Origin of the sequence: Pseudomonas sp. NPDC090592, from assembly GCF_044769185.1 — a bacterium.
Lineage (GTDB): Bacteria > Pseudomonadota > Gammaproteobacteria > Pseudomonadales > Pseudomonadaceae > Aquipseudomonas.
This window is the reverse complement of sequence record NZ_JBIVXJ010000022.1, coordinates 57,116-106,543: the sequence shown is the minus strand read 5'-3', so window position 1 is coordinate 106,543 and position 49,428 is coordinate 57,116. Positions and strand designations below refer to the sequence as shown.

The 49,428-nt window shown below is 62.9% G+C and carries 54 protein-coding genes; 35 read left to right on the top strand and 19 right to left on the bottom strand.

Annotated elements, in window-relative coordinates:
- Positions 1-175 precede the first annotated feature (175 nt).
- Positions 176-1,405, bottom strand: a complete 1,230-nt coding sequence (locus ACIQUI_RS19700; protein ID WP_403201813.1) for an acyl-CoA dehydrogenase — start codon at positions 1,403-1,405, stop codon at positions 176-178.
- A 140-nt stretch (positions 1,406-1,545) separates the two neighbouring features.
- Here ACIQUI_RS19700 and ACIQUI_RS19695 point away from each other — a divergent pair, with 140 nt between their 5' ends.
- Both ACIQUI_RS19695 and ACIQUI_RS19690 read left to right on the top strand, forming a co-directional pair.
- Complete coding sequence (locus tag ACIQUI_RS19695; RefSeq protein WP_060497224.1) at positions 1,546-2,472, top strand: LysR family transcriptional regulator; 927 nt, start codon at positions 1,546-1,548, stop codon at positions 2,470-2,472.
- A gap of 192 nt (positions 2,473-2,664) precedes the next feature.
- Positions 2,665-3,819: a cysteine desulfurase family protein gene (locus ACIQUI_RS19690; protein ID WP_403201809.1), complete on the top strand. Its 1,155-nt coding sequence runs from the start codon at positions 2,665-2,667 to the stop codon at positions 3,817-3,819.
- Between the two features lie 19 nt (positions 3,820-3,838).
- On the opposite strand, the gene ACIQUI_RS19685 is transcribed toward ACIQUI_RS19690, so the two are convergent.
- Positions 3,839-4,420, bottom strand: coding sequence for a flavin reductase family protein (locus tag ACIQUI_RS19685; protein ID WP_403201806.1), 582 nt, complete (start codon positions 4,418-4,420; stop codon positions 3,839-3,841).
- Between the two features lie 196 nt (positions 4,421-4,616).
- Here ACIQUI_RS19685 and ACIQUI_RS19680 point away from each other — a divergent pair, with 196 nt between their 5' ends.
- Entirely contained in the window at positions 4,617-4,955 is a 339-nt protein-coding gene (locus tag ACIQUI_RS19680; RefSeq protein ID WP_403201804.1) for a hypothetical protein, read from the top strand.
- Positions 4,956-5,485: 530 nt separating this feature from the next.
- Positions 5,486-6,919, top strand: coding sequence for a PLP-dependent aminotransferase family protein (locus ACIQUI_RS19675; RefSeq protein WP_403201801.1), 1,434 nt, complete (start codon positions 5,486-5,488; stop codon positions 6,917-6,919).
- Here the strand turns inward: ACIQUI_RS19675 and ACIQUI_RS19670 are convergent.
- Positions 6,912-8,108, bottom strand: a complete 1,197-nt coding sequence (locus ACIQUI_RS19670; protein WP_403201798.1) for a CynX/NimT family MFS transporter — start codon at positions 8,106-8,108, stop codon at positions 6,912-6,914. The two genes, ACIQUI_RS19675 and ACIQUI_RS19670, sit on opposite strands and share 8 nt — an antisense overlap.
- A gap of 201 nt (positions 8,109-8,309) precedes the next feature.
- Here ACIQUI_RS19670 and ACIQUI_RS19665 point away from each other — a divergent pair, with 201 nt between their 5' ends.
- Positions 8,310-8,747, top strand: a complete 438-nt coding sequence (locus ACIQUI_RS19665; RefSeq protein WP_403201795.1) for a carboxymuconolactone decarboxylase family protein — start codon at positions 8,310-8,312, stop codon at positions 8,745-8,747.
- Between the two features lie 130 nt (positions 8,748-8,877).
- Here the strand turns inward: ACIQUI_RS19665 and ACIQUI_RS19660 are convergent, their stop codons facing one another.
- Entirely contained in the window at positions 8,878-9,888 is a 1,011-nt protein-coding gene (locus tag ACIQUI_RS19660) for an AraC family transcriptional regulator ligand-binding domain-containing protein (protein ID WP_403201792.1), read from the bottom strand.
- Positions 9,889-10,056: 168 nt separating this feature from the next.
- On the opposite strand from ACIQUI_RS19660, the gene ACIQUI_RS19655 reads away from it, so the two are divergent.
- The 3 genes from ACIQUI_RS19655 to ACIQUI_RS19645 are packed head-to-tail and all read left to right on the top strand — an operon-like array spanning position 10,057 to position 12,697.
- Positions 10,057-11,241, top strand: coding sequence for an acetyl-CoA C-acyltransferase family protein (locus ACIQUI_RS19655; RefSeq protein ID WP_403201790.1), 1,185 nt, complete (start codon positions 10,057-10,059; stop codon positions 11,239-11,241).
- A 13-nt stretch (positions 11,242-11,254) separates the two neighbouring features.
- Positions 11,255-12,103 (top strand): 3-hydroxybutyryl-CoA dehydrogenase, encoded by an 849-nt coding sequence (locus ACIQUI_RS19650; protein ID WP_403201787.1) that lies wholly within the window; start codon positions 11,255-11,257, stop codon positions 12,101-12,103.
- Between the two features lie 12 nt (positions 12,104-12,115).
- Positions 12,116-12,697 (top strand): TetR/AcrR family transcriptional regulator, encoded by a 582-nt coding sequence (locus ACIQUI_RS19645; protein ID WP_403201784.1) that lies wholly within the window; start codon positions 12,116-12,118, stop codon positions 12,695-12,697.
- 151 nt (positions 12,698-12,848) lie between these two features.
- On the opposite strand, the gene ACIQUI_RS19640 is transcribed toward ACIQUI_RS19645, so the two are convergent.
- From ACIQUI_RS19640 to ACIQUI_RS19620, 5 genes are read right to left on the bottom strand one after another with little or no spacing between them, the layout of a single operon-like run.
- Positions 12,849-13,226 carry a response regulator gene (locus tag ACIQUI_RS19640; protein WP_009686481.1) on the bottom strand — a complete coding sequence of 126 codons (378 nt, stop codon included), beginning with the start codon at positions 13,224-13,226 and terminating at the stop codon, positions 12,849-12,851.
- Between the two features lie 44 nt (positions 13,227-13,270).
- Positions 13,271-14,497, bottom strand: coding sequence for an ATP-binding protein (locus ACIQUI_RS19635; RefSeq protein WP_403201782.1), 1,227 nt, complete (start codon positions 14,495-14,497; stop codon positions 13,271-13,273).
- Positions 14,491-15,066, bottom strand: a complete 576-nt coding sequence (locus ACIQUI_RS19630) for a chemotaxis protein CheB (protein ID WP_403201779.1) — start codon at positions 15,064-15,066, stop codon at positions 14,491-14,493. Before ACIQUI_RS19630 ends, ACIQUI_RS19635 begins: the two co-directional genes overlap by 7 nt.
- Complete coding sequence (locus ACIQUI_RS19625; protein WP_403201776.1) at positions 15,063-15,884, bottom strand: CheR family methyltransferase; 822 nt, start codon at positions 15,882-15,884, stop codon at positions 15,063-15,065. The genes ACIQUI_RS19630 and ACIQUI_RS19625 overlap by 4 nt, the downstream gene beginning before the upstream one ends.
- On the bottom strand, positions 15,881-19,348 hold the full coding sequence (locus ACIQUI_RS19620) for a response regulator (protein WP_403201774.1): 3,468 nt from the start codon (positions 19,346-19,348) through the stop codon (positions 15,881-15,883). The genes ACIQUI_RS19625 and ACIQUI_RS19620 overlap by 4 nt, the downstream gene beginning before the upstream one ends.
- A gap of 247 nt (positions 19,349-19,595) precedes the next feature.
- Between ACIQUI_RS19620 and ACIQUI_RS19615 the strand changes: the two genes are divergently transcribed.
- A complete protein-coding gene (locus ACIQUI_RS19615) occupies positions 19,596-19,946 on the top strand; it encodes a response regulator (protein WP_403201771.1) in 351 nt (116 codons plus the stop codon).
- Between the two features lie 243 nt (positions 19,947-20,189).
- On the opposite strand, the gene cobF is transcribed toward ACIQUI_RS19615, so the two are convergent.
- Positions 20,190-20,939: a precorrin-6A synthase (deacetylating) gene (cobF, locus tag ACIQUI_RS19610; protein WP_403201769.1), complete on the bottom strand. Its 750-nt coding sequence runs from the start codon at positions 20,937-20,939 to the stop codon at positions 20,190-20,192.
- Between the two features lie 67 nt (positions 20,940-21,006).
- The gene (locus tag ACIQUI_RS19605) at positions 21,007-22,296 is read right to left on the bottom strand and encodes an OprD family porin (protein WP_403201767.1); all 1,290 of its coding nucleotides are present in this window, start codon (positions 22,294-22,296) and stop codon (positions 21,007-21,009) included.
- A gap of 360 nt (positions 22,297-22,656) precedes the next feature.
- On the opposite strand from ACIQUI_RS19605, the gene ACIQUI_RS19600 reads away from it, so the two are divergent.
- The 3 genes from ACIQUI_RS19600 (at position 22,657) to ACIQUI_RS19590 (ending at position 24,106) form a co-directional block, all read left to right on the top strand.
- Positions 22,657-23,016 carry a histone-like nucleoid-structuring protein, MvaT/MvaU family gene (locus ACIQUI_RS19600; RefSeq protein WP_403201764.1) on the top strand — a complete coding sequence of 120 codons (360 nt, stop codon included), beginning with the start codon at positions 22,657-22,659 and terminating at the stop codon, positions 23,014-23,016.
- 222 nt (positions 23,017-23,238) lie between these two features.
- Positions 23,239-23,766, top strand: a complete 528-nt coding sequence (gloA, locus tag ACIQUI_RS19595; protein WP_403201761.1) for a lactoylglutathione lyase — start codon at positions 23,239-23,241, stop codon at positions 23,764-23,766.
- A 97-nt stretch (positions 23,767-23,863) separates the two neighbouring features.
- Positions 23,864-24,106, top strand: coding sequence for a hypothetical protein (locus tag ACIQUI_RS19590; protein WP_019099472.1), 243 nt, complete (start codon positions 23,864-23,866; stop codon positions 24,104-24,106).
- Positions 24,107-24,232: 126 nt separating this feature from the next.
- Here the strand turns inward: ACIQUI_RS19590 and ACIQUI_RS19585 are convergent, their stop codons facing one another.
- Complete coding sequence (locus tag ACIQUI_RS19585; RefSeq protein ID WP_403201759.1) at positions 24,233-25,054, bottom strand: shikimate 5-dehydrogenase; 822 nt, start codon at positions 25,052-25,054, stop codon at positions 24,233-24,235.
- Between the two features lie 161 nt (positions 25,055-25,215).
- Between ACIQUI_RS19585 and ACIQUI_RS19580 the strand changes: the two genes are divergently transcribed.
- Entirely contained in the window at positions 25,216-25,560 is a 345-nt protein-coding gene (locus ACIQUI_RS19580; protein ID WP_403201758.1) for a hypothetical protein, read from the top strand.
- A gap of 94 nt (positions 25,561-25,654) precedes the next feature.
- Positions 25,655-25,837: a hypothetical protein gene (locus ACIQUI_RS19575; RefSeq protein ID WP_028613209.1), complete on the top strand. Its 183-nt coding sequence runs from the start codon at positions 25,655-25,657 to the stop codon at positions 25,835-25,837.
- Between the two features lie 80 nt (positions 25,838-25,917).
- Here ACIQUI_RS19575 and ACIQUI_RS19570 read toward each other — a convergent pair whose 3' ends face one another.
- Positions 25,918-26,232, bottom strand: coding sequence for a chemotaxis protein (locus ACIQUI_RS19570; protein ID WP_403201756.1), 315 nt, complete (start codon positions 26,230-26,232; stop codon positions 25,918-25,920).
- A 163-nt stretch (positions 26,233-26,395) separates the two neighbouring features.
- On the opposite strand from ACIQUI_RS19570, the gene ACIQUI_RS19565 reads away from it, so the two are divergent.
- Positions 26,396-27,220, top strand: coding sequence for a helix-turn-helix transcriptional regulator (locus tag ACIQUI_RS19565; protein WP_403201753.1), 825 nt, complete (start codon positions 26,396-26,398; stop codon positions 27,218-27,220).
- A gap of 38 nt (positions 27,221-27,258) precedes the next feature.
- On the opposite strand, the gene ACIQUI_RS19560 is transcribed toward ACIQUI_RS19565, so the two are convergent.
- Positions 27,259-27,582 (bottom strand): DUF1654 domain-containing protein, encoded by a 324-nt coding sequence (locus ACIQUI_RS19560; protein ID WP_403201750.1) that lies wholly within the window; start codon positions 27,580-27,582, stop codon positions 27,259-27,261.
- A gap of 236 nt (positions 27,583-27,818) precedes the next feature.
- On the opposite strand from ACIQUI_RS19560, the gene ACIQUI_RS19555 reads away from it, so the two are divergent.
- The 5 genes from ACIQUI_RS19555 to pbpG all read left to right on the top strand — a co-directional run bounded on the left by ACIQUI_RS19555 (position 27,819) and on the right by pbpG (position 31,055).
- Positions 27,819-28,493, top strand: coding sequence for a polysaccharide lyase family 7 protein (locus ACIQUI_RS19555; RefSeq protein ID WP_403201748.1), 675 nt, complete (start codon positions 27,819-27,821; stop codon positions 28,491-28,493).
- A 158-nt stretch (positions 28,494-28,651) separates the two neighbouring features.
- Positions 28,652-28,888: an Arm DNA-binding domain-containing protein gene (locus tag ACIQUI_RS19550; protein WP_403201745.1), complete on the top strand. Its 237-nt coding sequence runs from the start codon at positions 28,652-28,654 to the stop codon at positions 28,886-28,888.
- 357 nt (positions 28,889-29,245) lie between these two features.
- On the top strand, positions 29,246-29,518 hold the full coding sequence (locus tag ACIQUI_RS19545; protein WP_403201742.1) for a type II toxin-antitoxin system Phd/YefM family antitoxin: 273 nt from the start codon (positions 29,246-29,248) through the stop codon (positions 29,516-29,518).
- On the top strand, positions 29,496-29,801 hold the full coding sequence (locus ACIQUI_RS19540; protein WP_403201740.1) for a Txe/YoeB family addiction module toxin: 306 nt from the start codon (positions 29,496-29,498) through the stop codon (positions 29,799-29,801). Before ACIQUI_RS19545 ends, ACIQUI_RS19540 begins: the two co-directional genes overlap by 23 nt.
- Before the next feature lie 327 nt (positions 29,802-30,128).
- Positions 30,129-31,055 carry a D-alanyl-D-alanine endopeptidase gene (gene pbpG / locus ACIQUI_RS19535; RefSeq protein ID WP_403201739.1) on the top strand — a complete coding sequence of 309 codons (927 nt, stop codon included), beginning with the start codon at positions 30,129-30,131 and terminating at the stop codon, positions 31,053-31,055.
- Positions 31,056-31,211: 156 nt separating this feature from the next.
- Here the strand turns inward: pbpG and ACIQUI_RS19530 are convergent, their stop codons facing one another.
- Positions 31,212-31,658 (bottom strand): hypothetical protein, encoded by a 447-nt coding sequence (locus ACIQUI_RS19530; RefSeq protein WP_403201737.1) that lies wholly within the window; start codon positions 31,656-31,658, stop codon positions 31,212-31,214.
- Positions 31,659-31,832: 174 nt separating this feature from the next.
- Between ACIQUI_RS19530 and ACIQUI_RS19525 the strand changes: the two genes are divergently transcribed.
- The 9 genes from ACIQUI_RS19525 (at position 31,833) to ACIQUI_RS19485 (ending at position 39,378) form a co-directional block, all read left to right on the top strand.
- The gene (locus ACIQUI_RS19525) at positions 31,833-33,167 is read left to right on the top strand and encodes a lysine N(6)-hydroxylase/L-ornithine N(5)-oxygenase family protein (RefSeq protein ID WP_403201735.1); all 1,335 of its coding nucleotides are present in this window, start codon (positions 31,833-31,835) and stop codon (positions 33,165-33,167) included.
- Between the two features lie 177 nt (positions 33,168-33,344).
- On the top strand, positions 33,345-34,538 hold the full coding sequence (locus tag ACIQUI_RS19520) for a PepSY-associated TM helix domain-containing protein (protein ID WP_403201733.1): 1,194 nt from the start codon (positions 33,345-33,347) through the stop codon (positions 34,536-34,538).
- The gene (locus ACIQUI_RS19515) at positions 34,535-35,074 is read left to right on the top strand and encodes a thiamine pyrophosphate-binding protein (RefSeq protein ID WP_403201731.1); all 540 of its coding nucleotides are present in this window, start codon (positions 34,535-34,537) and stop codon (positions 35,072-35,074) included. Before ACIQUI_RS19520 ends, ACIQUI_RS19515 begins: the two co-directional genes overlap by 4 nt.
- The gene (locus ACIQUI_RS19510; RefSeq protein WP_391136409.1) at positions 35,071-35,391 is read left to right on the top strand and encodes a hypothetical protein; all 321 of its coding nucleotides are present in this window, start codon (positions 35,071-35,073) and stop codon (positions 35,389-35,391) included. Before ACIQUI_RS19515 ends, ACIQUI_RS19510 begins: the two co-directional genes overlap by 4 nt.
- Positions 35,388-35,957, top strand: a complete 570-nt coding sequence (locus ACIQUI_RS19505) for a DUF6162 family protein (protein WP_403201729.1) — start codon at positions 35,388-35,390, stop codon at positions 35,955-35,957. Before ACIQUI_RS19510 ends, ACIQUI_RS19505 begins: the two co-directional genes overlap by 4 nt.
- 16 nt (positions 35,958-35,973) lie before the next feature.
- Complete coding sequence (locus ACIQUI_RS19500; protein WP_403201726.1) at positions 35,974-36,876, top strand: metal ABC transporter substrate-binding protein; 903 nt, start codon at positions 35,974-35,976, stop codon at positions 36,874-36,876.
- The gene (locus ACIQUI_RS19495; protein WP_403201723.1) at positions 36,873-37,622 is read left to right on the top strand and encodes a metal ABC transporter ATP-binding protein; all 750 of its coding nucleotides are present in this window, start codon (positions 36,873-36,875) and stop codon (positions 37,620-37,622) included. Before ACIQUI_RS19500 ends, ACIQUI_RS19495 begins: the two co-directional genes overlap by 4 nt.
- A complete protein-coding gene (locus ACIQUI_RS19490) occupies positions 37,619-38,518 on the top strand; it encodes a metal ABC transporter permease (RefSeq protein ID WP_403201720.1) in 900 nt (299 codons plus the stop codon). The genes ACIQUI_RS19495 and ACIQUI_RS19490 overlap by 4 nt, the downstream gene beginning before the upstream one ends.
- Positions 38,515-39,378: a metal ABC transporter substrate-binding protein gene (locus tag ACIQUI_RS19485; RefSeq protein WP_403201717.1), complete on the top strand. Its 864-nt coding sequence runs from the start codon at positions 38,515-38,517 to the stop codon at positions 39,376-39,378. The genes ACIQUI_RS19490 and ACIQUI_RS19485 overlap by 4 nt, the downstream gene beginning before the upstream one ends.
- 124 nt (positions 39,379-39,502) lie before the next feature.
- Here the strand turns inward: ACIQUI_RS19485 and ACIQUI_RS19480 are convergent, their stop codons facing one another.
- The 4 genes from ACIQUI_RS19480 to ACIQUI_RS19465 all read right to left on the bottom strand — a co-directional run bounded on the left by ACIQUI_RS19480 (position 39,503) and on the right by ACIQUI_RS19465 (position 42,119).
- Complete coding sequence (locus ACIQUI_RS19480) at positions 39,503-40,555, bottom strand: DUF1615 domain-containing protein (RefSeq protein WP_403201714.1); 1,053 nt, start codon at positions 40,553-40,555, stop codon at positions 39,503-39,505.
- Positions 40,556-40,689: 134 nt separating this feature from the next.
- Positions 40,690-41,409, bottom strand: coding sequence for a thioesterase II family protein (locus ACIQUI_RS19475; protein ID WP_403201712.1), 720 nt, complete (start codon positions 41,407-41,409; stop codon positions 40,690-40,692).
- Positions 41,406-41,627, bottom strand: a complete 222-nt coding sequence (locus tag ACIQUI_RS19470; RefSeq protein ID WP_003256222.1) for an MbtH family protein — start codon at positions 41,625-41,627, stop codon at positions 41,406-41,408. Before ACIQUI_RS19470 ends, ACIQUI_RS19475 begins: the two co-directional genes overlap by 4 nt.
- A 90-nt stretch (positions 41,628-41,717) precedes the next feature.
- Entirely contained in the window at positions 41,718-42,119 is a 402-nt protein-coding gene (locus ACIQUI_RS19465; protein WP_403201709.1) for a hypothetical protein, read from the bottom strand.
- A 294-nt stretch (positions 42,120-42,413) separates the two neighbouring features.
- On the opposite strand from ACIQUI_RS19465, the gene purU reads away from it, so the two are divergent.
- From purU to ACIQUI_RS19435, 6 genes are read left to right on the top strand one after another with little or no spacing between them, the layout of a single operon-like run.
- A complete protein-coding gene (gene purU / locus ACIQUI_RS19460; protein WP_403201707.1) occupies positions 42,414-43,280 on the top strand; it encodes a formyltetrahydrofolate deformylase in 867 nt (288 codons plus the stop codon).
- Positions 43,277-44,188 carry a bifunctional methylenetetrahydrofolate dehydrogenase/methenyltetrahydrofolate cyclohydrolase FolD gene (folD, locus tag ACIQUI_RS19455; RefSeq protein ID WP_403201704.1) on the top strand — a complete coding sequence of 304 codons (912 nt, stop codon included), beginning with the start codon at positions 43,277-43,279 and terminating at the stop codon, positions 44,186-44,188. Before purU ends, folD begins: the two co-directional genes overlap by 4 nt.
- Positions 44,170-45,411, top strand: coding sequence for an FAD-dependent oxidoreductase (locus ACIQUI_RS19450; RefSeq protein WP_403201701.1), 1,242 nt, complete (start codon positions 44,170-44,172; stop codon positions 45,409-45,411). The genes folD and ACIQUI_RS19450 overlap by 19 nt, the downstream gene beginning before the upstream one ends.
- Before the next feature lie 11 nt (positions 45,412-45,422).
- Positions 45,423-45,728, top strand: coding sequence for a sarcosine oxidase subunit delta (locus ACIQUI_RS19445; protein ID WP_391136446.1), 306 nt, complete (start codon positions 45,423-45,425; stop codon positions 45,726-45,728).
- Positions 45,725-48,628 (top strand): FAD-dependent oxidoreductase, encoded by a 2,904-nt coding sequence (locus tag ACIQUI_RS19440; RefSeq protein ID WP_403201698.1) that lies wholly within the window; start codon positions 45,725-45,727, stop codon positions 48,626-48,628. Before ACIQUI_RS19445 ends, ACIQUI_RS19440 begins: the two co-directional genes overlap by 4 nt.
- A gap of 3 nt (positions 48,629-48,631) precedes the next feature.
- Complete coding sequence (locus ACIQUI_RS19435) at positions 48,632-49,240, top strand: sarcosine oxidase subunit gamma (RefSeq protein WP_403201696.1); 609 nt, start codon at positions 48,632-48,634, stop codon at positions 49,238-49,240.
- The last annotated feature ends 188 nt before the right edge of the window (positions 49,241-49,428 follow it).

The window sequence follows — 49,428 nt, the reverse complement described above, 5'->3', positions numbered from 1 at the left end:
GCGGGCGGCGCTCGATCTCACAGGCGCTGACGATGCCGTGGCGAGCACCTGGCAACCCTTATGCCATTGCAATAAACCATAGAATCTCCCACAGGGATCGAGTACGCCCAGCAGTACCTATGGGCAGCTTCAACCGCGAAGAGGCCAGCACGGGCTGGCGAAGAGTCAACTTTTGTCACCGCCCGCTGCGCAACATCTCCACCGGCACATACTTGCCAATCTCATACTTGCCAATCGCCGCCCGGTGCACTTCATCCGGCCCGTCAGCCAGGCGCAGGGTACGCTGCATGGCGTACATGTAGGCCAGCGGGAAATCGCCGCTCACCCCTGCCCCACCATGCATCTGGATCGCCCGGTCAATGACCTTCAAGGCCACGTTGGGTGCCACCACCTTGATCTGCGCGATCTCGCTGCGGGCCACCTTGTTGCCGACGGTGTCCATCATGTACGCCGCTTTCAGTGTCAGCAGCCGGGCCATGTCGATCTCCATGCGCGAGTCGGCAATCTTGTCGACGTTGCCGCCCAGCCGGGCCAGTGGCCGGCCAAAGGCCGTGCGTTCCACCGAGCGCTTGCACATCAACTCCAGCGCTCGCTCGGCCATGCCGATCGAGCGCATGCAGTGGTGGATACGCCCAGGCCCAAGGCGCCCTTGGGCAATCTCGAAACCGCGGCCGGCGCCAAGGATCACGTTTTCATACGGCACGCGCACGTTCTCGAACAGCACCTCGGCGTGGCCATGCGGCGCATCGTCATAACCAAACACCGGCAACGGGCGGACGATCTTCACACCGGGCGTATCGGTGGGTACCAGCACCATCGAGTGCTGCTGGTGGCGTGGCCCTTCAGGGTCGGACAGGCCCATGAAGATCATCACCTTGCAGCGTGGGTCGCAGGCGCCGGAGGTCCACCACTTGCGGCCGTTGATCACCCATTGGTCACCGTCACGCACGGCGGTGGCGGCCATGTTGGTGGCGTCCGAAGAGGCCACGTCCGGCTCGGTCATGGCAAATGCCGAGCGGATCTCGCCGCGCAACAGCGGCTCCAGCCACTGGCGTTTCTGCGCTTCGCTGCCGTACCGCACCAGCACTTCCATGTTGCCGGTATCCGGCGCCGAACAGTTGAACGGCTCAGGCCCGAGCAGCGAGCGGCCCATGATTTCCGCCAGCGGCGCATAGTCCAGGTTGCTCAGCCCAGCGCCGTATTCCGACTCGGGCAGGAACAGGTTCCACAACCCTTCGGCGCGGGCCTTGGCCTTGAGTTCTTCCATGATCGCGGTGGGCTGCCAGCGGTCGCCTTCGGCAACCTGGCGCTCGAACACGGCTTCGGCGGGGTAGACATAAGCGTTCATGAACGCAGTGACGCGCTCACGCAGTGCCTGGACCTTGGGCGAATAGGCGAAATCCATCGGGGCTACCTTCACGGTTCGGAATACATGGGCCTGAGCCTAGAGCAGCAAGCGCCCATCCACCTAGTCTATTTTCCGCGTGTATAAACATTCATAACCGATATATGATCGGCCAATAACTCCAACAAAGAGCGGCGCCCATGAACCTCAGCAAGGTCGACCTCAACCTGTTCATCGTGTTTGACGCGATCTACACCGAAGCCAACCTGACCCGCGCCGGGCAAATTGTCGGCATCACCCAGCCGGCGGTGTCCAACGCCCTTTCGCGGTTGCGCGAAACCTTCAACGACCCGCTGTTCGTGCGCACCGCGCAAGGCATGGTGCCGACGCCCATGGCGCAGAACATCATCGGCCCGGTGCGCAACGCCTTGGCACTGTTACGTACGTCGGTGCAGGAAAGCCGCATCTTCAACCCGCAACAGGCCAACAAAACCTTCCGCATCAGCATGACCGACCTGACCGAAGCGGTCATCCTGCCGCCTCTGTTCCAGCGTTTGCGCCGCCTGGCGCCGGCGGTGCTGATTGAAAGCTTTCTGTGCAAGCGCCGCGAGACCACCAAGGAACTCGCTGCCGGCCGCCTGGACTTCGCCATCGACGCGCCCCTTAACACCGACCCGCAGGTGCGCCACGTCAAGCTGATGCAGGACCGCTACGTCTGCGCCCTGCGCCAGGGCCACCCGCTGGCCGACAGCAAGCTGACCCTCGACAGCTATCTGGGCATGACCCACATCCATATTTCCAGCCGCCGCAACGGCCTGGGCTATGTCGACCTGGCCCTGGGCAAGATGGGCGTGCAACGCAAGGTTGCCTTGCGCTCGCAGCATTACCTGATGGCTTCGCAGGTGTTGCAGCAAACCGACATGGCGATGACGGTGCCCGAACGCTTCGCCCGCCGTCATCAGTTGCGCTACCACCCGCTCCCGGTAGAGGTACCCGCGCTGGAAACGCACCTGTACTGGCATGAAAGCACCGACCAGGACCCGGCCAACCGCTGGATGCGCGAGCAAATCACCGAATTGTGCGAACGCGTGGTGGCAGAGGAAGAAAGAGCCTTGGAGCCCGCCTGAAGGTACGAACGAGGGGCGGTCAACGCCCCTCGACAGAAGAATAAAAAAATCCTTCAAAACCTGAACTCCATAGAAAAATTTCTCCCTGGTACTCAGAAACACACTGCGCTAAGCGAAAAAAATCTCGCAGGTGACGGGTACGCTTACTCCATCAATCGCCGACTTCACGGCGACAGACATGGACCTGCCCTGATGCCTAGCGCCCCGCTCTACTTCGATTACGCCGCCACCACCCCCGTCGATGACCGGGTCATCGAAACCATGCTCGCTTGCCTTGGCAACCAGGCCAACTTCGGCAACCCGGCGTCCAGTGGCCATGCCTACGGCCAGGCTGCCCGAGATGTCGTGGAACAAGCCCGCCAGCAAGTGGCCGAACGCGTTGGCGCGCAGGCCCAGAGCCTGGTCTGGACCTCGGGCGCGACCGAATCCAACAACCTGGCACTCAAAGGCATTGCCCAAGGCATCGGCCAGCCCGGTCACCTGATCACCAGCCAGCTGGAGCACAAGGCCGTGCTGGACACGGTGGCCGAACTGGAGCGCCAGGGCTGGGCCGTTACCCGCCTGGCACCGGATGCCGCTGGCCTGATCCAGCCAGCCAGCGTCCAGGCAGCGTTGCGTGCCGATACCCGCCTGGTATCGCTGATGGCGGTCAACAACGAGCTGGGCACGGTCACCGATTTTGCCGCCATTGGCGAGCGGGTGCGTACACACGGTGCCTTGCTGCACGTGGACGCAGCGCAGGCCGTGGGCAAGCTGGCCATCGACCTGAACACGATGGCCGTAGACCTGATGTCGTTTTCGGCACACAAGGTTTACGGGCCAAAGGGCATCGGCGCGCTGTATGTCGGGCCACGCGCCCGTACGCTGATGCGCGCGCAGATGCACGGCGGCGGCCATGAGCAAGGCCTGCGCTCCGGCACCTTGGCCACCCACCAGATCGTGGGCATGGGCAGCGCCTTTGCCTTGGCCGGCCACCCCGGCGACAGTGAGCACCAGCACCTGGCCCAGATGGCAACGCGCCTGCGCGAAGGCTTGCTGGCCTTGCCAGGCGTAAGCCTGAACGGCTGCCCCAGCCAACGCATACCGCACACCCTGAACCTATGCATCGACAGCAAAGGCTTCAACAGTGCAGCGCTGGCCAGCGAACTGGCATTGTCGACCACCTCGTCCTGCAACTCCGCCAGCAATGCTGCCTCGCATGTGCTGCTGGCACTGGGGCTGGACGAGCGCCAGGCCCGCAACAGTGTGCGCTTGAGCATCGGGCGCTTTAGCAGCGAGGCCGACGTGGACGAGGCGCTCGAGGTGTTTGGCCGGGTATTGGCGACGGCCTCGATCGCGTTGTGGTGAGCGTCGGCACGCCGTGCAATCAACCCTGTGAGTCGACCACCAGCGCCTCGCCAATCGCATAAAAATGCCCACCCGCCACATAGTGCAAACTGCGCCACTGCGGGTCGGCATGTTCATACGCCCAGTGCCCATCGCGGAACACCCGGTCATCGGCCCAGGCCGCCACCACTTCGCCAATGAACAGGTCGTAGGTGCTCTGGTTGTGCGGCTCGTTGATTACCCGGCACATCAACCACGCCGAACAGCCCTGCACCAGCGGTGCCGCATGCTCCTCGACCCGGGCCAGTTGCACCCCGATGCTTGCCAGCTTGTCGGGCTGGTCGAACAAGCTGCGGGTACCGACCTGGTGGGTCAGCTGCGCCTGTGCTGCGGTAGGCACCTGGATCACGAACCAGCCACTCCCCTCCACCAGCTGCCGGGTGCGGGCGATCTTGTCGAGCACCACCGTCACCTTGGGCGGGTCGAAGTCCAGCGCACACGCCCAGGCAGCTGCCATCACGTTGTCCACCCCTTCATGGCTGGCCGAGACCAGCACCGTAGGGCCGTGGTTCAGCAAGCGATAGGCCTTTTTCAGGTCGACGGGCTGGAAATGGCTGTTCATGGCAATCCTCGGCAAGACGGGTATCAGACGGCGAATTGTGCCGCAGGCCTCCACGACCTGCCAGACAGGGCTGTTATTTCGGCGGCTTCAGAAATTTCCCACAGCGTTCTCGGACGCGTCCTACTTGCCGCCCCGGCGCACAGAAAACAAGATCGGCACTGGACAACGCAAGGTCGCGATCCAGAGGAGGCTCCGTATGCACCTGTACGCCCGCTCCATTGCCCAACTGCGCAGCAGCCTGCGCGAAATGCTCACCCATGACATCAGCAACCCCGATGAAGACCCCCACCTGTCCGGGGTGATGTTCTTCTGCGCTACCGACGAACACTCCCGGCAATTGATCGAACGTATCGAGTTGCTGGCCAGCGAGGTGTTCTTCGACCCGAACGGGCGGGCTATCTCAGAGCATATGAAAGCTGCAACGGTGGACGGCGTGCGCATCAAGCGCAACCGCAAGGCACCAGCGGACGAGACCGTGATAAGCATCGCGGTGGCGGACAAGGGCTATATCACGGTAAGCACCGCCCGGTTCTGACTTTTCGGGGCTGCCTTGCGACCCATCGCCGGCAAGCCAGCTCCCACAGGTGCCGCGCAGATCTCAAGCTTTGCGCAGTCCCTGTGGGAGATTCTATGGTTTCTTGCAATGGCATCAGGGTTGCCAGGTGCTCGCCACGGCATCTTCAGCGCCTGTCAGATCGAGCGCCGCCCGCGCGGCGCATCGCGAGCAAGCTCGCTCCTACATTTGTTTCGGGCCAGTAACGCCTGTGCCATGCGCGCGCGACCGCCTTGTTCGTTCGACGCGATATCGAGCCATGCGCCAAAGCGTTCGCGCGCAAATCCCATAGGAATGATTGGCCCGAAACAGATGTAGGAGCGAGCTTGCTCGCGATGCGCCGCGCGGGCGGCGCTCGGTCTCACAGGCGCTGCATATCTTGCGGCCAACACCTGTCAGCCCTGATGCGATCCCTGTGGGAGCTGGCTTGCCGGTGATGGGCCGCGAGGCGGCCCCATGCCCTTCCCCGACCAATCCGCTATCCTGAGCACTCCCCCGCTCCGGACCGCCCCATGGAACTGCACATTCGCCTGGAGGGCCGCAAAGGCCTGGCCGACCAGCTCTACCAGCAACTGCGCGCCGGTATCGACAGTGGCCACCTGGCCGCCGGTACCCAGCTGCCGCCCACCCGCCTGCTGGCCGAGCAACTGGGCGTGTCGCGCAAGACCGTGGCCGAGGCCTATTCGCGGCTGACCTACGACAACCTGCTCAGCGGCGTGGTCGGCCGCGGCACGTTCATCAGCCCGCGCCAACCCCTGCGCAACCCTGCATCCACCACCATCCCCCTGGCCGGCGCCGCGTCGCTCGAACGCTGGCAGCAGCGTGCCACCGTGCTCGGCCAGCGCCAGCTGCAAGCACCGTCGCGGTATGACTTTGTCGGCGGCGCATCGAGCAAGGCACAGTTCCCGTTCGACCAGTGGCGCAGTTGCCTGAACTACGCCCTGCGCCGCAGCCAGCGCCACCCCGAGCGGCAGTTCCCGGCCCAAGGCTTGCCGGAACTGCGCGAGGCCATTGCCCACCACATCGCCTACGCCCGCGGCGTGCATTGCAGCGCGGCCGACCTGCTGGTGTGCAACGGCGCCCAGCAGGCGCTGGACCTGATCGCCCGGGTGCTGGTAGAGCCGGGTTGCCAGGTGGCCATGGAAGACCCAGGCTACCCGCCGGCACGGCAACTGTTCCTGGCCTTGGGCGCACGCCTGCAATCCGTGCCGGTGGATGACGAAGGGCTATGCGTGGAGCAGATCGCCGAGGGTACCCGGCTGATCTACGTAACGCCTTCGCACCAGTTCCCACTGGGCATGCCGATGAGTGAGCCACGCCGGCATGCCCTGCTGGCACGGGCCGCCGAGCTGGGTGCGCTGATTATCGAAGACGACTACGACTGCGAGTTCCGCTACCACGGGCCGGCCCCGGATGCCTTGCAGCGCCTTGACCAGCATGGCCTGGTGGCCTATGTGGGCACCTTCTCCAAAACCCTGCTGCCCGAGCTGCGCCTGGGCTATGCCGTGTTGCCACCTGCAGTCTTGCAGGCCGCCTGTGTGGCCAAGCATCTCAGTGACTGGCACAGCCCGACCTTGCTGCAGTGGGCGCTGGCGCGCTTTTTGAGCGAAGGCCACTTGAACAAGCACATCCGCCGCTGCCACGACGTCTACGGCGCCCGCCGCGAACGCATCCTGACGCGCCTGTGCGGCGACCTGTCACCGTGGTTCAGCGCCATCCCCGCCAGCGCCGGCTTCCACCTCAGCGCACTGGCCAAACCCGGGGTAGATGTCGAGTTGTTGGCCAACCTGGCGCGCAAGGTGGAAGTCGGCCTGTATTCGCTGGCACCGTTCTTCAGCGAGGCACCGGTGCGCCCGGGGCTGTTGCTGGGCTTCGGTGCCATCGAGCTGCTGGACATCGACCCGGCACTGGACCGGGTGCGCGACACCCTGCAGGGCCTCAGCTGACCGACGCGACCTTGCCCGTCGCGGGCCTACGTGCAACGGCTGCGGCATAACCCCGGGGGTTGAAGCAGGTGGTGACCAGCAACATGGCCACCACGGTCACGGTCAGCAGCGCCCACGATGCCTGGAAGTTGCCACTCATGTCACGCAGCCAACCGGTGATATAGGGCACGATACCGGTGATGATAAAGCCAACGCCCTGTACGAATGCTGCCAGGCTGCCGGCCTCGGCAGGCGTTTTCAGGTGTTCCAGGGTCAGCGTCAGGCACTGGCTGAAGCAGGCGCCCAGGCCGAAACCGATCATCGCTACCCACAGCCCCGACGCCAGCGTCGGCGCCAGCAGCAGGCCGAGGAAACCCACCAGCTGGATGGCCAGCGCCAGCCACAAGCCCGGACGGCGGTCTGCCAGGCGCCGCAGCAGCAACGGCAAACCCAGTGCACCCGCCACCTGGAAAATCGTCATCAAGCCGACCAGGTCTGCGCCGCCCTGGGCGCTGCCGCCGTGCTCGATGTGGTACGCCGGCAACCAGGCCACCATGCTGGTGTAGCCGCCGTTGATCAGGCCAAAGTACAGGGCCAGCAACCAGGCCCGGCGCGTGCCGAACCAGTGCCCGCCTGTTGCACCCGCCAGCTTGGGTGCCTCCTGACGTGGCCGCAGCACAGCCCAGGCCAGAACCGCCAGCAGCGCCGGTATCGCCCACAGGCCAAGGCCAGCTTGCCAATGACCGAAGTAGCCACTGATATGTGGGCCGAGTACGGCGGCCAGGCCGCCGCCCGTCATCAGCGCCGCCGAATACATGCCCATAGCCCCGGCCAGGCGCCCGGGGAACCAGCGGTTGACCAACCCCGGCATCATGCCCTGCACCACCGCCACCCCCAGGCCGGCGAACACCGCACTGGCAATCAGCGCCCACGCGCTGTCCAGTTGCAAGCGCCACAGGCAGGCCAGGGCAATGGCAGCCAGGCCACCGAGCATGCCGCCATGCTCGCTGATCCAGCGCCGCAACCACGGTTGCAGCAACGGCACCAGGCCCATGCACAGCACCGGCAACGCCGTCAGCAGGGCGGCCTGCTGGTAGCCCAGGCCGGTGCTGGTGCGCATGGGTTCGAGCAAGGGGCCGATACTGGTCAGGATCGGCCGCAGGTTCAGCGCCAGCAGGATCACCAGCAGCAGGTTCAAGGCAGCTCTCATTGCGAATCGGTTCTCTGGTAACAAGATCGGGCCATTATCCCGGCTCGATTGGCCAGGTGAAAATGAAGAGATTGGATGCTTGTCAGTGGCCACCTGAATGGTCGATTGGCCTCCTGCTTATGCGCGGGATTGGCTATCGGGGAGGCCAATGGGCGGCGTTACAGTAGCGCCATCCCCACTTCTCACCTTTTGGAGACAGCCATGCACAACCGTATCGAATGGGCCAAACAAGCACCCGAAGCCTACAAGGCCATGGTCGGCCTGGAGCAGGCCTTGGCCAAGAGCGGCCTGGAGAGTTCCCTGCTCGAGCTGGTGCGCCTGCGGGCTTCGCAGATCAACGGCTGCGCCTATTGCGTCAACCTGCATGCCAATGATGCGCGCCAGGCAGGTGAGACCGAAGCACGCTTGCAGACCTTGTGCGTGTGGCAGGAAACCACCTACTTCACCCCTCGCGAACGTGCCGCGCTGGCCTGGGTCGAGAGCCTGACCCGCTTGCCTGAACAGGGCGCGCCGCAAGGGCAATATGAAGCCCTGCAGGAACACTTCGCACCGGCCGAAGTGGTCAACCTGACCCTGGCGATTGCCACGATCAATGCCTGGAACCGGTTTGGTGTCGGGTTTGCCATGGTGCCGGCCTGATCGTTGATCGTTAGCCTGTGCGGGCCTCTTCGCGGGCACGCCCGCTCCCACAGGGACCTCGCCGAGCCTGAATCCGCTGCAGTACCTGTGGGAGCGGGCAAGCCCGCGAAAAGGCCAGTGCAGGTAACCGCTAACGCCCGGCCAGCCGCGCCCGGTAGCTCCCTGGGCTTTGCCCGGTCCATTTCTTGAACGCCCGGTGAAACGCACTGGGCTCCTGAAACCCCGCCTGTTCGGCGATTTCGGCAATACTCAACACCCCTTCACGCAAGCGCTCGAACGCCATCGCCCGGCGCACCTCGTCCTTGATCTGCTGGTACGACCGCCCCTCGCGCTCCAGCTGCCGCCGGAACGTACTGGCACTGACCCCCTGCTGCTGCGCCAGCGCCGTCAGCGTCGGCCACTGCCCATAGCACCGTGTGCGCAAGTGCCGATACACCTCGGCCACCAGCCCGTTCTGGTTACGAAAGCGAATCACCAGCCCTTGTGGCGCACTGCGCAGGAAGGTTTTCAAGGCGACCACATCCTGCACCACCGGCAAACGCAGGTAGGCGCTGTCGAACTCCACCTCGGTACGCCCGCTGCCCAGGCGCAGGTCCGGCCCCCACAGCAGCAGGTCGTCCTCCTGGGCCGGGCGCGCCACCGCCAACTCGGTGCGGTCGATGGCGATTCGCCGCCCGGCCAGCCAGCACAGCATGCCGATCATCAGTACCAGGTAGGTTTCTTCGGCATACACCCGGGTCAACGGGTCAGCAATGCTGGACTGCACACTGATCAGCGCCCGCCCGCCCCGTACCGTCAGGCTGCCGCGCAGGTCACGCAGAAACAGACCGAAGCCGGCCATGCACTGGCGCAAGGCCTTTTCCAGGTTGGGTTCAAGTATCAGGCCCCGGCAGATCAGGGCAAAACTGCCCAGCGGCATGCCATGGCTGTCGAGGCGGAAAAACTCGTCGTTCAGGCGCTGGATCATCGCCAGCCAAAGCTCGGCGAACGCCTTGGCCGGCACACGCGCCTGCGGCTGTTCAAGCAGCCGCGGGTCGATGCCCACCGCACGCAGTTGTGCGTCACGCTCGGCTGGGCTGTCGCGCAGGGCATGGAGCATGGCATTGAGAAAGTACACGGCGACCGAATCGCTATCGCGCATGGCGGTTTTCGCTGTCTATGCTGAGTGGCAAAAAGTGCCAGGTTGTATGAACAGTTCCGGCATAGGCTGAAACAGAGCCTTTGCCTAGACTCGATCCCACTCCGGGACCGCCGGCCATTCTCGCAGAGCCAGGCCCGGTCCCGCCATGCCTTCGCAATCGGAGCCCCTATGAGCAACGCAGAAATCTACGTCGTCAGTGCCGTCCGTTCAGCCATTGGTGGCTTTGGCGGCTCCCTCAAGGACCTGCCGCTGGCTGACCTTGCCAGCACCATTACCCGCGCCGCCATCGAGCGCTCCGGCCTGGCAGCCGAGCACGTCGGCCACCTGGTGATGGGTACGGTGATTCCGACCGAGCCACGTGACGCCTACCTGGCCCGCGTAGCGGCGATGAACGCCGGCATCCCCAAGGAAACCCCGGCGTTCAACGTCAACCGCCTGTGCGGCTCGGGCCTGCAGGCCATCGTTTCCGCAGCCCAAGGCCTGTTGCTGGGGGACACCGATGTGGCTGTAGCAGCCGGCGCCGAATCCATGAGCCGTGGCCCCTACCTGCTGGCACAGGCGCGCTGGGGCGCCCGCATGGGTGACATGCAAGGCATCGACTACACCGTCGGCGTGCTGCAGGACCCGTTCCAGCACTTCCATATGGGCATCACCGCCGAAAACGTCTCGGCCAAACACGGCATCACCCGCGAAATGCAGGACGAGTTGGCCCTTGCCAGCCAGCGCCGCGCCGCCCGTGCCATTGCCGAAGGCCGCTTCGACAGCCAGATCGTGCCGCTGGAACTGAAAACCCGTAAAGGCAGTGTGCAGTTCAGCGTCGACGAACATGTGCGTAGCGAAGTGACCGCCGAGCAGCTGGCCGGCATGAAACCGGTGTTCAAGAAAGACGGCACCGTCACCGCCGGCAACGCCAGCGGCATCAACGATGGCGCGGCCGGCCTGGTGCTGGCCACGGGTGATGCAGTGCGCCGCCTGGGCCTGAAACCACTGGCACGCCTGGTGGGTTACGCCCATGCCGGGGTCGAGCCCGAGCTGATGGGCCTGGGCCCGATCCCGGCCACCCGCAAGGTGCTGGAAAAGACTGGCCTGAACGTGCAGGACCTGGACGTGATCGAGTCCAACGAAGCGTTCGCCGCCCAGGCCTGCGCCGTGGCCCGTGAGCTGGGCTTCGACCCGGAAAAGGTAAACCCCAACGGTTCCGGCATCTCCCTGGGCCACCCGGTGGGCGCCACTGGCGCGATCATTGCCACCAAGGCCATCCATGAGCTGCAGCGCATCCAGGGCCGCTACGCGCTGGCGACCATGTGCATCGGTGGCGGCCAAGGCATTGCCGTGGTCTTCGAGCGCGTCTGAGGGAGACTGACACATGAGCATTGAACAGATCGCCGTGATCGGCGCCGGCACCATGGGCAACGGCATTGCCCAGGTGTGCGCGGTGGCCGGCTATCAGGTGCTGCTGGTGGACGTTTCCGACGCGGCGCTGGAGCGCGGCGTGGCCACCTTGAGCAAGAACCTCGAACGCCAGGTCAGCAAAGGCACCCTGGATGCGGACAAGGCAGCCGCCGCCAGGACCCGCATTCGCACCAGCACGGACTATACCCAGCTCAGCGCGGCGCAGCTGGTGATCGAAGCCGCCACTGAAAACCTGCAACTCAAGCAGCGCATTCTGCAGCAAGTGGCGGCCAACGTCGCCGCTGACTGCCTGATCGCCACCAACACTTCGTCGCTGTCGGTCACCCAACTGGCCGCCAGCATCGAGCACCCCGAGCGCTTCATAGGCGTGCACTTCTTCAACCCGGTGCCGATGATGGCGCTGGTGGAAATCATCCGTGGCCTGCAGACCAGCGACAGCACCTACGCCCAGGCGCTGGTGGTGACCGAAAAGGTCGGCAAGACACCGATCACCGCCGGTAACCGCCCGGGTTTCGTGGTCAACCGCATCCTGGTGCCAATGATCAACGAAGCCATCTTCGTACGCCAGGAAGGCCTGGCCAGCGCCGAAGACATCGACACCGGCATGCGCCTGGGTTGCAACCAGCCCATCGGCCCGCTGGCGCTGGCCGACCTGATTGGCCTGGACACGCTGCTGGCGATCATGGAGGCCTTCCATGAGGGCTTCAACGACAGCAAGTACCGCCCTGCCCCGCTGCTCAAGGAAATGGTCGCGGCCGGTTGGCTGGGGCGCAAGAGCGGCCGCGGTTTCTTCACCTACTGAGGACCATGCGCCATGCCCCCGGTCAATGCCGCAATGCGCTGTGCCAGCTTTGAAGAGCGACGTGACCAGGCCATGGCGCTGTTTGCCGAGAAGGGCTTTGGCCAGGTCAGCATGCGCGAACTGGCAGCCCATATCGGGCTGACGGCGGGCTCGCTCTACCATCATTTCCCCAGCAAGCAGGACCTGCTGTACGACTTGATCGAGGAGTTGTACGAGGAGCTACAGGCCACCCTGGACCAAGGCCGTCGGGCCATGGCCCGCGGGGCGTCGGCGCTGAGCTGCCTGATTGCGGCGCACTGGCAGTTGCATGCCGAGCGGCCCCTGCAGTTTCGGCTGGCCGAGCGGGATCTGTGCTGCCTGAGCGATGACCAGCGGGGGCGTTTAGCGTTGTTGCGTACGCGTTATGAGGCAGGGCTGCTGAGGCTGATCGCGCCACAGGCCAAGCTGCAGGGGGAAGCGTTGGTGGCGACGGCGCATGTGGTGGCGACGCTGCTGAACCAGTTGCCGGGAATGCTGAAGGCTCTGCCTGAAGAACAGGGGCTGGGGTTGATGGAGAGTATGTTGGTAGGCGGGTTGGAGCGAACACTTCGTTAGACACGGTCATTGTGGGAGCGGCCTTGTGTCGCGAAAGGGCTGCGTAGCAGCCCCAGCACTATCGGCTGCGGGCTGAAATCCTGGGGCCGCTTCGCGCCCCTTTCGCGACACAAGGCCGCTCCCACAGAAATAGCGCTTTACCTGCAAGCTTTCAGCGCAGCAGTGCCTGGATCTGCTCATGCAAGGTATCCAGGTCAAACGGCTTGGCCAGGATCGGTGCCTTGCGGGTGATCGGGCTGCCGGATTCGAGAATCTCCGCCGGGTAGCCGCTGATGAAGATCACCTTCAGGTCCGGCCGCAGCTTGACCGCAGGCTCGGCAATTTCCACCCCGGAGATCCCCCCGGGCAAGCGGAAGTCCGTCACCATCAGGTCCAGATGGGGTTTGCTGGCCAGAATCGCGAACGCCTGCTCGCCGTCTTCGGCCACCAGCACGTGATACCCCTCACCCGCCAGGTAATCACGCAAGATCATGCGAATCGCTGGTTCATCCTCGACGACCAGCACCACATCTTGTGCATCTTCACTCATGTTAACGCCTTGAAATACTTACAGTTGGCCATCAGACCCCAAGCTCATGCAGAGGTTGCCCGCGCCTGGTCGTTTTGTTGTTCATATGTTGCCAGCGGCAATTGCAAGGTGAAGGTGGCACCATGGCCCTCTTCACTTTCAACCTTTATGCAGCCGCCATGGGCGTGCACGATCTGTTCCGATATGTACAGCCCCAAACCCAACCCGCCACTGGCCTGTTGAGCGGCCACCCGCTCGAACTGCTGGAAAATACGCTGCTGGTTGGCCGCACCAATGCCGATACCCTGGTCCTGCACTTGCACGCATGCCACGCCGTCCTGCCTGAAAACACGGACCTGCACCGGCTTGCGTTCACCGTAACGCAAGGCATTGGACAACAGGTTGGCCACCACTTGTTCAATGCGAAATTCGTCCCACTCACCTTGCAGTGGCTCACAGCGTTGCAACTCGATATGCGTGTCCAACGCAGTGGCCTGGGCCGCAAAATTTTCCACCAGGCCACGTACCAGCTGGCTCAGGTCGAAGGCTTTGGGCCGCAGCGACAGCTTGCCGGTACGGATACGCGACACATCGAGCATGTCTTCGATCAGGCGGATCAGGCTGTTGATCTGCCGTTCGTCGCGCTCGACCATCGCCTGCAGCTTGTCGCCACTGAACGCCGCAAGGTTGCCACGGGCCAGGTGCAGCTTGCGCAGCTGGGTTTCCAGGATCAAGCCATTGAGCGGTGTGCGCACCTCGTGGGAAACGATCGACATGAAGTCATCACGCATCCGCACAGCGTGCTCCAGTTCACCGCGTGCGGCCTGTAGCTGGGCCAGCAGCAGCTCCTGCTCCTGGCGGCTGCGCTCCAGCGCCTGCAACTGGCGGTCGAGCACCTTGCGCTGGCGGTACAGGTCGACAAACACCGACACCTTGCTTTTCACTGCCATGGTGTCGAGCGGCTTGTGCAAGAAGTCCACCGCGCCACTTTCGTAGCCCTTGAAGGCGTAGTTCATCTCGCGCCCGGCAGCAGTGACGAACACGATGGGAATATTGCGTGTCTTTTCCGTGCCGCGCATCAGCTCGGCCAGCTCGAAACCGTTCATGCCCGGCATCTGCACATCGAGGATGGCCAGGGCGAACTCGTGTTCGAGCAACAGCGACAGCGCGGCTTCTGCAGACTGGGCCTGGTGCACCTCACGGTCTTCACCCTGGATCAGGGCGTCAAGGGCCAGCAGGTTCTCCGGAAGGTCATCGACGATCAGCAGTTTGGCGATGGTGTGGCTTAGCATGCGCTGGGTTCCAGGGCGGCGAGCAACTGCTCGATGCCACTCAAAGGAAGAATATGGTCAGGCTGGTGCAGGGCCAGGGCGGCCTCGGGCATCAGCGCAACCTGTGCGTCGCGAGGGTCCTGGACGATAGTCCGGCCGCCGCTGTTCTTGATGTAGGCAAGGCCTTCGGCACCGTCTTCATTGGCACCGGTCAGCAGCACGCCAAGCAGGCTGTCACCGTAGGCATCGGCCGCCGACATGAACAGGAAATCGATCGATGGCCGGGAAAAATGCACCGGTGGCTCCTGGCTCAACGACAAGGTGAAGTCGCGTTCTACCGACAAGTGGTAGCCAGGCGCGGCCACATAGACCTGGCCGGGCTCGACCGGTTGCTTGTCGCGTGCCTCGCACACCGGGCGCTGCAAACGCCGTTGCAGCACCTCGGCCAACTGGCTGTGGCGGTTATCCGGCAGATGCAGCACGCAGATGACCGGGATGCCGAAACCGATAGGCAACCCACCGAGCACGGTGAACAGTGCCGTCACCCCGCCCGCCGAAGCCCCGATCACTAACGCGCGCACGCCGTTCATGATTTGCGGTAGATCCGTTCAGGCTTCACCAGCGGCTCGAAATGGCCGCCGTAAGCCGAAAAGTCCACCGATTCCTTGCTGCCCAGCACCAGGAAGCCGCGGTGGCACAGCGACTCATGGAACAGGCCCAGGGCACGGTCCTGCAATGCTTTGTTGAAGTAGATGAGTACGTTGCGGCACGACACCAGCTGGGTCTCGGAAAACACACTGTCGGTGGCCAGGCTGTGGTCGGCGAAGGTCACGTTGTCGCGCAGGGTGCTGTCCATGATGGCGTTGCCATAGGCCGACGTGTAGTACTCGGAAAAGTCCCGGCGGCCACCGGCGATGCGGTAGTTTTCGGCATATTCACGCATGCTCTGCATCGAATAGATGCCCTGCTTGGCCTTGTCCAGCGAATGCGGGTTGATGTCGGTGGCATAGATGATGGTGCGCTCCAGCAGGCCTTCCTCGCGCAGCAGGATGGCCATGGAATACACCTCCTCGCCCGTGCTGCAGCCGGCAATCCACACCTTGATCGACGGCCAGGTGCGCAACAGCGGCACCACTTCGTTGCGCAGCGCCAGGAAATGCCCCGGGTCACGGAACATCTCGCTGACAGGAATCGTCAGGTACTGCAGCAACTGCATGAACATGCCCGGGTCGTGCAGCACGCGCTCCTGCAGCGCCGACACCGTAAGGCAGTCGAACTGGCGCAGCGCATGCAGGATCCGGCGCTTGATCGAAGCGCCGGAGTAATTGCGAAAATCGTAGCTGTACTTGAGGTAGATGGCCTCGATCAGCAAGCGGATTTCGATGTCGGTGTTACGTTCGCTAGTCAAATTCGCTCCAGTTGCGGCAGCCATACACGGATCAGCGAGAACAGGCGGTCCAGGTCGATCGGTTTGGCCAGGTAGTCATTGGCGCCCGCCTGCAGGCAACGCTGCTGGTCATCCTTCATGGCCTTGGCGGTCACGGCAATGATCGGCAGCTTGCGCCAGCGCGGTTGCTGGCGGATCAGGCGGGTGGCTTCGAAGCCGTCCATTTCCGGCATCATCACATCCATCAGCACCAGATCGATGTCATCATGCTGCTCCAGGCGCTCAATGGCCTCACGCCCATTACGGCCGATCTCGACGATCGCGCCCTTGTGCTCCAAGGCACTGGTGAGGGCAAAGATATTACGCACATCGTCGTCCACCAGCAGCACCTTGCGGCCTTCGAACACTTTGTCGCGGCTACGCGCTGTCTTGAGCATGCGCTGGCGTTCGTTGGACAACTGCGACTCGACTTTGTGCAGGAACAGCGTTACTTCGTCCAGCAGGCGCTCCGGCGAGCGTGCGCCCTTGATGATGATCGAACGCGAATACTTGAGCAGGTCGGCTTCTTCTTCGCGGGTCAGGTTGCGACCGGTATACACGATCACCGGCGGGAAAGACCGGATATCCTCGGCGGTCATGCGCTTGAGCAGCTCGTTGCCGAGCATGTCGGGCAGCTTGAGGTCGATGATCATGCAGTCGTAGATGTTCTCGCGCAGCAGTTCCAGGGCATCCTGGGCCATCGCCACGGCAGTAATTTCCACATCGTCGTCGCCAATCAGCAGGGCAATGCTCTCGCGCTGCAAGTCGTCGTCTTCCACCAGCAGGATGTGCTTGAGCTTTTGCGTCAGCTTGGCCTCCAGGCGGGCGAACACTTCTTTCAGTTCTTCGCGGCTGGTGGGTTTGACGGCATAGCCGATGGCGCCCATGTGCATGGCGGCCTCGACCCGGTCCTCGACAGAAATGATATGCACGGGAATATGCCGGGTGCCGGCCTGCTCTTTCAGGCGTTGCAGCACGGTCAGGCCGGAATGGTCGGGCAGGCGCATGTCCAGCAGGATTGCATCGGGAATGTACTGGGCAGCCAGCTCGAAGCCTTCGTCTGCGCCCTGTGCCACCAGGCAGCTGTAACCCAGTTCGTGGGCCAGGTCGAACAGAATGCGGGCAAAGTTTGGCTCGTCCTCGATCACCAGGATGCAGCGGTTGCCGAACGGCGCACGCTCGCGGTCGTCGTCAAACGCCAGCAGCGGGCGTTTCGGGGCTGCCAGCACCGGCACCTGCGGTGCCGGAGGTAGGGTGTCGACTGCCGGGCGCAGGCTGAGCGGTTCGATGTCCTGCCCGGCACGCTCGAAGCGTTCGGGCAGGATCAGGCTGAACACGCTGCCTTGGCCGGGGCTGCTGTCGACGCTGATCTGCCCGCCGAGCAGATGCGCCAGGTCGCGGGAGATCGACAAGCCCAGGCCGGTGCCGCCATAGCGGCGGTTGCTGGTGCCATCCACCTGGTGGAAAGCGCCGAAAATCGCCTGCTGCTGGTCGGCGGCGATGCCGATGCCGGTATCGCGCACGGCAAAGACAATGCCTGTGCCGGGCTGGTAGCCGATGTTCAGGCTGACCCGGCCCCGTTCGGTAAACTTGATGGCGTTGGACAACAGGTTCTTGAGGATCTGCTCCAGGCGCTGGCGGTCGGTGAACAAGGTGGCCGGCACGTTCGGTTCGGCAGTTACCTCAAAAGCCAGGCCCTTGTGACCCGCCAACGGCTCGAACATACCGCGCAGGCCCTCGACCAGTCGCTCCACCTGAGTGCTTTCCGGGCGCACTTCAAGCTTGCCGGCCTCGACCTTGGCGATGTCGAGAATGTCGTTGATCAGGTTGAGCAGGTCATTGCCCGCCGAATAGATCGAGTCAGCGAACTTGACCTGCTCGTCGCTAAGGTTGCCCTCGGCGTTCTCAGATAGCAGCTTGGCCAGGATCAGCGAGCTGTTCAGCGGCGTTCGCAGTTCGTGGGACATGTTGGCCAGGAACTCGGACTTGTACTTGCTGGAGCGTTGCAGCTCGTCGGCACGCGCCTGCAGTTCATCCTGGGCCTGCATCAGCTCGTCGTTCTTGCGGTCCAGTGCCTCGGTGCGCTCGGACAACTGCTCATTGGTCTGCTCAAGTTCCGCCTGCTGGGTTTCAAGGTAGGCTTGCGACTCCTTGAGCACACGGGACTGTTCTTCCAGCTCTTCGTTGGCGGTTTTCAGCTCTTCCTGCTGCACTTGCAGCTCTTCGTTCAGTTGCTGGGTCTCGGCCAGCACTTCCTGCAGACGCTGGCGGTAGCGGGCGCTTTCGATGGAAATGCCGAGGTTGCCGCCCAGGCGCTCCATCATTTCGTGATCACGCGCCCCCAGGGGGCGCAGGAAGCCCAGTTCAACCACACCGTTGATATGGCCGTCGTCCGTTGCCGGCATCAGCAGGGCATTGCGTGGCAGGCCGCTGCCCAGGCCGGAACTCATGCGGTAATAGTCTTCAGGCAGGTCCTCAAGGCATAGCAGACGACCTTCGCGTACAGCCTGAGCCAACAAGCCGTCATGATCGCCTTTCACTTGCGCCCGTGCCTGTTCTTCAGCATCCAGACCATAAGTGGCCACCCGCACCAGCCGCCCGTGCTCGTCACGCACATAGACCGCCCCCACCACGCTGCCCAGGTACCTGGCAAAGAAGCGCAGTATGTTGTCACCCAGCATGGGCAGCGTCAGTTGGCCCAACACCTGCTCGGCCAGTTGGGTCTGGCCATTGCGCAACCAGGCCTGATGCTCCAGGCGCTCGGCCGCGCGCTGCTGTGCCTTGAAGTTTTCTTCGTAATTATTCGACAACGCCAGCAGGTCGCGTCGGCCCAGGTAAGCCAGCAAGGCGCTGAGGCCAACAATCAACAGCACGAATACCGATATAGCGGTAACAGTGACGCTACTGACCTTTTCGTTACGGGCCATGCGCAGTTGCTGTTCAGTGCCGATAAGGGCGTCGAACTCCTTGCGCACTTCATCAGTCAGGCGCTTGCCCCGGCCATTGCCGACCGACGCCTGGTAGTCGCCCTGGCTGCGGCGCAGGGCAATCATCTCGCTGCCGAAATTGTTCCAGGCTTGCTGCAAGGCAATCAGACGGTCGATGCGGTCAACCTGCTGCGGGTTGTCCGCGACCATGCCTCGCAAGCTTTGCAGGCTGCCCAGAATACGCGGCTTGGCTACCTCGTAGGGGTCGAGAAAACCCTCATCGCCAGTGATCAGGAAGCCGCGCATGCCGGTTTCCATGTCGATCGACAGCTTGACCGTCTCGTTGGCATTGCCGATGACCCGGTCGGTGTGTTCGACCCACTGCATGGCTGACAGCAGGTAGTTGATCACCGCGACAAATGCCACGGCCCCCAACAGGCCTACGCCCAGAGGCAGGCCGACGTTTCGGCTCAACAGCTTGCGAAAGCTACGTTGGTCCATCGAGGCTGTTTGAATCATGTGAGAAGGCCCAAGCAAGAAAAGTCCATTGAAAAGCGTGGCGGATCAATTGTTGTCGTTATCTGCCACTGCGCCGTCCTGATAAGCGAGTCTAACCAGCTTTGCCGGGTCTGGCAGGGCATTTAGCCAGTATTTGAAGGTAGTGTGCGCCAATCGTTCCATCTGATTGCACGTATCGGTATCCTCGGGAACTTCTGCTGCCATGCGGTGCACAGATTAAAGACATTCATTGCACAGGACCCGAACCATGCACCTTCTGGTAGTCGAAGACGACGACATCGTTCGTATGCTGATGGTCGAAGTGCTCGACGAGCTGGGCTACACGGTCATCGAGGCAGAAAATGCGACAGCCGCCCTGCGGGTGCTCGAAGACCCAAGCCAGACACTGGCACTGATGATGACCGATGTGGGCTTGCCGGACATGCGCGGCGAAGAGCTGGCGAGCAAGGCGCGTGAATTGCGCCCGCTGCTGCCAGTGCTGTTCGCCAGTGGTTATGCCGACAGCCTCAATGTGCCCGAGGGCATGCACATGATCGGCAAGCCGTTCAGTATCGACCAGTTGCGGGACAAAGTGGTGGCCATTCTGGGCCAGGCTTGAAACTTGTATTGGCTGTGCCGGCCTCTTCGCGGGTAAACCCCACAGAACTGCACATCACTTACTGATTTAGCAGGGACCCTGTGGGAGCGGGCATGCCCGCGAACACCGGCGCAGCCGGTGCCATGCAACGCGTTGGATTCTTCGCGGCGGTTCGACGCCTCGACGCGCCCGCTCCCACAGGGATCGCACAGATTGAAGGTTTGTGCACTTGCTGTGTGGGTTTACCCGCGAAGGCAATACACTTCACAGCTCCCGGCGCAAAAGGTAGGTATCCATGATCCACCCCTTGCGCCGCCGCTCCCGCTCACGCACTTGCAGAATCTGCGCCTTGACCGCCTGTAACGGCCCGGCAATCAGCACTTCATCTTCGGTCCCCAGGTAAGCGCCCCAGTAAATCATCAACGCCGGGTCATCAAGCTGGGCAAACGCACACTGCCCGTCGAGCATCACCACCACATTGTCGACCTGCCCCTGCCCGGCCAGGCGCCGCCCTGGCAGTACGCTCAGTGGCTCACCAACGCGGTTGAGCGGCACCTGATGACGCGCCGCCAGCGCCTGCACGCTGCTGATACCCGGGACAACCCGCAGACGCAGCGCCACGCCGCGTTCGCGGACCAGGTCGAGAATGCGCAGGGTGCTGTCGTACAGGGTGGGCTCGCCCCACAGCAGAAAGGCGCCGGTTTCCCCGTCGCCGATTTCCTCCTCGATCAATTGGGCATACAGCCCGGCGCGCTGCCTGTGCCAGTCCTGCACCGCACCCAGGTAGTCATCCGCCCGGCCATCGCGCAAGGGGTCGGCCACCTGCACCAGGCGATATCCACCCTCGGGGCGGTAGCGTTGCAGAATAGCTTTGCGCAGGCGTACCAGCTCATCCTTGTCGCTGCCCTTGTCGAGCACGAAGAACACGCAGGCGCTACGCAGCGCGTCGACTGCCTCATAGGTGATCTGGCGCGGGTCACCCGGGCCGATACCGATCAACAACAGGTCTTTCATTGCCGTGCCCTTTCCGGGAACCAGCAACCATTGTCAGGCGGCTGCCGGTATTTGGCAAAGCGACGGCTTAGAAGATCGAGAAGTTGTAGCTGACAATAACCCGCGTTTCATCCATGTCGCGAGCCCACTTTTCGTAGTTACTGCGGTAAGTGGAATTACGCAGCCGCACACTGACATCCTTGAACGTGCCACTTTGCACCTGGTACTTGAACTCGGTGTCGCGCTCCCACTCTTTGCCTTGGGCCGTGCTGCCCGGCACCTTGATGTTGTCACCGTTGATATAACGGGTGAAGAAGGTCAGCCCAGGCACACCCAGTGCCTTGAAGTCATAGTCATAACGCACCTGCCAGGAACGCTCCTGTGCAGCGGCAAAATCGTTGACCTGGGCATAGTTCACCAGGTAGGGGTTACTGCCATCCAGATAGGGCATGGCGCTGTCGCCATACATGCGCTGCCAGCCGGCACTGACCTTGTGGCCGCCCAGGCTATAGCCGAGCATTGCGCTGAAGGCACGATGGTCGATTTCGCCGGCGCGGGCATTGCCGATGTCATCACTCTTGATCAGGCGCAGGTCGGCAGACACGCTACCCACCGCCAATGGCTGGCTGGCCACCAGGCCAAGGAAGTGCTGGCGATAGATATTCTCGAGCTTCGCCACCTGGTACTGGGCAGTGAGCCGCTCGTTGAAACGGTAATCGACACCGGCCAGGTCAAAGTGATCAGCCTCGATATCGCAGGCATAGCGCTTGTTCTTGCAATGCACGCGGATGTCCTGGCGGTCGGTGGAGTCGCGTGCGGTGTACTTGTCCAGGCGGGCCAGGGTGAACCTGAAGTCGCGCAACTCCTCGGAGGTAAGCATGGCGCCATGGAACATGGTGGGCAGCAGGCGACCGTCGTTGTACTTGAGCAACGGTACATCCGGCATCATCGAGCCGTACTTGAGCACGGTACTGGACACCTTGACCTTGGCCGCCAGCCCCATCTTCGCGTACTGGTCGGCCGAATGCCGCGGATCGTGGCCTGAAGACGGCAGCAAGCCGCTGTTACTGTCCGCCGGGCTGGAGTCGAGCTTGAAGCCGAACATGCCCAGGGCGTCAACACCAAAACCCACCGGCCCCTGGGTATAACCCGACTGTACATTCAGGATAAAACCTTGCGCCCACTCTTCCCGCTTGGACGCGCCCTGAGTGGAACTGGTGTGGCCGTCACGAAAGTCCCGGTTGAAATAGACATTGCGTGCTTCAACCTTGGCACTGCTGTCTTCAAGAAAACCGGCGGCCTGGGCATTGGCGCCGGCACACAACAGGAACAAGCCGGCAACACGACGCCCGCAGGCGTGAGGAGATGGGGGAAACATGGCGGGAAACATCCAGAATCAAAGGCGAATTAACACACTGTGGCACGCACTGGCCACGGTACTGCGACACGGCCGAACAATCGCCGGCCATTATCTGAAATGATCGCGCAAAGGCTCTGCAACGGGCCATTGGACCATGGTCTAAACGTAGCGAAAGGCAACCGCCAAAAAATCGGAAACTACCGCGCGCAAAACTAGGAAAGTTCCCGCCTTACTTACAAAAGTTTGCAGTTTACCCAGTAGCAATGAATGACTACACTCGATATCAGCGAACAGCGGAACCCACCCGCGTGGCTGGCGTTTTATGTGTATTCAATGTTCGTCACGCCCTGCCACGACCGACGTACAGGAGTGATTACAGTGTCCAGACTTGCAGAGTTTCGTGCTGCCGAAAAAGCGCTCCAGGAGCAGATGGCGCAACTGGAAGCCTTGAAAAAGGATGCCGGCCTCAAACGCGAAATCGAATTCGAGCAGAAACTAGTCGGCCTGATGAAAAGCTATGACAAGAGCCTGCGCGATATCATCGCCATCCTCGACCCCAAAGCCGTAACCAAGGTTGCCAACACCCCGCCCAAGCAAACGCGCCGCCCGCGCGTGGTAAAGGTGTATCAGAACCCGCACACAGGCGAGCGAATCGAGACCAAAGGCGGCAACCACCGTGGCCTCAAGGCCTGGAAGGAGCAGTACGGGGCCGCCACGGTTGAAAGCTGGGTGCGCTGATGAAACGTCAACGCCCGCTTCACACTTTTTTCACAAGGGCTGGCTCAGTATCGAGGCAGCTAAAGGACTAGCGACCCCACGCGCCCGCACATGCGGGCCTCTAATTCCAGCGCCCTGCCTCGTGCAGGGCGCTTTCATTTGCGCTATCGGCGCACTGCCGTATCATGGCCAGCCTGTCTGTTTTGCCGGCGCCCTGCGCCCGGCCCCGTCTCAGGAGTTCCCATGAGCCTGCACGATCTGCAAACCCTGCCTGGCGTCACTGCCCAGCCGGACACCGCCACCGCCCAGTTCGTTTTCAACCACACCATGCTGCGGGTCAAGGACATCGAGAAGTCGCTGGACTTCTACACCCGCGTGCTGGGCTTCCGCCTGGTGGACAAGCGCGACTTCCCCGAAGCCGCCTTCAGCCTGTACTTCCTGGCGCTGGTCGACCCGGCGCAAATCCCGGCCGGTGACGCCGAACGCCACCAGTGGATGAAGTCGATCCCTGGCGTGCTGGAGCTGACCCACAACCACGGCACCGAAAACGATGCCGAATTTGCCTACCACAACGGCAACACCGACCCGCGTGGCTTTGGTCACATCTGCATTTCGGTGCCGGACGTACGCGCCGCCTGTGCCCGCTTCGAAGCACTGGACGTACCGTTCCAGAAACGCCTGCAGGACGGGCGCATGAACCACCTGGCCTTCGTCAAGGACCCGGACGGTTACTGGGTGGAAGTGATCCAGCCAACCGAGCTGAAAGGCTAAGCGTTCGTCGTCGTTCGCTCGTCGGGCCGGGAACTCCCGGCCCCTTGCTGTGGTATATGAAGGTAACTGCTTCACATGCCACAGCGAGGTAAGGACGATGCAATCTCTTCACTGTGAATACCGCAAGCACACCATCACTGCCAGCGTGATGCCCCACCCCGACTCCCCCCTGCCCTATGCCGCCGGCTGCCTGATCACCGCCCCTGACGGGCATACCAGCAGGCGCATGTCGATGCCGATGAAGTTCTTCTCAGACCTTGAAAATGCGCAGCACGTGTCGCTGGCCCATGGCCGGGCTTTGGTGGATCAGCAGCTGGACGAAGGGCACAAGGTGTTCTGACCCCTCGGCAGCCTGTAGTGGCCTCTTCGCGGGCAAGCCCGCTCCCACAGGTACTGCACAGATTTCAGGTTGTGTGAGTTTCCTGTGGGAGCGGGCTTGCCCGCGAAGAGGCCGGTACAGAAAACATCAGATATCCCGGGCGTACGCCACCGCCGCATCCACTTGCTCCCGCGTCGGCCGCACCCCGGTATACAGCACAAACTGCTCCAGCGCCTGCAAGGCAATCACCTCCAACCCGGTAATGACCGGCTTGCCCAATGCCTGCGCCCGGCGGATCAGCGGCGTCTGCGCCGGCATCGCCACCACATCGAACACCCGCTCCGCCGCCGCAATGGCATGTTCGGAAAACGCCAGTTCCTCAGCCTGCGGCCCCCCCGCCATCCCGATGGGCGTCACGTTCACCAGCATTGGCGGGCAGATATCTCCCAGCTCAGGCAGCCAGCGGTAGCCACACACGTCCGCCAGCTGCCGCCCGGCCTGCTCGTTGCGCGCAACGATGATGCCTTCGGTAAACCCTGCGTCGCGCAAGGCACTGGCCACGGCCTTGGCCATGCCGCCACTTCCCCGCAGCGCAAAGGCGGTGCCAGGGTCAACCTGATGCTGCGCCAGCAACTGACGCACGGCCAGGTAATCGGTGTTGTAGGCCTTCAGGTGGCCATCAGCATTGACCAGGGTATTGACCGACTCGATGGCCGCCGCCGACGGGTCGATTTCGTCGACCAAGGCCATGCAGGCCTCCTTGTACGGCATCGACACGCCGCACCCGCGGATCCCCAATGCACGGATACCTGCCACTGCTGCTGGCAAGTCATCGGTGCGCATCGCCTTGTAGTAGAAGTCCAGGCCCAGCTGTTGGTACAGGTGGTTGTGAAAACGCACGCCGAAGGTGCCAGGGCGGCCAGCCAGGGAGATGCACAGGACAGTGTCCCTGCTTGGAGTTGTCGACATAACCTGCTCCTTTGTCATAACTGAAACGTTTGTGCAGCGTAACAGAGGCAACCACTGGTCGTCCCTTACACAACCTTTACCGTTCCCCTGTGCTCAGCTGACGAAGACCGGAGTCATAGTAGTAAGGCCCCGAACGTGGGGTTTTCCTGCGAGGTTGTTTTATGAACCGTCTCATTCCCGGAATCGCCCTGCTGGTCGGTGCCCTGGCTATCAGCGGGCCTGCTGCCGCCCACGGCGGCCATGGTGGCGGTGGTTGGTATGGCCCGGGCCCGCTGCTAGGCGCGGCGGTGGTCGGCGCTGTAGTCGGGGCGACAGTGTATGGCGGGCGTGACCGTACCGTTTATGTCGAACGCCAGCCGGTCTATTACGGGCCCCCACCGGTGTACGTGCAACCGCCACCACAGCCGGTGTACTACCAGCCGTACTACGCGCCTGCGCCACCGCCCCCGGGTTACCGCACCTACTACGGCCCGCCGCCGGTGTACTACGGCCCACCGCGTTGGTAACGGTTGATAGAACTAATGACCACTATCGAGGAAGTTGATTTCAAACCGCCCAGGCTGCTGCGTATGGTAGAGCCATGTTTCACAGGAGGTCCCCATGGCCACTATCCAGATCATGTCCGTTGTCGGCAGCGCCGTCCCCACTTCACTGCGTGAGCAGGGCCTGCTGGCGTGCTGGTACCTGGTACGTAACGGCGAAGCTGTAAGCGGCCCGATGCCAACCCTCGCCTCGGCGCAAGCCCTGGTTGAACAGCTGCAACCAGGCACCCTCGTCGCCTGACCCGAATTTGTTGTGCGTTGCTCCCTACGCCCTTATGGCCCACCGACATGGTGGGCTTTTTTTTGCCTGTAGCCGCAGCTTCAGCGTTGGGCGCCTGGGCCCAGTCGGCTACTCAGCGCCATGACCCTGCCTTGCAGCCGCCCTACCGTCAGCACCAGCCTGTTACGTTCTTTCGCCAACTCGTCGGCTTTGGCCTCTGCTTCCCGGCGGGCATCCCGTTCCATGTCCAAAAGCTCGGTCAGGCGGCGAATGACGGCAACATCTGCATTGTCCATCGCGCGCTCAGTCGCATCCCTGGACAACCACTTGCGCAGCCACAGAAACGCACCTAGCAACACAGTGCCCGTACCGCTCAGCCAAGTGACTGTGCCCGGGCCGAGGTCGGTCGGATCCATGTGAACCTCATTACGGATGATGATGTGATGACCCGGGAGAAAAATGTCTCGCCGGCTTTTCTTGTTTGCAGATTTAATTTAGCCTAGCGCTAATTTAATCTCAAGAATCAATTTAGCCATGAGCATATTTAGCAGCAAGCTAAACACTGGCATGCTTTGCCCCATGGACATCTACGACATTCGCAAGCACAACCTGGTCAAGTTGATCGGCAGCCAGAGAAAGGGGTCCTGCGCAGAGCGCTGGGGGATGGCGCCTGCCCACCTGAGCCAGATCCTTTCGGACAAGACCGCAAAAAACCTGGGCGATGACGTGGCCCGCCGAATCGAAGGTATCGAAGGCCTGCCACGTGGGTGGTTCGATGCACTGTCGGCAATTGACCCGGTGCAGATGCCGGTCGAAGCCGGCGACGGCAAACTCTCTGCGGCCGATCTGGTCAAGCAGATGCTGGCCAGAAGCGGCAAAGGCATCCCGGAAGAAACCCGGCAACGGTTGCTGGCCGCTGCTGAAGAACCGCAGGGTGTCACGCTGATGGAGGCCGAGCATGGCCGCCCTGGCCTGGTGGGTGACGAAGTGTGGATTGCCCACTATGACGTGCGGGCCGCCATGGGCGGTGGCCAGATCCCCCACGATTACCCGGAAATGTTCAAGGACGTTCGGGTCAGCCCCAGCCATCTTCGCGAACTGGGCGTGGAATTCACTGAACACCACCACCTGAAGATGGTGACCGGCTGGGGCCAGTCGATGGAGCCGACCATCAGGCACCGCGACCCGCTGATCGTGGACGTGAGCATCCGCGATTTCGTGGGCGACGGGATCTACTTCTTTTCCTGGGGTGATCACATCTACATCAAGCGGCTGCAAATCGCGGATGAGGACCACTTCGAAATGATCTCCGACAACTCACGGCACAAGGACCGCATGATTCGCCGCGAAGAAACCTACATTCAGGCCAGGGTGCTGCTGGTCTGGAACGCACACCTGGTTTAACGCCGCAGCCCGCCATCCCGGCGGGCTTTTCATGGTGCTCAGAAAGGCGCCGCTTCTTCGATCTCCTCCTTGCCGTCCTGCTCGACGATGAAGTCGTCGCGCGCCTCCACACTGCTGCGCGCCCAACGCACGGTAACGCTCTCGTCATCATTGAACGTAAGGTCCAACCCGGACGTTTCGGACAAAAGGCCCATCACCTCTTCCCACTCCGCATCACCGTCGGTATCCAGGCGATGCACCACAACCCAGCGCTGGGTTTGCGCCAGCGGGTGGTTGATCATCGACGACACCCGCAGGCTAAGTCGTTCTATCCCGGTCATTGCCAGGTGCTGCTGAGGGGCTGACTGCATGTGCATAGACATATTCTCATCCTGATAGCTGTATATTCGTACAGTACTCGCAGAAAGCTTATCTCACCGCCAAATCCAGCGTAAAGCCCCGCCGCTGAAAATTTTCGCCAGCAGGTAATTTCGCACAAAGCGAAATTTATTTAGCTGAAGGCTATTGACCAATATTTAGCTTGTCGCTAATTTTTATCTGGCAGGCGCCAACACGGCTGCCAGAGCACCCCAACCCCTGCATTGTGTGAGGAGTTCTCATGACCGTAGACATCAGCAACCTCATTATCGCCACGCCCGTAGCCGTATCCTCGACCAACCCGGTAGCGCTCGAACTGAACGGTACCCAGGCCATTGCCCGGTATCCGAGCATCGTGAAGGTGCTCAGCGACGGTTCTGTCCAGTTTTCCGCCCCCACCAAAGGCGCTTCAAGCAAAAGCACCCGCAGGACCCGCTGTGAATGGACGGAAACTGAAGACTGGAACCTGGACAGCGCTCAGGACCACTGGAATTACCAAACCATGACGCTGACCAAGGTCAATTCGGCGCAAAAGGTGGTTATTGCCCAGATGCACGTACGCGGGGACGATAGCCCGCCGGTAAAAGTGTTCTGGAACAAGGGCAACATCACCCTGGGGTTTCGGCGCAGCTACAACCAGGCCGACCCGGTGAACTCGACAGTGCTCAAAGGGGTGCCGCTGGGGGGCAGGTTCATCGTCAGCATCCACACCACGTCTGATGGCGTGGTCAATGTTGCGGCCAAATACAATGGTGTATCCGGCGTTTCAGGTGACTTGCAGCTCGACAGCACCTGGGCATCACGCCTGTTTGAATTCCACGGCGGCATCTACAACCAGGTGGACTACACCGATGCAACACCGGCCGACGAAGGCTCGACCTGCATCATCAGCGAACTGTCGCTGATCCACCGCTGAGCTACGCAAGCCCGAAAGGCACCCCGGTGCCCTACCCATCACGGGTTGCACCGGGATCGCCGTGACACGCCACGCCAGTGATTCGTCTCGATGAGTCATATTGTTGCCTTCCCGCTCCCAGACTAATAATTAACTGTCTGCCTGGGGAGGCGCGAAACATGCAACCAAGATTCGTTATCGTTCCTGCCGTGCCAGTGGAAGGCGAGTCCTTCCGCATCGGCAATCGGTTCTATGCCGCTACCACTTCGGGCGGCTTCGATATCTACGACAACCAGGAGAAGCAACGGCTCAAGCGCGGCTTTATCAACAAGTCCGAGGCAGCGGCGGCGTGCACGTCGATGAACGATGAATCACGCAACCCAAAAGCGCTGTTTCCCATTTTGCGTACAGATTGATTCTGGGCAGATCAATTCACCATCCTCAGGAACATGGCCACGTCAGGTGGCCATGGCGAACCCGTATCGAAAGCACTGAGCACCCGGATTGTATGCGGAGCTGTGTCGAGCCTTGACGGCGTTGTACAACGTTTTGTACCATCTGCCGCATTGCTGAGTACAGCAATAACTGTCGGCCTTTCAAGACCTTTTCGGTGTATTGGCCGATGTGTATGTAGCAGGAGCACATCACAGGTCACCCAGGCAGTCCAAGACGTGGGTAAAAGACCATTAGAGACACCTTCCTCGTAAACCTTGCCATTGCAGGTTCGATCGAGGGTTATTGGCTGGCAAGTAAGCAGCCGAGAGGATTGAAAAATGCACGTACTGACTTTTAGTCAGGCTCGCGCCGAACTGAAGCAGACAATGGATGATGTTTGCCGGGATCACGAGCCCGCCATAATCACGCGCCAGCGTGGCGAACCCGTCGTAATGCTCTCTCTGGAAGATTACAACGGACTGACCGAGACCCTGTACCTCACAGCCTCGACAAAGAACGCCTCACGCCTCCGTTCATCCATTGCTCAGCTCCGGGACGGTAAAGCCGTTGCCAAGGAATTGACAATAAATGAGCAAGAAGAAGCAGAGTAACAAAGACAACACCCGCACCATCGCAGGGGTCAAGTTTACGGATGAAGCATGGGAAGACTACTGCCACTGGCAGCAGGCCGATGCCAAAATCCTGAACAACATCAACTCGCTGATCACCCAGTGCCGCCGTACTCCCTTCACCGGAACTGGCAAGCCTGAAGCCCTCAAGGGCGATCTGACTGGCCTCTGGTCTCGCCGCATCAACCAAGAGCACCGCCTGGTCTACTTCTTCGAGGCCAACGTTCTCACTATCTTGCAATGCCGCTATCACTACGACAGCTGAAACACTGTGCTGTGCCCAGCTGGGGCACACGCACCATTGCACATCTGAGTGCTACCCGTGCGCGAAAGCCTCAGCTGGGTCACTCAGCCCAGGTACTGCTCACGACCTATGCCAAGTAGTTGATTTCAGCCAACGACTGGGCCGAACTGGCGAAGCTGGAAACGAACGTAATTGGTATAGAACAGGTACAGGATTAAATTTCCTTCACCTTGCGCCCTTTAGTCATAAGGCATTCGACAGCGTTTGGGCCATACTCCACAATGCAGCGGTTTTAGGGGGAAAACCCTTGCACAGCCAACGACATACCAACTTTTAGTGAGCCTCAACGTGAAAACATCCCTGTCCATCCTCAGCCTGCTGCTGTTGCTCACAGGAACTGCGACCCTACCGTCGACCGCTGCTGCACAACCCCCGGCCCAGGTTCAACGCGACCCGTCCAAGCTGCATCTGGCTTCAGGCAGCGCCCTGCTGATCGACCTGAACACCAACCAGGAGTTGTACTCCAGCCATGCCGACCGAGTGGTGCCCATTGCCTCGGTGACCAAGCTGATGACCGCAATGGTGGTGCTGGATGCCAAGCTGCCCATGGATGAGATGCTCACCATGACCATTGCCAACAACCCGGAAATGAAAGGCGTGTATTCGCGCGTACGTCTGGGCAGCCAGCTCGACCGCCGTGAAACCTTGCTGATTACCCTGATGTCGTCGGAAAACCGCGCTGCCAACTCCCTGGCCAACGCCTACCCCGGCGGCTACCCGGCGTTCATCAAGGCAATGAATGCCAAGGCCCGTAGCCTGGGCATGGCACACACCCGCTACGTCGAGCCGACCGGCCTTTCGACACAGAACGTATCCACCGCCCGCGACCTGGCCAAGCTGCTGATGGCCTCGCGCAAGTACCCGATGCTGAGCGAGCTGTCGACCACCCGCGAGAAGACCGTAGCCTTCCGCAAGCCGAACTACACGCTGGGCTTCCGTAACACCGACCACCTGGTGAACAAGAGCAACTGGGACATCAAGCTGACCAAGACCGGTTTCACCAACGAAGCCGGTCATTGCCTGGTGCTACTGACCCGCATGGACAACCGTCCGGTGGCCATGGTCATCCTTGATGCCTTCGGCAAGTACACCCACTTTGCCGATGCCAGCCGCATGCGCCAGTGGCTGGAAACCGGCGCTGCCAAGCCGGCGCCAGCGGTGGCCATGCAGTACAAGGCTGACCGCCAGGGCAAGGGACGGATGGTGGCGGAGTAACCATCGCCGCCGGAAGTGGAGAAGCTGTCGCGGTTTCTGTGGGAGCGGCTTTAGCCGCGAACACCGGCAAAGCTGGTGCCATCCACCGCGCCAGCTTCTTCGCGGGTAAACCCGCTCCCACAGAGGCCGTGTCAGCGGGTCATTTTTGCAAGCTCGTCAGGCCGTTGCGCTCACCATCCCGCCCGAACTGCTGCCACCTTCTTGCTGCAACAGCTCCAGCAACTGCGCCGTAGCCGCCATGATCAGCCCGTTGAGGGTGGCAATGCTTGCCTGCTTGGCACCCACCGCAGCCGCCTTGGCGGCCTCGTCCATCTTGCTGTTTTGCAGCGCAGCCAGCTGTTTCTGCTCCTCGGCCAGCTGCTTTTGCAAATCCTTGATCAGCTGACGCAGCTCCTTCATGGATTCCGATTCGCCGCTGTCTTCAGTGTCTGCGGCTTGCGCCTGGCTACCCGCCGACACTTTCATGCTGTCACTGCTGATGCTCAAGGGCCCCAGTGCCTCGCCGGCCTGTTTGGCCTGCTCGCGCTCGGTCGCTGCATTTGCACTCAGCGTCTGTGCCGAAACGCCGTTGATCATCAGGTTGCTTGCTGTAATTGCGCTCATGTCGATTCCTTGGCCGAAAGAACAGTCCTTGCCGTAACCACCCTATCGGCTAGCCCACGCAGATCTTTAGCCCGCTTAAATTCCCCCCCGGCTGGCTCGTTCCACCTCATGTACTTGCGCAGGAGCCGGAGCCCCGGCGGGCGTCCATATTCGACCATTCAGGGAATCGCAGCCATGAGCCAGTCCTCACAGCAGGAAACCATCAAAGATCTGATCGGCGTGGGCTTCGGCCCTTCCAACCTGGCCTTGGCCATCGCCCTGGAGGAGCTCGCCGAGTCCCAGGGCCATGCCCTCGACGCACTGTTCATCGACAAGCAGCAGGACTACCGCTGGCACGGCGAAACCCTGGCCACCCAGAGCGAGTTGCAGATCTCGTTCCTCAAGGACCTGGTGTCGTTGCGCAACCCCACCAGCCCCTACAGCTTCGTCAACTACCTGCACCAGAAGCAGCGGCTGGCCGACTTCATCAACCTCGGCACTTTCTACCCCTGCCGCCTGGAGTACAACGACTACCTGCGCTGGGCAGCCGAACACTTCGCTACCCAGGCGGTGTATGGCCAGCAAGTACTGCGCATCGAGCCTGAAGTGCATGCCGGCAGGGTCGAGCACCTGCGCGTGGTCGCACGCGACGCTCAGGGCCGTGAATACAGCCGCCGCACCCGTTCAGTGGTGGTCGGCAGCGGCGGCACGCCAAAAATCCCGGAAAAGTTCAGCGCCTTCAAGGACGACCCTCGTGTTTTCCACCACTCTCAGTACCTGAGCAGCCTGAACAAACTGCCGTGCACCGATGGCAAGCCAATGCGCATCGCCGTGATCGGTTCGGGCCAGAGTGCCGCCGAGGCATTCATCGACCTCAACGACAGCTACCCGTCGGTGAAAGTCGACATGATCCTGCGCGGTTCGGCGCTCAAGCCGGCCGACGACAGCCCGTTCGTCAACGAAATCTTCTCGCCGGACTACACCGACCTGGTCTACAACGAGCCGGCCGACCAGCGCAGCAAGCTGCTGGGCGAGTACCACAACACCAATTACTCGGTGGTTGACCTTAACCTGATCGAGCGCATCTACGGCATCCTCTACCGGCAGAAGGTTGCCCACCAACACCGCCACAACGTGCTGTGCCGTCGCCAGGTGGAAGCCGTGGTTGCCACCCGCGAGGGCCTGGAGCTGACCCTGCGCGACCTCGCCACCGGCCAGCAGCAAACCCACCGCTACGACGCCGTGATCCTCGCCACCGGCTACGAGCGCCGGTCGCACCGCGACCTGCTGGCGCCGCTGGCCGGCTACCTGGACGATTTCAGCGTCGACCGCAACTACCGCGTGCTGGCCAGCCCCGACCTGCAAGCCTCGGTGTACCTGCAAGGTTTCTGCGAAAACAGCCACGGCCTGAGCGACACCCTGCTCTCGGTACTGCCGGCCCGCGCCGCGGAAATTGGCCGTGCGCTTTACCAGGACCTGGCGCAGCTGCCTGGCAAGGTACAACCAGCCGTGGCCCTGAACCGCGCCTAACGCCTATGCTACAGCCCTTCAAGGTCGGCCTGTCGCCTCGCGCGCAGGCCGGCCTTGTGCTTTTCGAAACATTTGCTTGCATTTAAAACGGCAGGTTTTCAATTCTCATTCGTCCTTATCAGTACAGCCCCCTTTGGTTGGGCATACGCTCGACCACCCATTGCAGAAGACTGTCTGATGGCCAAATCACCAAAAAAATCCAAATCCAGGCTGTGGTTCCTGGTCCATAGCTGGCTCGCCCTGCCGATCTGGTTCTTTGTGCTGATCGTCTGCTTCACCGGCATGCTTGCCGTGGTCAGCCAGGAAATCGTCTGGCTCGCCGACCCGGCGGTACGTGCCAACAAACCCGACAGCGACGTCGAGCGCATGAGTTTCCAGCAGGTGCTGGAGGCTTTGCACAAGGCCGAGCCGGACATGGTGGTGGAGCGCCTGAGCCAACCGGACGGTTCGCACTTTGCGGTGAAAGCCAATGTCACCCTGCCTGACGGCACCAGCCCGACGCTGTATGTAAACCCCTATACCGGTGCCATCCAGGGCAAGACGCCCGACTTCAACTTCGAGGCCTTCACCCGCGCCCTGCACGGTTGGTGGCTGGTACCGTTCACCAATGGCTTCAGCTGGGGCTGGTACCTGGTGTCGCTGCTTGGCCTGCCGATGCTGGCTTCGCTGGTGACCGGGCTGGTGGTGTACAAGAAGTTCTGGAAAGGCTTCTTCAAGCCTGTGCGCACCGGCCACGGCTCGCGGATTTTCTGGGGCGACCTGCACCGCCTGGCCGGGGTGTGGTCGATCTGGTTCATTGCGGTCATTTCCATTACCGGCACCTGGTTCCTGATCCAGGCGATCTTGTTCGACAACCACATCACCATTTCCAGCCGCCCCATCGTGCCGGTGATTGCCCGAGAGGACGTGCCGCAAACACAGGATGGCAGCCCGGCCCCGCGCATTGACCTGGACGAAGCCGCACGCATTGCCGGGCTGGCAATCCCGGGGCTGGAAATCAACTTCATTTCGCTACCCGCCACCGCCTACAGCCATGTCACCCTGTCCGGCCCCGGCTGGTACCCGTTGATGTTCCAGAGCGCCTCGGTGAACCCTTATACCCGCAACGTCGACAGCCAGTTCCTGATCAGCGACCGCTCGACCCTGGAGTTCGTCACCGAGTCGATGCGCCCGCTGCACACCGGCGACTTCGGCGGTTTGCCGATCAAGCTGGTGTGGTTCTTCTTCGGCCTGATCCTCACCCTGATGGTGTTCAGCGGCCTGTTGATCTGGACCAAACGCACCGCCCAGGCCACCGCCGCCGCCCTCAAGCGCAGCGAGCGCGCGCCACGTGCCGCACACAGTGAAACCACCGTGGAGATCCGCCCATGAGCCAGGCCCAAGCCCTGCCCGCCAGCCCGTTGAAGCAACTGTGGCTGAAGTGGCGTTTTCACCTGAACATCCTGCTGATCCTCATACCACTGGGTTTCATGCCCAAATACTTCGCCGATGCCAAGTTGTTCCGTGGCGACGCCGGCCTTGGTGCCAATGTGATCAGCGACATCCAGGTCGGCCCGTACAGCCTCAACCTGGCCGAACTGCGCGACGAGGCGCCACGCGCCGACGGCCCGGCCGGCTACTTCAAGTCGTTTAACGCAGCGCTGTGCAAGGCCTGCATCCAGGATGTCAAGGCGGCCTACCTGCGCATCGGTAAACCGCGCAGCCTGCGCGCTGCCGGCACCATCTTCTTCGGCGCGCCGTACAACATGGGCACCAACCTGCCCATCCCGCCCCGCACCAAACCCGACGCGCAAATCTGGATCACCTTGGAGGGCTGGGACGGCAGCATGCACCAGGCGTCGGTCCCCCTGGCCAAGGCATCGCCGGCCACCGTGGCCTGGCTTGAAAAACAAGGAGGCAAGAAATGAAAAACCTGATGCGAACCCTCGCCCTGCCCTTGCTGGTGCTGGCTGCCGGCCCCGCCCTGGCGCACAACCCGATGTGCGAATGCGAAGAGCTGGCCAGCGGTCAGGTCAAGTGCACAGGCGGCTTCTCGGACGGCAGCGGTGCCCCCGGGGTAACCCTGGACGTGATCGGTTATGACGAGCAGGTGCTGGTCGGCGGCAAGCTGGGGGATGACTCGACGCTCACCTTCAAGCGCCCGGACGGTGAGTTCTACGTGCTGTTCGATGCCGGCCCTGGGCACGTGGTGGAAGTCGACTACGCCGATATCGCCCAGCCATGAGCCGCGCACAAGTGATTCGCCCGGCCGGCGCCGGGCACGAAACCCTGTACGTGCTGCTGGCCAGCCTGCTGATCGTGGTGCTGGCCGCCGGCGTGGTGCTGCTGCGTGGCGAGCGCGAGGACGAGCAGGCCATCGCCAGCCACCAGATCGACGCCCGCCGCGACCTCACCGCCGCCGAGCAAGGCCTGTATACCGACCTGCGGGTAGCCTTCGACGAGATTCAACTGCTGCGTGAAGAAAACGCTGCCGCGCCCAGCGTGCAAGCCCTGGCCGAAGAAGGCCTGCCGCCGTTCGTGGTGGATGCCGGCAGCCAGAGCCGTGGCGGGCACCAGTGGTCGTGGCTGGAGCCCGGTGCCTACCTGGGCCGCAGCCAGGCCCCTGAAGTCGCCGGCAGCCTGCTGCTGATCCTGCCGGCCGAGAGCACGGGCGAGGCCGATGTCTGGCTGCGCCGCGACAGCGCTGCCGTCATCCCCGACGACCTCGGCCAGGCGGCCTTGATCGCTGCGGGCTGGCAGCAGGTGGTCAGCCACTACGACGCCGGGGTTACCCGCGAACACCGTCACTGAACCCAAGGACTCCCCCATGCTTCGCTCCGCCCTCGCCCTGCTCCTGGCCTTCGCCCTGCCGGCACTGGCCCTGGCCGATAATGGCAAGCCGCTGCGTATTGGCATCACCCTGCACCCCTACTACAGCTACGTGACCAACATCGTTGGCGACAAGGCCGAAGTGGTACCGCTGATTCCGGCGGGCTTCAACCCGCATGCCTACGAGCCACGGGCCGAGGACATCAAGCGCATCGGCACCCTGGACGTGGTGGTGCTCAACGGCGTTGGCCATGACGACTTCGCCGACCGCATGATCGCCGCCAGCGAAAAGCCCGACATCGCCACCATCGAGGCCAACCAGAACGTACCGTTGCTGGCGGCCACCGGCATTGCCGCGCGCGGTGCCGGCAAGGTGGTCAACCCGCACACCTTCCTGTCGATCAGCACCACCATCGCCCAGGTCAACAACATCGCCCGCGAGCTGGGCAAGCTCGACCCGGAAAACGCCAAGCTGTACACGCAAAACGCCCGTGCCTATGCCAAACGCCTGCGAGCCCTGCGCGCCGAGGCCCTGGCCAAGGTCACCGAAGCGCCTGGCGCCACGTTCCGGGTTGCCACCATCCATGCTGCCTACGACTACCTGGTGCGCGACTTCGGCCTGGAGGTTACCGCGGTGGTAGAGCCGGCCCATGGCATCGAGCCCAGCCCTGCCCAGCTGAAAAAGACCATCGACCAGCTCAAGGCCCTGGACGTGCGGGTAATCTTCTCGGAAATGGACTTTCCGTCAGCCTATGTCGAAACCATCCAGCGTGAATCCGGCGTGCGCCTGTATCCGCTGACGCACATTTCCTATGGCGAATACACCAAGGACAAGTACGAAGTGGAGATGAAGCGCAACCTCGACACCGTGGTGCGCGCCATTCAGGAGAACCGCGCATGACTGCCGCCGCCAACCTGGTAGCAGCCAGTGGGCCACGCATCGAGTTCAGCGGCATCGACCTGACCTTGGGCCGCACACGCATCCTCGAACAGGTCAGCTTCGGCGTGGCGGCAGGCAGCGTGCACGCCATCGTCGGCCCGAACGGCGGTGGCAAGAGCTCGCTGATCAAGACCCTGCTCGGGCAAATGCCGCACCAGGGCCAGCTGACCCTGCATTGGCCAGGCGAGCGTGAAGTGATTGGCTATGTGCCACAAGCGCTGGAGTTCGACCGCGGCCTGCCGATGACAGTCGATGACTTCATGGCTGCCATGTGCCAGCGCCGCCCGGCCTTCCTCGGCCTGTCGCGGCGCGTACAACCGGCCATCGATGCCGCTCTGGCGCGGGTCGGCATGCTCGACAAGCGCAAGCGGCGCATGGGTGCGCTGTCCGGCGGCGAGCGCCAGCGTGTGCTGCTGGCCCAGGGCCTGATCCCCGAGCCGCAGCTGCTGGTGCTGGATGAGCCGATGTCGGCGCTCGACGAAGCCGGTATCCAGGTGTTCGAACAGTTGCTGCAAGGCTGGCGCCAGGCCGGCACCACCGTGCTGTGGATCGAACACGACCTGGAAGCGGTGCTGCGCCTGGCCGACCGGGTAACCGGCCTGAGCCGCCAGGTACTGTTCGACGCCCCGCCCGCCCAGGCCCTGACCCCGGAGCGCCTGCTCGGCCTGTTCTCCGTTCATCCGCGTAGCGAGAGCCTTGCCTCATGAGTTTCGAAGCATTTCGCCAACTGGTCCAGGACTGGGCCACCGCCGGCTACCTGCCCGAGGCACTGGCCTACGGTTTCGTGGTCAATGCCCTGCTGGCCGGCCTGATGATCGGGCCGGTACTGGGCGGCCTGGGCACCCTGGTGGTGGTCAAGCGCTTTGCCTTCTTCTCGGAAGCCGTGGGCCATGCCGCGCTGACCGGCGTGGCTATCGGCATCCTGCTCGGTGAACCCTACACCGGCCCCTACGGCAGCCTGTTTGGCTACTGCCTGCTGTTCGGCATCCTGCTCAACTTCCTGCGTAACCGTACCGGGCTGTCGCCGGACACACTGATCGGCGTGTTCCTGTCGGTATCGCTGGCGCTGGGCGCCAGCCTGCTGCTGATGCTGGCGGGCAAGATCAACGTGCACATCCTCGAGAACGTGCTGTTCGGCTCGGTGCTGACCGTCAGCGGCCAGGACCTGGTGGTGCTGGGTATTGTTGCGGTGCTGGTGCTGGCGCTGGCCATACCGCTGTACAACCGCATCATGCTGGCCAGTTTCAACCCGCAACTGGCGGCGGTGCGCGGGGTGGCGGTGAAAACCCTGGACTACCTGTTCGTGGTGCTGGTAACCCTGGTGACCGTGGCCGCGGTGAAGGTGATCGGGGCCATTCTGGTCGGTGCGCTGTTGGTCATCCCCGCTGCTGCCGCACGCCTGGTCAGTCAATCGCTGAAGGGCTTTTTCTTCCTGTCGGTGCTGATTGCCACCGTCAGCACCCTGTTTGGCATCTTGCTGCCGATCGTTTTCGACCTGCCAGTGCCGTCAGGCGCCGCGATCATCCTGGTTGCCGGCATCTGCTTTGCCCTGGCCGCCCTGGCCCGCGCCCTCGTCCCCCGCCTGCAAGGAAACCCGGCATGAACCTGAAACGCCTGACCCTGGCGCTGGCCCTGGCCGGCCTGCCGTCGCTGTCTTATGCCACGCAAGTGCTGACCACCCTGCCCGTTACCCACAGCCTGGCCAGTGCCTTGCTCGACGGGACGGCGGTGCAACTCAAGCGTGCGGCACCGGCAAACCTGCCAGCCAGCCGCCAGCCCTCGTATTTCAGCTCGCGCGGTGGCCCCGGCCTGGAGAAAGCCGCACAGCAGGCCGACGCGGTGATCGGCGTGCGCTCGATCTGGCGTGACGACCCGCTGTACCCGATGGCCCGGCGCAGCAACATCCGTATCGTCGAGATCGATGCTGCGCGGCCGGTGGATGGCGCACTGCCAGGCATTGCCGTCACCGGTGACGATGCCTATGGCGCCTACCCCTGGCTCAACCCGACCAACCTCGGGCGCATGGCCGATGTAGTGGCCAATGACCTGGAGCGGCTGGCACCGGATGACAAAGCGAAGATCCAGAGCAACCTGGCCGGGGTCAAGCGCCAGTTGCTGGAGCTTACGGCCAGCAGCCAGACACGTTTGGCCAAGGTCGACAACCTGACGGTGGTCAGCCTGTCCGAACGCTTGGGCTACCTGGCCAGCGGGTTGAATCTGGACGTGGTTGAGCAGCCGCTGCCGGCCGAGTGGGATGCTGCCGCGCTCAAGGCGCTGGGTGAGAACCTGAAGGCGCAGGATGTAGCACTGGTGCTGGACCACCGGCAGCCGGACGCGGCGGTGGCCGAGGTGATCAAGGCGGCCGGGGCGAAGCTGGTGGTGGTGGAGAGTGACCCTGAAGATGCGTTTGCAGGGCTTAAGGCTAGCGTCGGCCAGGTGGTTGGGGCATTGGCCGAAAGCTGATCTCGCCTGTACCGGCCTCTTCGCGGCTAAAGCCGCTCCCACAGGGACCGCGCAGCCATATGGCCCGGTGACATCCCTGTGGGAGCGGCTTTAGCCGCGAAGAGGCCGGTACAGGAACACACTGCTACCGCTTCATGCACCGCTGGTAACGCTCATCCACCCGCCCGGCAAACCAGGCCGTGGTCAGCTTGCGGGTGATCTTCGGGCTCTTCAGCTCGATGCCGGGCAGTACCGCCCGCGGCACCGGCTTACCGGCCTTGGCATCTGCCAAAGCAAATACCCCGCTGTACAGCTTGCTGTCCTCGAACGCCAAGCTGTCGCCCTCCTCCAGCTGGCTGCGGATCTGCGGGTTACGCAGCCCAAGCTTCCCACCCAGCTTGCGCGCTGCCAGTTCGGTGGCCCCGGGCATGATCGCACCCGGTGCGACCAGGTCGCCGTCCAGGGCAAGCGTCACCCCGGTCACCTTGCTCAGAGCGGCCTGGAATGCCGCGTTGCGGCTGGCGTACCAACCCGCATTGAAATCGGCAAACCGGTACAGCTGGCGCTCGTAGTTGACCGGGTAGCCCAACAGGTGGGCGATACCGAAGTACATCCCGCCACGCCGGCTGAACACCTCCTGGCGGATGCTGCCATCGTGGCTGTAGGGGTAACCCTGCGCATGCTTCTCGGCGAAGTCGATGCTGACCTGCATCGGCCCGCCGGTATGCACCGGGTTGAGCCCGCCCAGTAACGTCTTGCCCAGTGGCACGCGGGCAATGACCTCGTCATACAGTTCACTCAATTGCTTTTCGCTGCGCACCGCCTGCAAGCGCTGCTGGTAGCTCTGGCCATTGCCCGACGGCGTTTTCAGCGCACCGTCTACCAGTAGCCTGGGAATGTGCACCCGCGCCGCACGACGGTCAATTTCCTCGCGGGCAATTCGCCCCAGGTTGGGCACCTGCGGGTCGGCAGTGAAGGTGGACTCCTGCTCGGTCACCGCCAGCACGGCGCACAGGTTGCTTTTGCTGGGGGCGATGCGCTGCGCTTCAAAGGCGACTTGAATGTCCCGGGCCCAACCTTCGCGGTCCTTGGCCTGGGCTGGCAGCAACCGCAACAACTGTGCACGGACCTTGGCCGGATCCGCTTCGGGCACTTCCTCACGTCGCCCGGCGCAGCCTTGCAGCAGCGCCAGCGCCATCAACCCGGCAGCCAGTAACCGGCCGTTCAGGGCTGTTCACCGACCAGCATTGCGGCCGTGTGTTGATCGATCGACATTGTCTGCCCCTTGCCTGGAGAAAGGCCTAGCCTCCCCCAGGGACGCAGTGACGTCAATCAGGCAGACAACCGAAGCGGCTGCAACGATGCCGTCAACGCATCGAGCACGCGGTCTTCATGCTCGTGGATGAAGAAGTGGCCACCCGGGAACATCTGCAGCGAGAAATCGCCGTGGGATTCTTTGCGCCAGGCTTGCAGTTGCTCGTCGCTGGCCCGGTCGTCCACGCCACCCAGCACGTGCAGTGGGCACTGCAACGCCGGTCGCTGGCGGTAGGCATAGGTGCCGCATAGCAGAAAGTCCGCGCGCAAGGTCGGCAAGGTCAGGCTCATCAGCTCGGCGTTGGCCAGCACTTCCTCGGGCGTGCCCTGAAGTTCGCGCAGTTCGCTGATCAGCTCGGCATCGCTCTTGGGCTCGCGCCAGTTCTTGCCGTCGTAATCCTCGCGCCGGGTCGGCGCTGCGGTACCGCAGGCGAACAAGGCCAATGGTGACGGGCAGCCCAGCGCTTGCAGTTCATGGGCCAGCTCGAACGCCAGCAGCGCGCCCAGGCTGTGCCCAAGCAGCGCATAGGGTGCACTGGCCGCCAGGCGCTGCTCGCTGGCCAGTTGCCGGGCCAGGGCCTGCATGTCGGTGTGCAGCGGCTCGGCCATGCGCGCGCCACGCCCGGGCAACTCTACCGGGCGTACCTGCAGCCAGGCCGGCAGCTTGCGCCGCCAGCGGCTGTAGACCATGGCGCTGGCCCCGGAATACGGCAGGCACAGCAGGTTCAGTGCAGTCACTGGGCGGCGGCTTCGGCCATTTTCTGGCGCAGGCTCAGTGGGCGCATGTCGGTCCAGACTTCATCGATGTAGGCCAGGCAGTCCTTCTTCAGGCCGCTCTTGCCCACCGCACGCCAGCCGTTGGGGATGGCCTTGTAGTCGGGCCAGATCGAGTACTGCTCTTCGTGGTTGACCACTACCTGGAACTGGATATCGTCGCGGTCGAAAACGGAAGTCATTGCCTGTCTCCTTGAATGATGAATGCCGCAGTGCGCGTGGCGCAGGGGGGCTTTCAAGTAGACGTAACCGGCCATCGAAAAATTAACGTTTCAGGCGTCATGCAACAGGTCGTGTGCATCGAGCAGGCGGAAAGCCACTTGCGGATTACGCTCCAGCCCGCGCCGGATCGCTGCCGGGATTGATTGCCGGGTCCTGCGGCACAACCCTGGCTGGTCATCCAGCTCGATGACGATGCCGCGCATGGTGCGCACCTCGTTGAACCCGGGAGCAATGTGCACGCGGATGCCGAGGTTTTCGTACAGCCGTTGCTGCAGGCGTTGCAGGTCCTCCAGGTCCTTGAGGTTTTCCAGGCGTTCGAGCAGGCGTTTTTCTTCCTGGCGGGTCAGCAGGAGGATGCGTTGGGCGGCCTGCGAGTGATCAGCCAGTTGTTCGCGACCACAGATGCAGGCGCCAGGGGGGCAAGGTTGGCGCAAAGGAGGTGGTGTGCTCATGCTGCAAGCATAGCCTGTACTGGCCTCTTCGCGGGCATGCCCGCTCCCACAGGTGAGGTGAAATGCCAACAGCTCCACTCCCCCTGTGGGAGCGGGCGTGCCCGCGAATGGCTGCAAAAACTTTCCTGTCAGGATAAAAAATTTCACAACCCTCTAGACCGTCACCCCTCTCTTCGCCTATAAATCGACTAAAGGAAATTTATATTCCTACCAAGAAACAACCTTCGCCTCGTCGCGAAGCTTCTTTTGCCCTTGTGCCCGACCTGCCCCACTCCATCACGAGGCCTATCCGACATGCCCCCCGCTCCCGATCACTTCATCCTGCGCGTCAGTTGCCCGGCCGTGTCCGGCATCGTCGCTGCGGTGACCACTTACCTGGCCGAGCACGGTTGCTACATCAGCGAGATGGCGCAGTTCGACGACGAGGACAACGGGCGCTTCTTCATGCGCGCAGTGTTCCGCTACAACACCGGTACCACAGGCGACACGCCGCAGCTGGAGGCCGGCTTTACCGACGTGGCCCGGCGCTTCGACATGCAATGGAGCCTGCACAGCAGCGCCCGGCCGATGCGCGTGCTGCTGATGGTGAGCAAGTTCGACCACTGCCTGTCCGACCTGCTGTACCGGCATGCCAAGGGCGAGCTGGACATGCAGATCACCGCCGTGGCGTCCAACCACCTGGACCTGCGCCCGATGGCCGAACGCCAGGGCATCCGCTTCGTCTACCTGCCGGTCACCAAGGACACCAAGGCCGAACAGGAAGCCGCACTGCTGCGCATCGTCGAGGACACCGGCACCGAACTGGTGGTGCTGGCGCGTTACATGCAGATCCTTTCCGACGACCTGTGCCGACAGCTGTCTGGCCGGGCCATCAACATCCATCACTCGTTCCTGCCCGGCTTCAAGGGTGCCAAGCCGTACCACCAGGCCTACCAGCGCGGGGTCAAACTGATCGGCGCCACGGCCCATTACGTGACCAGCGACCTGGACGAAGGCCCGATCATCGAGCAGGAAGTGCAACGGGTGGACCACGCCTACGCGCCGGACGACCTGGTAGCCATCGGCCGCGACACCGAAACCATCGCCCTGTCCCGCGCCGTCAAGTACCACCTTGAACACCGGGTATTCCTTAACCACGACCGCACGGTGATCTTCAAATGAACGCCATCCCCAGCGTCAAGCTGATCGACGGCAAGGCCACCGCAGCGCGGGTGCTGGCCGAGGTGCGCGAACAGGTGCAGGCGTTGCGCCAAAGCGGTGTGCAACCGGGCCTGGCGGTGGTGCTGGTAGGTGCCGACGCGGCCAGCCAGGTGTATGTGCGCAACAAAGTGCTGCGCGCCGACGAAGTGGGCATTCGCTCGCTGGAACATCGCCTGCCCGCCGACACTACCCAGGCCCAGTTGCTGACCCTGATCGACCGCCTTAACCGCGACACCGAGGTGAACGGCATTCTCGTGCAACTGCCGCTGCCCGCGCACATCGACGAGCACCGGGTACTTCAGGCCATCAACCCACTCAAGGACGTGGACGGGTTCCACAGCGAAAACGTCGGAGGCCTGGCCCAGGGCCGCGATGGGCTTACCCCGTGCACACCCAGTGGCTGCATGCGCCTGTTGCGCGACGCCTGTGGCGAGTTGCGCGGCAAGCATGCGGTGGTGGTGGGCCGCTCGAACATCGTCGGCAAGCCCATGGCCGCCCTGCTGCTGCAAGCCGACTGCACGGTAACCGTGGTGCATTCGCGCAGCCACGACCTGCCTGCGCTGTGCCGCCTGGCCGACATCCTGGTGGCGGCGGCAGGCAAGCCGCGCCTGATCGGTGCCGACTGGCTGAAGCCCGGCGCAGTGGTGATCGACGTCGGCATCAACCGCATCGAAGAGGGCGGCCACAGCCGCCTGGTCGGCGATGTCGACTTTGCCGCCGCCCTGCCCCAGGTCGCCGGCATCACCCCGGTACCTGGCGGCGTCGGCCCGATGACCATCGCCTACCTGATGAAAAACACCCTGCTCGCCCTCGACCTGCAGCAACAGGCCAGCCACCAGGAGCGCACCGCATGCCTTTCGCCCTGCTGAAATACGGCCTGAGCGCCGACTACCCGGTGGAGGTCGACCTGCCGCCGCCGTGCGAACTCAAGCCACGCTATGACGTGGTGATCATCGGCGGCGGCGGCCACGGCCTTGCAATCGCCTACTACCTGGCCAAGTACCACGGCATTACCAATGTCGCCGTGCTGGAAAAGGCCTACCTGGGCGGCGGCAACACCGCACGCAACACGGCGGTGATCCGCTCCAACTACCTCACCAGCGAGGGTGTGCGCTTTTACGCCGAATCGGTGCGCATGTTCCAGAACCTGTCGAACGAGTTCGACTTCAACATCATGTATTCCGAGCGCGGCCAACTCACCCTGGCGCATACCGATGCCACAGTACGTGCCTGCCGCCAGCGCGCCGAGGTCAACAAGCACTTCGGTGGCCGTACCGAAATGATCGACCGCCAGCAGATCCGCGAACTGGTGCCCAGCCTCAACCTCGACCCGGGCCATCTGCCGGTTTTGGCTGGCCTGTGGCACATCGACGGCGCCACCGCGCGCCACGACGCCGTGGCCTGGGGCTACGCCAAACAGGCGGCCAAACGTGGGGTGGAAATCCACCAACTGACCGAAGTGCAGGACCTGCTGATTCGCAATGGCCGCATCGAAGCAGTCAAAACCAACCGTGGCACGGTGCAGTGCGGCTGCGTGGTACAAGCAGTGGCCGGCGCCAGCTCGCTGTTGATGACCAAGGCCGGCATCCGCGCGCCGATACACACCTACCCGCTGCAAGCCATGGTCACCCAGCCGTTCAAGCCGTTCCTCGACCCTTTGGTCAGTTCATCGGCGCTGCACTGCTACGTACAGCAGACCAGCCGTGGCGAAATCGTCTTTGGCGGCGGCTCCGACCCCTATCCGCTCTACAACACCCGCTCCACCCTCGACCTCAAGGAAAGCTTGCTGGCGCATGCCATCGAGATGTTCCCGTTCATGGCCAACGCCAAGCTGATGCGTCAGTGGGCCGGCAGCACCGACATGACCCCTGACTACAGCCCGATCATGGGCCTGTCGCCGGTGGGCAACTATTACCTGGATGCCGGCTGGGGCACCTGGGGCTTCAAGGCCACGCCCATCTGCGGCAAGACCATGGCCGAGCTGGTCGCCAGCGGTGGCAAGGTCCCCGAAATGATCGCCCCGTTCGCCCTGGAGCGCTTTAGCCGCTTCCAGCAAGTCAACGAAATGGGCGCCACAGCGGCCAGCCACTAGGAGCAACGACAATGAAGATCCTGACCTGCCCCTTGAATGGCCCGCGCAACATCAGCGAGTTCACCTACGGCGGCGAGTTCAAGCACATGCCCGACCCGGCCGCCTGCAGCGATGCCGAATGGGCCGATTATGTGTTCAACAGCGACAACCTGGCCGGGGTGGTGACCGAGTGGTGGCTGCACAACGCCTCCAGCTACTGGTTCCTGGCCGAACGCCACACGGTAAGCGACCAGGTACTGCGTACCTTCGACCCGAAAGAACGGTTCGACCGCCGCGTCGACTTCACCCCCGCCGCCACCCCGGAGATCGCCGGATGACCAGCCACACTCGCCTCCCCGCGCCCATGGGCCTGCTGATCGACCGCGAGCGGCCCGTGCACTTCCGGTTTGACGGCCAGGCCTGCCAAGGCTTTGCCGGCGACACCATTGCCAGCGCCCTGCTCGGCAACGGCCGCTGGCTGCTGTCACGCTCGTTCAAATACCACCGCCCCCGCGGCCCGCTGAGCATGGCCGGGCAGGATGCCAACAGCTTGGTGCAACTGCCAGAAGAACCCAATGTGCTGGCCGACCTGGAGCCCGCCCGCGAAGGCCTGGTGGTCGAGGGGCAAAACTTCAACGGCAGCCTTGAGCATGACCGCGACGCCTACCTGGGCAAGTTTTCGCGTTTCATGCCGGTGGGCTTCTATTACCGCTCGTTCTACAAGCCCAAGGGCATGTGGAAAGTGTGGGAGCCACTGATCCGCAAGAAGGCCGGCCTGGGCGTGCTCGACCTGGGTTTCAAACCGCAGTACTACGACAAGGCCTACCTGTTCGTTGATGTGGCCGTGGTCGGCGCCGGCCCCGCCGGCCTGCACGCCGCGCTCGATGCAGCGAATGCCGGGGCAAAGGTGCTGTTGATCGAGCAACAGCCGGTGCTGGGCGGCTCGCTCACCTATGCCCGCTTCGACATCGCCGGCACCCGCGCCGCCAGCCTGCGCCAGGAGCTGCTGGCCGCCATCGAAGGCCACCCGAACATCCAGGTGCTGCTGCAGGCCACCTGCAATGGCTGGTTCACCGACAACTACTTGCCGGTGATCCAGCACAAGCGCCTGTACAAGGTACGCGCCAGCCGTTGCCTGGTGGCGGCCGGGTCGTTCGACCAGCCGGTGGTGTTCCGCAACAACGACCTGCCGGGCGTGATGCTGACCAGCGCTGCCCAGCGGTTGATGAAGCTGTACGCGGTCAAACCGGGCCAGCGTGCGGTAGTCCTCACGGGCCACGATGACGGCTACCTGGCCGCCCTCGACCTGCAAGAACAAGGCGTGGCCGTGGCCGCAGTGGTCGACATGCGCGCCGCGCCAGCCGAAGCCGCCCTGGCGGCTGAACTGAAGCGCCGCGATATTCCCGTGCACCTGGGCAGCACCGTGTACGAAGCCTTGCACGAAGCGGGCATGCGCCATGTCAGCGGCGTGGACATTCGCCCGATCACCGGCCAGGGCAAGGTCGGCCCCCACGGGCTGCGCCTGGCTTGCGACCTGCTTTGCATGTCGGCGGGCTACATGCCGGTGTACCAGTTGCTGTGCCAGGCCGGTGGCAAGCTGGCCTATGATGTGAACCGCGACGAGTTTGCCATCAGCAACCTGCCGGCCGGGCTCGATAGCGCAGGTTCCGTGAACGGCCGCCACGCGCTGGCCAACGTACTGGCCGATGCCACACGCGGGGCCGCCGACGCAGTGGCAGCGCTGGGCCTGCAAGCGCCGACCCTGTCGGCGTTCGGCGCCGAAGCCAAGGTCAACTTCCCTTGGCCGATCTTCCCGCACCCCAAAGGCAAGGACTTCGTCGACTTCGACGAAGACCTGCAAGTGCGCGACATCGTCAACGCCACCCGCAGCGGTTACCGTGACGTGCAGTTGGTCAAACGGTTCTCCACGGTCGGCATGGGCCCGTCCCAGGGCCGCCATTCGGCGCTGCCCACTGCGCGCCTGGTGGCCCAGGCCACCGGCCGCAGTATCGGCGAAACCGGGGTGACCACCGCCCGGCCGCCGTTCCAGGCAGAAAAGCTGGCGCATGTCGCCGGGCGTGCCTTCGACCCCTACCGGCAAACACCCATGCACCGTCGCCACCTGCAAGCCGGGGCCAAGATGATGCCTGCCGGTATCTGGCAGCGCCCCGCCTATTACGGTAAGCCGCAAGACCGCGAGCAATGCATGCAGGAGGAAGCCCGCCATGTGCGCGAAAAAGTCGGCCTGATCGACGTTTCCACCCTGGGCGGTCTGGACGTACGCGGCCCGGACGCCGCCGAACTGCTGGAACGCCTGTACACCTTCGGTTTTGCCAAGCTGCTCATCGGCCGTACCCGTTACGCGCTGATGACCAACGAGCATGGCGTGGTGATCGACGATGGCGTTTGCGCGCGCCTGGGCGAGCAGCACTTCTATGTCAGCGCTACCACCAGTGGCGTCGACCGCATCTACCAGCAGATGTTGAAGTGGAACGCACAATGGCGCCTGGACGTGGACATCACCAACGTCACCGCCGCCCTGGCCGCCGTCAACCTGGCCGGACCACTGTCGCGCCAGGTGCTGGCCAAGGTGTGTGACGATGTCGAACTGTCGGCCGAAGCATTCCCCTACCTGGGCGTGCGCCAGGGCAAGGTGGCCGGCATCCCGGCGCGCATACTGCGGGTCGGTTTCGTCGGTGAACTGGGCTATGAAATTCATGTACCGGCCCGCCATGCCGAGCGCCTGTGGGACGCCCTCATGAGCGCAGGCTCGGGCCGGGGCATTCGGCCGTTCGGCGTCGAGACCCAGCGCCTGCTGCGCCTGGAAAAAGGCCATGTGATCATCAGCCAGGACACCGACGGCATGACTCACCCGGCAGAAATCGACATGCAGTGGGCCATTGGCCGCAAGAAGCCGTTCTTCGTTGGCAAGCGCTCCATCGAAATCCTTGAAGCGCAGCCGCTCAAGCGCAAGCTGGTCGGCTTCACCCTGCCCAAGGGCAGCCCGCAGCCGCTGGAGGGGCACCTGGTGCTGGACGGGCCGGCCATCAGCGGTAATGTCACCTCCTGCGAATACTCGCAAACCCTGGGGCAGATCATCGGCCTTGCCTATGCCGGTGCCCACCAGGCCACCCCCGGCATGCACATCCCGATCCGTGTAGAGGGCGGTGCCATGGTGCATGCCAAGGTGGTGCAACTGCCCTTCCACGACCCCGACAACCTGCGCCAGGAGCTCTGAGCCATGACCAGTTTGCAAGCCAAAGCATTTATCCCTCGCAGCCCTCGGGCCGAACTGCTGCACGCCTGTGCGTTGACCGACCTGACCGAGGTGGCGCGGGTCGGGTTTCGCGGGGGCGACAGTGCCGCCTACCTGCAGCAACGTGGTTATCGCTTGCCGCAGCAGCCGAACCAGGCCGTGCGCCAGGACGACGGCAGCTGGGTAGCGCGGTTGTCACAGACCGAGTACCTGCTGCTGGGCAACCTGGCCGATGAAGGCGCACGGGTGGCTGCCGTTGAGGCCGAGTGGGTGCAGGATGCCCAGCGCAACTACCTGCTGCCGCGCCAGGACAGCCATGCCTGGTTGCAGCTGTCAGGGGCGCATGGCAGTGCGGTGATGGCCAAGCTGTGCGGGGTGGATTTGCGTGCCGAGGCTTTTCCGGTGGGCTCGGTGGCGCAGACTTCGGCGGCGCGGATCAATGTGATTGTGGTGAATGTGGGCAGTGATGGGCGGCCGGCGTTGCAGTTGCTGTTTGATCGGGCGTCGCGGGCGTATTTCCGGGAGGCGATGCTGGATGCCATGGGTGAGTTCGAGGGTGGCTGGATCGAGCTGGGTGAGTTGCCCGGGTTGTAGATAGTGGGGGCTGTGGGTGTTCGCCGGGGGATTTGCGGCGCCTGTGAGATCGAGCGCCGCCCGCGCGGCGCTTCGCGGGGCAAGCCCGCTCCCACATTTGTTGCAACGTGGCCATGTCTGTGGGAGAGGCGTTGCCAGCCTTGCGCATGTCTTGAGAGGTGTGGGGCGGCAGTAGCGCCAGTCGGGAA

Coding starts and splice junctions, on each gene's coding strand:
- ACIQUI_RS19700 (WP_403201813.1), bottom strand. CDS start 1,405: ATGGATTTCGCCTATTCGCCCAAGGTCCAGGCACTGCGTGAGCGCGTC.
- cobF (WP_403201769.1), bottom strand. CDS start 20,939: ATGAAAGACCTGTTGTTGATCGGTATCGGCCCGGGTGACCCGCGCCAG.
- ACIQUI_RS19465 (WP_403201709.1), bottom strand. CDS start 42,119: ATGAGCACACCACCTCCTTTGCGCCAACCTTGCCCCCCTGGCGCCTGC.
- ACIQUI_RS19690 (WP_403201809.1), top strand. CDS start 2,665: ATGCCTAGCGCCCCGCTCTACTTCGATTACGCCGCCACCACCCCCGTC.
- ACIQUI_RS19530 (WP_403201737.1), bottom strand. CDS start 31,658: ATGAGCGCAATTACAGCAAGCAACCTGATGATCAACGGCGTTTCGGCA.
- ACIQUI_RS19515 (WP_403201731.1), top strand. CDS start 34,535: ATGAGCCAGGCCCAAGCCCTGCCCGCCAGCCCGTTGAAGCAACTGTGG.
- ACIQUI_RS19520 (WP_403201733.1), top strand. CDS start 33,345: ATGGCCAAATCACCAAAAAAATCCAAATCCAGGCTGTGGTTCCTGGTC.
- ACIQUI_RS19500 (WP_403201726.1), top strand. CDS start 35,974: ATGCTTCGCTCCGCCCTCGCCCTGCTCCTGGCCTTCGCCCTGCCGGCA.
- ACIQUI_RS19620 (WP_403201774.1), bottom strand. CDS start 19,348: ATGATTCAAACAGCCTCGATGGACCAACGTAGCTTTCGCAAGCTGTTG.
- ACIQUI_RS19660 (WP_403201792.1), bottom strand. CDS start 9,888: ATGCGCGATAGCGATTCGGTCGCCGTGTACTTTCTCAATGCCATGCTC.
- ACIQUI_RS19680 (WP_403201804.1), top strand. CDS start 4,617: ATGCACCTGTACGCCCGCTCCATTGCCCAACTGCGCAGCAGCCTGCGC.
- ACIQUI_RS19615 (WP_403201771.1), top strand. CDS start 19,596: ATGCACCTTCTGGTAGTCGAAGACGACGACATCGTTCGTATGCTGATG.
- ACIQUI_RS19565 (WP_403201753.1), top strand. CDS start 26,396: ATGGACATCTACGACATTCGCAAGCACAACCTGGTCAAGTTGATCGGC.
- ACIQUI_RS19630 (WP_403201779.1), bottom strand. CDS start 15,066: ATGAACGGCGTGCGCGCGTTAGTGATCGGGGCTTCGGCGGGCGGGGTG.
- ACIQUI_RS19575 (WP_028613209.1), top strand. CDS start 25,655: ATGGCCACTATCCAGATCATGTCCGTTGTCGGCAGCGCCGTCCCCACT.
- ACIQUI_RS19490 (WP_403201720.1), top strand. CDS start 37,619: ATGAGTTTCGAAGCATTTCGCCAACTGGTCCAGGACTGGGCCACCGCC.
- ACIQUI_RS19695 (WP_060497224.1), top strand. CDS start 1,546: ATGAACCTCAGCAAGGTCGACCTCAACCTGTTCATCGTGTTTGACGCG.
- ACIQUI_RS19440 (WP_403201698.1), top strand. CDS start 45,725: ATGACCAGCCACACTCGCCTCCCCGCGCCCATGGGCCTGCTGATCGAC.
- folD (WP_403201704.1), top strand. CDS start 43,277: ATGAACGCCATCCCCAGCGTCAAGCTGATCGACGGCAAGGCCACCGCA.
- ACIQUI_RS19545 (WP_403201742.1), top strand. CDS start 29,246: ATGCACGTACTGACTTTTAGTCAGGCTCGCGCCGAACTGAAGCAGACA.
- ACIQUI_RS19510 (WP_391136409.1), top strand. CDS start 35,071: ATGAAAAACCTGATGCGAACCCTCGCCCTGCCCTTGCTGGTGCTGGCT.
- ACIQUI_RS19480 (WP_403201714.1), bottom strand. CDS start 40,555: ATGGCGCTGGCGCTGCTGCAAGGCTGCGCCGGGCGACGTGAGGAAGTG.
- ACIQUI_RS19450 (WP_403201701.1), top strand. CDS start 44,170: ATGCCTTTCGCCCTGCTGAAATACGGCCTGAGCGCCGACTACCCGGTG.
- ACIQUI_RS19550 (WP_403201745.1), top strand. CDS start 28,652: ATGCAACCAAGATTCGTTATCGTTCCTGCCGTGCCAGTGGAAGGCGAG.
- ACIQUI_RS19640 (WP_009686481.1), bottom strand. CDS start 13,226: ATGAGTGAAGATGCACAAGATGTGGTGCTGGTCGTCGAGGATGAACCA.
- ACIQUI_RS19605 (WP_403201767.1), bottom strand. CDS start 22,296: ATGTTTCCCCCATCTCCTCACGCCTGCGGGCGTCGTGTTGCCGGCTTG.
- ACIQUI_RS19585 (WP_403201759.1), bottom strand. CDS start 25,054: ATGTCGACAACTCCAAGCAGGGACACTGTCCTGTGCATCTCCCTGGCT.
- ACIQUI_RS19670 (WP_403201798.1), bottom strand. CDS start 8,108: ATGAGAGCTGCCTTGAACCTGCTGCTGGTGATCCTGCTGGCGCTGAAC.
- ACIQUI_RS19540 (WP_403201740.1), top strand. CDS start 29,496: ATGAGCAAGAAGAAGCAGAGTAACAAAGACAACACCCGCACCATCGCA.
- ACIQUI_RS19435 (WP_403201696.1), top strand. CDS start 48,632: ATGACCAGTTTGCAAGCCAAAGCATTTATCCCTCGCAGCCCTCGGGCC.
- ACIQUI_RS19525 (WP_403201735.1), top strand. CDS start 31,833: ATGAGCCAGTCCTCACAGCAGGAAACCATCAAAGATCTGATCGGCGTG.
- ACIQUI_RS19495 (WP_403201723.1), top strand. CDS start 36,873: ATGACTGCCGCCGCCAACCTGGTAGCAGCCAGTGGGCCACGCATCGAG.
- ACIQUI_RS19485 (WP_403201717.1), top strand. CDS start 38,515: ATGAACCTGAAACGCCTGACCCTGGCGCTGGCCCTGGCCGGCCTGCCG.
- ACIQUI_RS19635 (WP_403201782.1), bottom strand. CDS start 14,497: ATGCTAAGCCACACCATCGCCAAACTGCTGATCGTCGATGACCTTCCG.
- ACIQUI_RS19655 (WP_403201790.1), top strand. CDS start 10,057: ATGAGCAACGCAGAAATCTACGTCGTCAGTGCCGTCCGTTCAGCCATT.
- purU (WP_403201707.1), top strand. CDS start 42,414: ATGCCCCCCGCTCCCGATCACTTCATCCTGCGCGTCAGTTGCCCGGCC.
- ACIQUI_RS19590 (WP_019099472.1), top strand. CDS start 23,864: ATGCAATCTCTTCACTGTGAATACCGCAAGCACACCATCACTGCCAGC.
- ACIQUI_RS19505 (WP_403201729.1), top strand. CDS start 35,388: ATGAGCCGCGCACAAGTGATTCGCCCGGCCGGCGCCGGGCACGAAACC.
- ACIQUI_RS19470 (WP_003256222.1), bottom strand. CDS start 41,627: ATGACTTCCGTTTTCGACCGCGACGATATCCAGTTCCAGGTAGTGGTC.
- ACIQUI_RS19580 (WP_403201758.1), top strand. CDS start 25,216: ATGAACCGTCTCATTCCCGGAATCGCCCTGCTGGTCGGTGCCCTGGCT.
- ACIQUI_RS19445 (WP_391136446.1), top strand. CDS start 45,423: ATGAAGATCCTGACCTGCCCCTTGAATGGCCCGCGCAACATCAGCGAG.
- ACIQUI_RS19685 (WP_403201806.1), bottom strand. CDS start 4,420: ATGAACAGCCATTTCCAGCCCGTCGACCTGAAAAAGGCCTATCGCTTG.
- ACIQUI_RS19555 (WP_403201748.1), top strand. CDS start 27,819: ATGACCGTAGACATCAGCAACCTCATTATCGCCACGCCCGTAGCCGTA.
- ACIQUI_RS19650 (WP_403201787.1), top strand. CDS start 11,255: ATGAGCATTGAACAGATCGCCGTGATCGGCGCCGGCACCATGGGCAAC.
- ACIQUI_RS19645 (WP_403201784.1), top strand. CDS start 12,116: ATGCCCCCGGTCAATGCCGCAATGCGCTGTGCCAGCTTTGAAGAGCGA.
- ACIQUI_RS19675 (WP_403201801.1), top strand. CDS start 5,486: ATGGAACTGCACATTCGCCTGGAGGGCCGCAAAGGCCTGGCCGACCAG.
- ACIQUI_RS19560 (WP_403201750.1), bottom strand. CDS start 27,582: ATGTCTATGCACATGCAGTCAGCCCCTCAGCAGCACCTGGCAATGACC.
- ACIQUI_RS19665 (WP_403201795.1), top strand. CDS start 8,310: ATGCACAACCGTATCGAATGGGCCAAACAAGCACCCGAAGCCTACAAG.
- gloA (WP_403201761.1), top strand. CDS start 23,239: ATGAGCCTGCACGATCTGCAAACCCTGCCTGGCGTCACTGCCCAGCCG.
- ACIQUI_RS19570 (WP_403201756.1), bottom strand. CDS start 26,232: ATGGATCCGACCGACCTCGGCCCGGGCACAGTCACTTGGCTGAGCGGT.